This window comes from Rhodopirellula islandica, assembly GCF_001027925.1.
GTDB lineage: Bacteria > Planctomycetota > Planctomycetia > Pirellulales > Pirellulaceae > Rhodopirellula > Rhodopirellula islandica.
On record NZ_LECT01000016.1, the window covers coordinates 230,037 to 287,707 of the forward strand.

Genomic DNA, 57,671 nt, shown 5'->3' on the forward strand with positions numbered 1-57,671 from the left:
CAGCAGCGCCAGTCCACCGATTCCGGTGAAGGCGTCTTTGAAGACGCTTGGTCCTCGGGCGGGGATGTGGATGAACTTGTTGCGCCCCATCCAAAACAACAGGGTGGCGATTGCCATCAGCACGCCGGGGACCCCGAAGGCGACTTGCGATCCGTACTTGTCGAGCAGCCACGGCGTCAGCAGCGTCGAGAAGAAGGAGCCCAGGTTGATGGCGACGTAGAACCATCCGAAGACCTTGGCGAGGAGGTGTGAATTCTTGGTTCCAAATTGGTCACCGACGTGGGCGGAGACGCATGGTTTGATCGCACCGGTGCCAAGGGCGATCAGCCCCAGGCCGACCGCCAGCCCGAATCGGGTTTCGTTCATCGCGAGTGCCAGGTGACCGAGGCAATACAGGACGGACAGGTACAAGATGGTTCGGTACTTGCCCAACAACCAGTCGGCCAGGAACGCGCCCAGCAGCGGCGTGAAGTAGGCGGCCATGATGAACGTGTGCCCCCAGAACTTCGCGTCTTCGTCGCTCATCGGATCCAGTTCACCACTGGCGTTGAGCAGGTACGTTGTCATGAAGACCGTGAGGATCGACCGCATCCCGTAGAAGCTGAATCGCTCTGCCGCTTCGTTGCCGATGATGTAGGGGATGCCGGCTGGCATGCCCGTTGTGGCTTCGGGCTGATCGCGATACTTGGGGCTGGCTGGTTGGTCGGGTGGGGTGGAATCGGATGTCGACATCAAGCAGGTTCCGTTGGGTTGGCACGGACGGGCGACGGGGCCCAGTGGAAGTCAGCAAAGAAGGGGGTGATGGAGGAGCTGACAGAGGCCAAATTAAGCCGCTCGCCGCGGCCAAACCAGTCCCCGCGGCGATTTAATGGGCTGGGAAAGCAACGTTTGAGACAACGCGAAAATTTGGGGCTGGATTGCTCGCCGCGCTTGGCCACACGGTGGTTGGTGGCGCCCTCTGATGCCGAGCTCCCTCGATTGAGCTGGGGCATAAAAAAAGCCACGTTCTCCAACTTGGAGCTCAACGTGGCTTGTCAAATTTGAATCGCGAATGATTGGCGAACCGGGTTGGGTCGCCGAATCAGTCAAGCTTAGCGTCGCTTCTTCTTGGCAACTTTCTTCTTGACTGCCTTCTTCTTGGCAACCTTCTTCTTGGCTGCCTTCTTGACGGCTTTCTTCTTCACAGCCTTCTTCTTGGTCGCCTTGCGAGCGGTTTTCTTGACGCCCTTCTTCACGGCTTTCTTTTTGACGGCTTTCTTCTTGACTGCTTTACGAGCGGTCTTCTTGACAGCCTTCACGCTCTTTTTAGCAGCGCGCTTGACGGTCTTCTTGGTTGCTTTTTTCTTGGCCACGTTCTTCCTCCGCGAGAAAGGAACTGTTGTCGAGTCATTGTGACTTGCGAGCTGTGACATCGATTTAGTCAACGCGATTGCGTCGACGTCCTCGTTGTCAAAGTTGATTGCAAGTCACCGGCCACGGCTCAACAACAATCGATGGTGATCGATTTCATCCGCTTCGATGATCCTCATCGACCTTGCAAACAAAAACGATCGTTAGTACGTGCGCGTAACTGTACGCGCTTCGCTGGATTCCGCAACATGTTTTCGTGAAAAAACCGCTTGCGTCGCCAACAAAATTTGCTACGGCAAACGCATTTTTTGCATGTTGTTTCGCTTCGTCGTTGATGCGCCGTGTGGCTTGTTTGCATCAACGTTCCAGTCGACGTTGTTGCGTTGCTTGCGAACAAGTGCAGTAACGCTTGGCTTTTTCAATGTTTTTGCAACAACACGCGCGCAACGTGTTGTTATCGCCACGTCCACGTGTTGTCTGCATGGCATGCATGCGCGTCGTTGGAACAGGCAACGAACAAGCGTTTCAACGTCGCAAAAAAAGTTTGAAAAAAACACGTCGTTGAACACGCGAAACGGTCGTTGAACGTGGCGTGGATGACAAACGTTGCGCGTTTCAACGTGTGATGCATCATCCACATCGGCTTGTTTGCTTGTCACTGCAAACGCGGCGAAGTGTGTTCGATGGCAGCTTTGCAGAACCGGCTTGTCACGTGACGTGATGCAGACGCGATCGTTGATTGGATGTCCTCGATGGCAGGCAACGAGGCACCCATGAAGCAGTCCACCGCGACGTGCACGCTAGTAACGCGCCGATCCTTGCATCATTTGGTAGTTGCCCACCGCCAACGATAAAAAGAGGATGCCCAAGAACATGTTCCCGGATGAGAAACCGTACATCGTGCAGGCACCACCGATGATCATGCTGATCCACAACCAGGTGTCGGTTTGGCCGCCTCCCATCATCACCAACGAACGCATGATTCGTCCGCCATCGAGCGGGAAGACAGGGATCAAATTCAGGACTGCCCAGAGCACGCTGGGCCAGACGTAGAACGTGACCAACGCGATCATGCCGACACTGTCAAAATCGTTCCCCTCGAGGACGCCGGGAAGCGAATCGAGTGGATAGGGCATCAAAGCGAACGCGGTGATCCGAAACCCCATCGCTTTGACAGCGGCAACGACCACTGCAGCGGATGCCAACTGCGCCAGCGGCCCCGCCAGAGCGATCCAGAGTTCGGCACCATGGCTGAGCCGCGGAGGCGAGAACGACGAGGCAAAACCGCCGTAATTGTGCGTGGATCGCGGCACGGCGAGCCCGCCAAAGTGGTACAGAACCAGCGATGATTCGATGCCAAATTGGCGAAAAGCAAACGCGTGACCGAGCTCGTGAATCAGGATCGAAAAGAGCATGCAGAGAGCCCACAGCAGCAGCAATGGCAGGCGGCCAGGGCTGCCTTCCATCGAATCAAACAGCTGGACCAAACCCCATCCAAACACGGCCGCGCCCAGCCAAAACGTCCACGCGATTCGGATCGGAAATCCGAACAACTGGAAGTTCAGGTCGTAGGGTGATTCTTGGGGTTGTTGCAGCAGCATTGGACAGGTGGACAGGAGAGTTTGTGGGGGGGTGTTTGCGGCGACGAAACCATCTCCGCAGCGGGACAGGCCAGCTTGCGGGAGATGTTTCAGTGATTCCGTGAACGGATCGCTCGAAGCGAGTGCATTCAGGCAGCGTTCATCATCGGAGGAGGCTGCTGAACAACCAAGCTCACTTCAAGTTTTCGAGCAAGAAAGCCCAGAGGTCGGCGTACTCGTCGATCTTCTTGCTGGTCGGTGTGCCAGCCCCGTGCCCGGCTCGCGTTTCGATCCGAATCAACGTTGGGTTGTCGCACGACTGAGCCGCTTGCAACGCGGCAGCGAACTTGAAGCTGTGACCGGGCACGACTCGGTCGTCCCGGTCCGCTGTGGTCACCATCGTGGCGGGGTAACACGTTCCAGGTTTCAAATTGTGCAGCGGGCTGTACGACAACAGGTTGTCGATTTGAGTTTCATCGTCGCTGCTTCCAAACTCGCTGACCCAAGCCCAACCGATCGTGAACTTGTGGTAACGCAGCATGTCCATCACGCCGACGGCAGGTAAACAGGCACCGAACAAATCAGGTCTCTGAGTCATCACGGCACCGATCAGCAATCCACCGTTGCTGCCACCGCGGACCCCCAAGCGTTCACGCCGCGTGAGGCCCATGTCAATCAAGTGTTCCGCAGCGGCAATGAAGTCGTCAAAGACGTTTTGTTTCTTCAGTTGCATGCCGGCTTCGTGCCATTCGCGACCGTACTCCCCGCCACCCCGAAGGTTCGCGACGGCGTACACACCACCGGCGTCCAACCAACCGGCGATGCCAGGCGAATAGGACGGCGTCAGCGAAATGTTGAATCCACCGTAGGCGTACAGCAGCGTGCGGTTGCTGCCGTCCAGCGGGGCGTCCTTGTGACGTGTGATCAGGATCGGCACCTGGGTGCCGTCTTTGCTAGTGCAGAAGACTTGTTCGGTGGTGTACTGGCTGACGTCAAAGGCGACTTCGGGCATGATCGCCAGCTCCGATTCGCCCGTGGCCACATCAACGCGGTGGATGCTCGGTGGCGTGACGTAATTGGTGAACGAGAAGAACGTCTCGGTGGCGTCCTGGCGGCCTCCCAGGCCCCCCACGGAGCCTTTGCCGGGCAATTCCAGCGGTCCCATTGGGGATCCGTCCAACGCGTAGCGTTCGACTTGGTTGAGCGCGTCGGCCAAGTAGTTGGCGAAGAACACTCCGCTGAGCAGCGAGACATGCTCCAGAACGTGTTCGCTCTGTGGGATGACCTCTTCCCAGCCCGCTCGATCGGCGGGTTCATCGACGTTGTCGTCAGTTCGCCCGGCATGTTCGGCCACGTCCAAGCTGATCACGCGGCGACGGGGAGCCTCGTGGTCGGTCAGGAAGAACATCGTCGATCCTTCTGAGCCGACGAAGTTGTAGTCGGCGTCAAAACCCATGATCAATCCGCGAACGGGCGCGTCTTCCTTCGTCAGGTCTTGAATGAAGACCTGCGTCTTCGGTTCGGTGCCCATCCAATTGGAAATCACCAGGTAGCGACCGTCATCGGTGACCGTCCCACCGAAGCCCCACTTGGGATGGTCGGGGCGTTTCATGACCAGTTTGTCTTCCGACTGAGGCGTGCCCAGTTGGTGCAAGTACATCATTTGGTTGTCATTGGTCCCGGTCAGTTCTTCGCCTTCAGCCGGTTCGGCGTAACGCGAGTAGTAGAACCCGTCGCCATCCGGTGTCCACGCGATGCCGCTGAACTTGGACCACTGGATCAAATCGTCCGTGTCTTTGCCCGTGGCCACTTCACGCACTCGCCAGGTCCGCCAGTCACTGCCGCCATCGGCGATGGCATAGGCGAGGTACTTGCCATCTTCGCTGGGAACCCATGACGCGAGCGACATGGTTCCGTCTTCGCTCAGGTTGTTCGGGTCCAGCAGAACTTCGCGGTTGGCTTCCCACTGCGAGGGTGGTGCATCGACGGGGGTGCGATACAGAACGCTTTGGTTCTGCAGTCCATCGTTGAAGGTGTAGAAGTACGTGTCGCCTCGTTTGGCGGGCAAACCGGTGCGAGAGTAGTCCCACAACGCTTCCAGCCGTGCGCGCATCGGTTCGCGTTGCGGCAGAGACTGCAAGTAACTCTGCGTGACCTCGTTTTGTGCCTCGACCCAGGCGGCTGTTTCGTCGCTCTCTACGTCTTCCAACCAACGGTACGGGTCAGCCACTTCGCGGCCGTGGTAGTTGTCAACGACCTCGTCAAGACGACTGACGGGATACTCGAACTTCATGCGGGTACTCGAATCGGTGGGTTCTTCCGCCGTGGCGACGGGTTGGGAAAAAGAGCTGATGCAAAAGCCGGCAAGGAACGTCGCCAGTGTCTTTCGAAGGCGGGCGTTGCGTCGGAAAACGGTCATGTTGTCATTCTCGTCGTGCTTCGTGGAATGCGGCGGTACAAAAACAATTGCCGAAATGCGTCACCGCGTTTCGGCGGACGGGGATGTTTCGTTGGAAGGAACCAATGGGCTTGGTTCGGTTGTGTCGCTGATGGCTTCATCAAGCGGCAGTTCAACCAGCTGACGACGTCGATCAATTTCGTCTTCGTCCAAGCCGGATTGCCGAAGCTGTTCGAGCAGGAACTCTTCGGCCATGGCGATTGCCGACGGTGTGCGACTGATTCGAACCTTGATGCCGCTGGCATCACCGGGGGCGGCGTCGACTGCTGAAAGCAAGGCCTCGAGTGCCAACGCGTTGCGTTGTTCCGGTTGATTCGCATTGGTGATCACGAGGTAGCTTTCCCCGTCGATCAAAACGTCGACGATCTCAGGTGTGATCAGCGGCAGCGGTGATTCGGATGCGGGTTCCGTTGGTGCTTCTTCAGGGCTGTCTTCTTCCGAAGCGACAATCGCATCCAGGATGGCGGATGAGCCATCGGGGCTGGTTGAAACAGACGGGGCTTCGCCGCTTTGGAAACCCAGTCCGAAGTCCAAGAATTGGCTGGCGATCAACAGTGCGATTCCACCACCCACCGCTAACGGGATTCGTTTACGCATCGTCTGGTTTTCCCTGAAGTGGGGTGAGGTTTTCGGTTTCAGTGGACGGTTCTGCAGCGTCCATGTCATTGGACTGTTCGGGGGCCTGAGCCGCACCGAGAACGGTGTATTCGAAACGGCTGGTCGGCGTGTCCGCTCGCAATCGTTCCAGTGTTGCGGGCATGGCATCGATCAACGGTTGATACACCCCGGCGACGCTTCGCGGGGCGTAGGAAACGAGCACCACGATGAGACCCTTGGGTTGCGGGGTCTGTTTGTAGGCGGCGAACAGTCGGTCGGCGATTTCTTGGGTGCGTTGTGATTGCCGTTGGCTTTCCAAGCGAAAGGTTTCGGTGTGTCCCGAAGCCTCAAAAACAACGTCGCCGGTTTCGCGAGCGTGAACGGTCCAGACTTCCGCTCGCTTGAGCAGTTCGTCGTGGCCGACCAAAAAGCGGATCAGCGTGTTGGGGTCGGCGGAGGCAAGCTGCCGCGAGCGTTCGATGGCGCGTGCGATGACGTCCTGCGAATCGATGCCGGGACGCAGGATGGTTGCTTTGGATTCATCCGTGTCAAGGTTCAGCCAGCCACGCAGCATCTCGATGGCGCGGCCGACGTCTTGGGCACTGGATTGCTGAGTCGCGAGAGCCATGTTGCGTTCGGCGACCGCACGGTCTCGCTCGGATCGCCACATCGCTTGCTCCTCCAGCAATGCTTGACGCTCTTGCGAGATCTCCCGTGTTTGTTCTTGGGAGGTTTCGCGCATCTCCATGAACTGAGCGAAGACGATGATCAGCAACAGATCCATCAACGGTGTCAATTGGAACCGAATTCGCCGATGGCCAACGCGGGAGGCGTGGAAATCGGTTTCGCTGGCAGGAGACGCCGATTCGTTCACGTCGTCGCTTCCATGGCGGGCGTGGTTGGCATCACGTTGGGATCCACGCGATCCGCAGGGCCGAGTTCACGCTTGGCTTTGGACGCGGTTTCGCGCACGTGCAAACGGTTCTCTGAAAGCTTGGCAAACCCGGGTTCGACAAAACTGTTGATCAACATCAGCGTGATCGCCGAAGCGAGTCCCGCGAAGGTCGACCAGATGGCGTCACCAAAGCGTGTCACGATCACGCCCACGGAGGCTTGGTCGTCAGAAGCGAGCGCCGCGCCGATGGCGAGGATCGTTCCCAGCACACCCGCCAGCGGGTAGGCCTCGATCATGGTCCGGGCAACATTCCATGCCGTGTCGAACCGAAGCGAATGCAGGTAGTCACGCCGTTCGTCCAGGATTCGCATTCGTTGGCTGAGTGCCACGCGATGAGACGATCCCGGTGGCTCCACCAAGACGTCTTGGATGTCCGCCAGGCAAGCCTCGATTTGGTCGGAGGGGTGGGCGTCATGATCCATCCGACTGCGATTGGGAAGCGAATCCGTGAACCGCTGCAGCGTTTGCACGATCTTCTTGCGATCTCCCCGTGCCCACAGGGCCAGCACGAAGAAAAAGAACACGTGTGCCAACGCGGCAACCACGATGGCAACAGTGGAGTAAGACGAGATCAGCTCTAGCATGGCCAGTTGTTCAAGCGGTGGAAGATGTCTTCAACCAGCGTACCTGATACGGCGCCATCGCGATGGGGGCGTTCTGATCAAGCGACTCATCCGCCAGGGCGTCGAAGGTGAAATCGCCGGTGAGGTTCGCTGGCTCGATCTGGCGAGTTTCGCTGGATAGGTTGGCCAGCACGCACAGCGGAGATTCGTCATCGTGCTGCCGTACAAACCCGAGGAGACCATCGGCCGGAAGTTTCAAAACCTCCTGCGAAGCGTTGGGGTGAAACGCGGTTTGCCTTTTTCGAACGCTCAATAAATGACGGTAACCGTCTGAGACGAGTTGTTGCAGTGAACCGGCATCGGCAAGAGCCGACTCCAGTTCGGATCGATCGTACTTGTGGCGATTGATGCGGCGGGGAATGTCCGATGCTTCCACGCCAGCAATGTCGTTGGGCGATCCGACCAAGGAATGGAAGTAAACCGCCGGCACGCCGCGCATCGACAACATGATCGCCTGCGTGGCCAAGAAACGTTTGGCGTGTTCCGTCGCGGGAACGGTAGTGCGATCGGCCACCGCATCCAGGTAAGTGACGTTCAGTTCGTACGGGCTTTGCGAGCCATCGGGTTGGGTACGCATTCCGATGCGACCACCATGAGCTTTCGCAATCTCAACGAGTGCGTCGACTCGCTCGGGTGGCAAGATGCCTTCCACGGGCCGAACCCCGATGCCGTCATGGGATGCCGTGAAGTTGAAATACGTGACTTGGTCGGTGGGTAAAACCAGCGACCGCATCCAGTTTTGCAGCACGCCGGTGTCACCGCTGTGAATGGCATCGAGCAACAGCGGCGGCAGGCTGAACTGATACACCATGTGGGCTTCATCGGTGCCGTCGCCGAAGTAGGAGATGTTCTCGGCGTGAGGCACATTGGTTTCCGTCAGCACGATGGTTCCCGGTGCGGCAACATCGAGCACGTGACGCATCAAACGGACCGCGGCGTGAGTTTGTGGCAGGTGCAAGCATGACGTGCCGATCTCTTTCCATAGAAACGCGATCGCGTCGAGGCGAATGATGCGGGCCCCTCGGCGCGCGTATTCAACCAACGTTTCCAGCATCGCCAACATGACACGCGGGTTGGCGTAGTTCAGGTCGACTTGATCGGCGCTGAATGTGGTCCAGACGTAACGCTTGCCCGATGCGGAATCGAACTCCGTCAGCAGTGGCAAGCTGCGTGGTCGGACGACTTGGGAGAGATCTTCCGATGGATCGGCGGTGGAATAGAAGTCCTTGTATTCCGGTTCGTCGTTCAGGAAGCCTTGGAACCAACGGTGTTGTTGCGACGAATGGTTGAGCACCAAGTCGTACATCAAATCAAAGCGTTCTCCCAACCGCTCGATGTCGTCCCAGTCGCCGGATTCAGGATCCACGGCCAAATAATCCGCGACGGAAAACCCATCGTCGCTGGTCGAAGGACAAAACGGCAGCAAGTGAACGCAGCGGATCAATTCATCGAGGTTGTGATCCAGCAGGAATTGCCGTTGGGCGTCGAGTGGCGACTTGCCCGGTTCACGAATTTGATCGGCGTAGGTGATCATCACCACATCGCGATGATCCCACAGTTCGTCGGGAGAGGAGGGATGGTTGGATTGATCAAAGCACCGTTGCAAACCTTCGGCGAGCACGTCGGGAACGTGCCCGTACACATCGGTGATCCGTGACCGAGTGGCATCGTCGATGGTTGAGCTCACAAGTTGTCCTGTCCGGTGAAGTTGGTCACGAGGGCTCGCAGTTTGCGCCGCAGCACCCCGTAGGAAAAGAAAGCACGGCCGATCTCATAATTGAAGTCGACCATCTCATCTCGGAACGCTTTGTCGCGAATGATCCGCTCCACCTTCGACACAACGTCCTTGGTCAGGTAGCCATCCATGGAGATGACCTTGGCCCCTTTGGGTTCGATGTCGGCGACGTAAATCGAATAACGATTCACCAACAACGGTTTACGATAATAGAACGCTTCCAACAAAGCGTTTCCGAACCCTTCGTAGATACTTGGGTAGGTGATGAAGTCGGCTTGCGCGTATGCATCGCCCAACGTGTAGATGCGATTGCCGTCCGCATCGATCGCGCGTTTGTCGCCGACTTGATGATCACACAACCGCAGGTCGACGCCACTGCTCTCGGCCAAGTCCATCAGGACTTGGAGGTACTCGTTGCCTTCGTCACCGCTGGCGTGAGAGATCACCAGTTTGCACTTGTCGTTCTTGAGCGCCGCGACCAACGCGATGGCGTGCTCGATGCCTTTGCGAGGCACCACGCGGGTGGGCTGCAGGAACAGGATGTCGTCTTCTTCCAACCCGATGTCTTCGCGGAAGTGCGACGAGTACTCATCGGCTTGCGGTGGTTCGTTTTCGAAGTCCAGCACGTTGGGCACCAAGATCGACGAGACACCCCGGCGGTGCGACAGGTCTTCTTGTGCGAACGAGTTGATCGTCACGTTTTGAATTTGTGGCAGCGCGGGCGGGAACGCCATCCACAGCATGTCGGTCACGGCTGAGACGCTGAACCGATCCCGTTCCCAGTAGAAATCGTGGTGGTGCGCGATCGTGGGAAAACCGGTTTCGGCGATGAAGTTGGTCAGCGCGACGCCGAGCGGCAAGTTCATCGGGATGCACAGCGCGTTTTGGACGATCAGCAGATCCAAATCGAATCGACGCGTGAATTCGTACAGCGTTTTCTTCAGGTAGTCCGCCAGCGTGTAGATCCGCTGGGTCACATCGGGCGTTCGTGTGCGAGTGCCAAACGCGCGGCGGTTGATCCATTCGATGTCAGGGTGGCCGAAGTAAGCGTGGGGAACGACCATCGAGGTCGCTTTGTCACGGTCGCTCTGGCCCGAGTACCAGTGGCTCACATGGCCATTGTCCCAGAGAACCTGGGCCCATTTCGCGCTTTCAAGCGACACCCCGTCGGTGCCGGCGAAACGTGTTCCCACAAAGCCGATTTGGACGCCCATCGTAGCTGTCACTCTTGCGTGTTTCGTCTGGCGGCAGAACGTCGCGGAAACGTTCTCTCACAAACACTCTACTATCTGATCCCAGTGTGTCAGCACCATGTCAGGCAAACATTTCTCGCAGCGAGCATCCTCGGTCCGCAATCGCAAGCTGCGACCGTCCCCCGCGAACAGTGCTGTCTGCAGTCCGAACTGCTTCGCCGCCCAGACATCGTTGAGCATGTCGTTGCCGATGTAGAGAACCTGTTCCGGCAGAATCCCAGTGCCACGGAGCTGCGAGATTGCACGCTCAAACAGCAAGGGCCCCGGTTTGGCGGCTCGATAGCGATAGGAAAAATGGCACGCGTTGAGATCGAACACGGATGACAGATCTCCCGCAATCGTTCTTTCAACCGAATCGCTTGACTCGCCTCGTTTCGTGTCCTGGGAACGCTTGGCAATCAAATTTTGAACGATCAACGGAGTGTAAAACTGAGCGTTGCTGACGATTCCTAAACGGCGGCCTTTGGCTTGCATCGCCATCAATGCGTCGTGAGCCCCCGGCATCGGCCAAACCGGATTGGAGCGGCCTTCGACGCCACAAATCCAGGCCGCCAAAATTTTTGGATTCGTTGCCAAATCCTCGCGTCCGTTGGCCTGCAGCACCCGCCGCCAGATCTCCAGGATGTCGACTTCTGGCTTGGGGTTCGCTTCCGAGCGAGCGGCCTCGTTCGTGGCCACGATTTGGTTTCGCAGTTGGTCGGACGTTGGAATGCCGGTCAGATCCTGGACACCGGCTTCCGTGGCGGCGTCACGAATCCAGCGGTTGGCGGCGTCGTGTTTCGCATCGTCAGCGGTTCCGACGTCGCCGCTGCCGCTGATGACCAGTGTTCCGTAGACGTCCAGCAAGATGACCTGGATCTCACCGAGGTCAATCAACTTGGGCTGAGTCAGCGGGGCGAGTTCCGGGGGCACGGCAACCGGATTCGGCAGAAGTGGCTCGGAAGAAAAAAGGAAATTTGTCAGGGAAGCGTCGCGGTCGTTGGATGAGTTCACGGCGAAGGCGATTGTTTGGGTTCGAAGTGAGGCGAGTCAATCGTATCGCCCGCACCGCCAAAACGCTGCCCCGAGGCATTCGATCTGCGTGGGTCATACCCTCGCGGATCAAAGCGTTCGTCCTCGGCGGGATTGCTGGTCGAACCGGGTTGGCCGCCACCGCCGAAGGTTCGCATCTGAAAACTTCCCGCGAAACGACGTCGCAACCACCCGCCGATCAGCCGACGTCCAGGTGGCGTCAACAAAGTGAACCCGAACGCGTCGGTCAACAAACCCGGGGTCAACAACAACACCGCTGCCAACGCGATCATCAACCCATCCTGGATTTCGCGGCTCGGCATTTTCCCCTGCGCCATGGCGGACTGGAAACGAAACCAGGTTGCCAGTCCTTCGCGGCGAGCCAGGTAGGAACCGATGATCCCGGTGATGATGACAATCATCAGGGTGGTCAACCAACTGGTTTCGTCTGCCAAACGCAGCAGCAGAACCAGTTCGATGAACGGGACAACGATCAAGAGAGCGAGAAGTCGAAAGAACATCAATTCGGGCTCGAACGAAGGAATGAATTCACTGCCAACTTGGCAAGGGAATCGGTTAAGATTTTAGAGGATACGACTCCATTGCGATTCTCGTTCCGCAAACGGGTGTCGCCTGCCTCGATTCCCTCCGTCTCTCCCGCTTTTTCGATGCGTTTTATGAATTCTCTCGCGTTTTCGCGGTCTCAATCCAGCTGCGGGGCCAAGTCAGTTCCGACCGGGTGGTCGGCTTCTTGCAAGGCTCAAACGACACCGAAGTTGGTCGTGCTGCTGTTGGGTTTTAGCACCTTTTTTCTGACGTTGGCCGGGACGAACGTCTCCGCCATGGATCCGTCGAAGCTGCCTGCCAAAACGCGTTTGGCTTTCGTGGGCAACGGGACAGCACAACGCATGAGCCTGTACGGGCACTTGGAAACCATGCTGCATTTGCGAACCAGCAAAAACCCGCTGGTGGTTCGCAACTTTGGCTGGCCGACCGACGAAGTTTCCACGCAACAACGGCCGGGAAACTACACGGTGATCGACGACCCGTTCCAGGTCTTCGCACCGCAAGCGTTCCTGTGCTTCTTTGGCATGAACGAATCGTTCGCTGGAGACGACGCCGAACACATCGCGAAATTTGAGGCCGATTACCACGCCTACCTGGATGGATTGTCGCAGCAATTTTCCAGTGATGGACGCCCGGTTCAGTTCGCTTTGGTCACGCCGATTGCGTTTGAACCCAGCGAAAACCCGTTGCAGCCGGATGGCTTGCTGCACAATCGTTACTTGGCCGCCTACACCGATGCCGTGAAGCGAGTCGGCAAGCAACGTGAGTTGACGGTCATCGATGTGTTCACGCCCACCGCTGAGTTGTTCCAGCAGCAACCCGGTTGCCAATACACCACCAACGGATTGCACCTGAACGAAGCGGGAGACGAAGCGGTTTCGTTGTTGATCGATGCCGGTTTGTTCGCTGGCGCGGGACCCGCCGTGGGGGCGGAACGCTTTGAAGCGATGCGGCAAGTCGTCAACGACAAGGCTTGGTTGCACCAACAAGATTATCGCATGCTGAACGGTTGGTATGTCTACGGTGGACGTCGCACGTGGGACACGGAAACCTTCCCCGGCGAGTTTCAAAAGATTCGCAAAATGGTCACCGTTCGCGATCAGTACCTGTGGGACATGGCCGCGGGCCGCGATGTGCCGGAAGAGGTCGATGATTCGAAGACCGGCGAAGTCTTCATTCCCGAAACCATGTTTGGTTCTCGCGATGATGGCTTTCGCGAAATGCGCGAGCCCAAGACGCTGGAATACCCCACGCCAGAGCAGTCCATTTCGCAGATGGAGATTCCTGACGGTTTTGAGGTGGAGTGTTTCGCCAGTGAAAAAGACTTCCCTGAACTGGCCAACCCGACGCAAATCGCTTTCGATCAACGCGGCCGATTGTGGGTGTCGTGCATGGTCAACTACCCACAGTGGTTGCCCGGCAGCAGCCGTCCCAGCGACCGGTTGCTGATCTTGGAAGACACCGATGGCGATGGAAAAGCCGATGTGTGCAAACCGTTCTACGACAAGCTGATTTGTCCGACCGGTTTTGAGTTCTACCAAGACGGTGTGTTGGTGATCGACGAGCCACACATCCTGTTTTTGCGAGACACCGATGGCGATGACGTGGCCGATGAAGTCACACATGTGTTGGACGGGATCGGCACCGATGACACGCACCACGCGATGGGAGCTTGGGAATATTCCAACGGCGGTCGACTGCACATGCAGGAGGGCATCGCGATGTCGACGACCGTGGAAACCCCTTGGGGCCCCGTTCGAGAAGCGGGGGCTTCGGGCAGCTACGTGTGGGATTTGGACAGTCTGCGTTTGACGCACTTCCGAACTCCCGGGCAGTACAACCCGTGGTGTCTGGTCTTTGATCAATATGGCAACGGCATCATTGGGGACGGGACCAACGCCCAACACCACTGGACCAACGCCTTGTCAGGCGGCGAAGTCCCTTCGAGAAAAACGCTGGAGCCAATTTTTAACAACCATGGGATTCGCCCCGCCGCTGGAAATGAAATCCTGCATTCGCGTCAGTTCCCCGAGGAGTTTCGCAATCGGTTGGTCTATGCGTGCGTGATCAACATGCACGGGATGCCCTCGTTCGAACTTCGCGACCAAGAAGACGAGGCGGGTTTGACCGGCGAACGATCCGATGACTTGCTGGTCAGCACGGACATGTTCTTCCGTCCCGTTGATCCCAAGATTGGTCCCGATGGAGCGTTGTGGTTTGGCGATTGGTGCAACGCTCTGATCGGACACATGCAGTACTCCCAGCGCGACCCGAACCGCGACCATGAACACGGCCGCATCTATCGGCTGCGTCACAAGGAACGGCCGTTGTTGGATGTGGTGACGCAGGCGGATTTGCCGACCATCGAGGTCATGGATCAATTGCTGGCGTACGAAACTCGCACTCGATACCGCGCCCGTCGTGCTCTGCGTGGTCGTCCGGTGGAGGAAGTGGTTGCGGCAACCAAGCAATGGTTGCAAGACAACCCAACCCCCGAAGCCGCTCTCGAAATCCTCTGGGTTCAAGAGTCGTTCCACCACGTGGACTTGGATCTTGCAAAGCGAGTTCTTGCGGAAGGCAATTTCCAGCAGCGTGCCGCTGCGACTCATGTGGTTGGCAACGAATGGCGTTTCTTGTCCGGAAACGAACAAGCCAACTCCGGCGATCAGATTGAATTGTCGGTGGACTTGCCCTTCGTTCAGTTCTTGCTGGAAGCCGGCCGAGACAAGCATGCACGCGTCCGACTGGAATCGTTGCGAGCCGCCAGTCTGATGGATCATCCCGTTGGCGTTCGAGTGGCCCTGGCCGGTGTGGATCGGCCCGCTGACAAATGGATTCAGTATGTTTTGGAACACACCATGTCAGCGCTTTCGACGCACTGGGACGGGGAGTCGACGGAGATCCAAGAGCTGATCGCTTCCTTGCCACCCAAGGCGGCGGAGTACCTGAAGGAATACAAGATCGCGACCGGTCCCGGCGCGGAGGTGTATCGGCCTTTGAAGGTGTTGGCGGATGTGGATGCCAAGCCAGAAGACCAAACGGTTGCACTGCAAAAGGTGGTTGCTGCGTCTCGCGGGAACGCTCAAACCGGTGCCAAGGTGTTTGAACGTGTTTGTTCCGCGTGTCACTTGCACGGGAAAATTGGCAAGGAGTTTGGTCCGGAGTTGACCACGATCGGCGAACGGATGACGAAGGAACACATCATCCGATCGATCGTTTGGCCCAACGAGGAAATCGCCAAGGGTTACGAGACCGTCATGATTTTGACGTACGACGGGGAGGCCATTGGCGGGTTCATCTTGAAGGAAGACGACGAAACGATCTCGCTCGGAATCGCCGATGGCAAGATCAAAGTCATCGACAAGGAAGAGATCGAGATACGCAAACCGATGAAGGCCAGCAGCATGCCCGAAGGTTTGACCGAAACGGTTGCACCGGGTGAGTTCCTGGATCTGTTGGCGTTCTTGGGTGGCAACTGGATCGCGACCAATCCCAACACGGATTACCCGCTTCGCAAGGACGGCGATCTGATCGAGGTGACACGTGATTCAATGATCAGTGTGCCCGGCGATTGGCCTGCCGTATGGAACCGCGAAGCCCAGCATCTGTTCAGCGGGGAAGGCGTTCGCCAAGATCGCTTTGCGGTGCACTCGAAACAACCCGCAACGGATCCAGCCGTGATTCTGCGGTTGGCAAAGCCAGCGGAATTGGTTCGCGGCACCATCACGAACCGTCGCGACGAGGAGTTCCACGACCGAGCGGAAGGCTTGGCCATGTGGACGTCGAACGACGGCAAAGAATGGACCCGAGTTTGGAAGAGCGAGTCGCCGCAGGCTGAGTGGGAGGTGGAGCTTCCCGAAGGAACGGTGGCCAGCTACATCAAAATCGGATTGGAAGGAACAGGGATCTTCCACATCGATCGAGCGGTCTTCTTTGGACGCCCCGTGAAGGGTGAGTAGCCCACCCGCCAACGTCGCAGCATCGCGGTGAGGAAACGAAATCAGGCCCGGTTGAAATCAGCAACTGGTTTTCAGACGGGCCTGGTTGCTATGAAGCAGTTCGGCAGGAGTCTTTCGGCATTTGAACTGTTTGGGCAAGCGCCACTATTCCGACGTACAACCGGGGCTAGCGCCCAAACGGCTCACATGGTTGTGCCTGATCATTCCTGCCGACCTGGATCGGGGCGGGTCAGTCCTCTTTGGGGACGCCAATCTCTCGGATCCGCAAGCCAAACTTGTCGCCAATTTTGACTGTCTCGCCGATGGCGATGGGGTGCCCACCCGCACGCAGTTCCAGCGGTCGGTCGCAGTGCACGTCGAAGGTCAGCATCGAGCCGGGGACCAGCGATAGAATCTTGCGAAGCGATTCCTTCTTCTCCGCCAGCGTGACGTTGACGGTGGTGCGGATCTTCAGAACCTTCTCCTGATACATCGAGGATGTCGGAGGCTTTGGTTCGCTCGGCTTGTCTTTGGTTGCGTTCTCGCTCATTCTTTCTTGATCCTGACACCTCGTTTATCGACCGGAAGCCACCATGAAATCAACTGTATTGTTCCTCTCCGGCGATTTGATTTTTGCCTCCCGTGTCCGCGCGGCCTGTGAAACGGCCGGGTTGACGTTTTCGCTGGCAGGACGATTGCCCGAAGAAGCCAACGAGGACGTGGGGTGGGTGATCGTCGACCTGTCGACTCGCAATGGAGTCGTCGCAGAATTGATGCCCACGGTTTCACGCGTGTGTCCCGAGGCTCGCGTGGTGGCCTATGGGCCGCACGTTCAAGTGGCTCGGTTGAAGGGGGCGCGAGAAGCGGGCGTGCCGACCGTGCTGACGCGGGGCCAATTCGACGCCGGGTTGTCGTCGATGTTCAGCCCCTGAGAGCACAGCAGACGATCCTAGCTGGCTGGCGGAGTCGTCGCACGCGGGTACACTGCGGGCCCGCCTGCCGGATCTGAAGTCGCCCTGATCAAGGCCGATTCGCGGGCATGGACGAGTCTGTTTCTCTCACCTTGGTTGAATTTGATGACGCACGATGTTTACGCCGTTGGCAACGCTCTCGTTGACATTCAGACGATGGTTGCCGATGACCTGCTGTCGGAACTGCAACTCGACAAAGGCATCATGACGCTGGTCGACGACCAGAAACAAGCGAGCGTGCTGAGCCGATTTGATCTTCCATCGTTGTCTCGTTGTGCGGGTGGTTCGGCCGCCAACACCATCGCCGCCGTCGCGGACTTTGGTGGCAAGGCCGCCTTTGTCGGGAAGATCGGCGACGACGAAACCGGGCAGTTCTTTCTAAAAGACTTGCGAGCCCTTGGTGTCACCATCGACGTGGATCCTCAGCCCGAGGCACCGACCGGAACCTGTGCCGTGCTGATCACGGAAGACGCTCAGCGAACCATGCTGACGAACTTGGCCGCTTCCACCGCCCTGTCCGAAGCGGACATCGACGAAGACGTGATCGCAGCGAGCAAATACATTTACATCGAAGGCTACTTGTTCACCGGCGAGCAAACCAAAGCGGCCGCTTACAAAGCGATCGAATTCGCGAAAAAGAAAAATGTCAAAGTCGCGTTCACTGCGTCGGATCCATTCCTCGTCAACATGATGAAGGACGAGATGTGGGACCTGATCCGCGGTCCAGTCGATTTGTTTTTCTGCAACGAAGAAGAAGCCAAGAGCCTCACCGGATTGGCTGATCCGATTGCATGTGCGAACAAGATTCACGAGTCGGCCGAGAACGTCGCGATGACTTTGGGGCCCAACGGTTCGATCTTGATGCACGGTGGCGAAGCGATTCCTGTCGAAGGTGTGAAGGTCAAGGCGATCGACACGACCGGTGCGGGCGACATGTACGCTGGCGGCATTTTGTACGGCATCACCAATGGGTTGGATTGGCGTCAGTCCGGGCACTTGGCCTCGCACGCCGCCGCTCGTGTGGTCGCCCAAATGGGAGCTCGCTTGGCCACTCCATTCACAGCAGACGAAGTCAAGCAGTTGACTGATTTGAGCGTCTGAGCGGAATCATAATGGCCGTGGTGGACGAGGCAACGAGTCCCTGATAATCAGCGTAGAGACGAGGCAACGAGTCCCTAGCAATCAGCGTGGTGGACGAGGCAACGAATCCTTGAGTGGGACTCGTCGCCTCGTCCACCACCAAAATTCAGGACCGATTGGTCACCTGATGCTTCGCTGAGTCGGATGGGCGTTTGCTACTGAATTTTTTTCACGGCAGCGATCACGTCGGCGGGTTCGGCCCGTTTCTTGTAGTCGGCGTCCACGAATGCGTAGCTGATCTTGCCATTGGTATCGATCACGTAGGTCGCCGCCAGCGGCAGTTCCATCGCTTCGTTGTCGTTTCGTTCGGCGAGCTGAAACTTGTCGCGGTAGACGGGGAGAATCGACTCGGGCAAGTCGAACATGATGCCGTACTTCCGCGCGACTTCGCTTTTCTGGTCATACAAAACGAGCATTTCCAAGTCGTTGGACTCGGCCGTTTCTTTGGCTTTCTCGGGGATCTCGGGAGTCAGCACGATCAGCTTTGCACCGGCACCTTCGATGGCCGAGAGTTGTTCCTGCATGGCTCGCAATTGAAGGTTGCAGTACGGGCACCATCCGCCGCGGTACCACATCAAGATGACCGGGGTTTCGGACCACACGTCGCTGAGCGTGACTTGATTTTCGTCCCAGCCAGACAGGGTCGCGTCGATGGCGTCGTCGCCGACTTGCTTGGCGGATTCCTCGATGCCGGTCGCACGGACTTGGCCCACCGCATTTTGAAACGTCTTCAGGACTTGAGCTGGGTATCGCTTCGTCGAATTGACCTCCATTTCCTTCAGTTGGGAGGAAAGGTTGGTTCCCGCGGGTTCGTCTGCACGGGCTTGAGTGGACAGGACCATGGCCGGCAGAAATGCGGCACAAAAGAAGAGACGGAATCGCATGAGTTCACAACGTTGGATTCAGAAGGAAGAGAAGAACGGCAACAGCTTGGCAATGTCTGCTGCCGAGTGGGATCCGCCAAATCCAAGCTGGATGAGCGGCCCCCAAACGTCGCGAATCCTTGGCCGGATGGGCGAGCTACCGCTCCACCAACTCGATTTTGGCGAACGCCAGACGGAAGGTTTCTTCGGTTTCTTCGAATTGAATTTTGGCGGTTCGTTTGGGGCCTTTGCCTGTCAACGCGATGATCGTTCCCTCGCCATATTCATCGTGGCGAACCGTGCTGCCTTCGCGGTACGCACCCAGGGGTGTCGCCCCGGATTGCAGCAGATCGCTGGCCGTTTTCAGCTCGGCTTGGATTGAAACCTTGGGCTTCTTTTTCTTCGGCGGCGGAACGTCGTCGTGATACACGTCCGGGATCGCGGATTGGTCCGTCATCGGGATGATGCGAGGTCCGTCGGCGACTTCTGTTTGTCCGGCGGGGCCGGTGTCGGTGACCGCAGCGGGTTCTTGAACCAGGTCCCACGAGTCCGGGTATTCATCGTCGTAGGCGTCGTCAAAGAAGTTCCGGCTGCCTTTGACTTCGACCACCTGCATTTCATCGCGAGGCAATTCGCCCAAGAACATGCTGGGGATCGCCGGTTGGTTTTCGCCACGGAAACTTCGCAGTTTTGCATAGCTGATCTGCAGCCACTGCTCGGCTCGCGTGACACCCACAAACAACAGTCGACGTTCCTCTTCGAGTTGGGTCTCGTCTTCTTTGCTGCGGCGATGAGGCAGCAGGTTGTCCTCGACTGCGATGATGAACACGCGAGGAAATTCCAGGCCTTTGGCGGCATGCATGGTCATCAGGGTCACGCGGTTGTTGGAATCTTCAAACGCGTCGGTGTCCGAGACCAGTGCGACTTGTTCCAAGAACGCTTCCAGCGACCCGTCTTCCGGGTGCATCTGATCAAATTCAACGGCGGCGGAGATGAATTCGTCGACGTTGGCGATCGGGTTGTTGTCTTGTTGTTCCGGCGTGGTCCGTTCCAGGTACGCCACGAATTTGATCTCTTCGATCAGGAAGCGGAGCATGTCCTCCAGCGTCGCGGTCGCTTTGACAGCCAGGCGGTCGTAAAGACGGACGAACGATGTCACCAGTGTCTTGGCACGCTTGGAAAGCGAGTCAATTTCGTCGACTCGCCGAGTCGCCTCCAGCATCGGGATGCGGTGATCGTCGGCAAAGCGTTGGATTCGTTCGAGCGTCTTGGCACCAATGCCTCGCGTCGGTGTGTTGATCACGCGATGCAGAGCCACATCGTGGCGTGGGTTGTTGATCAGGTGCAGATAGGCCAGCAGATCCTTGATCTCTTTGCGTTGATAGAACTCCAGCCCGTTGACGATCTGATACGGGATGCCGCGATTTCGCAGGGCGTGTTCGATGGATCGCGTCAGTGCGTTCATGCGGCACATGATCGCGAAATCTCGCGGTTCGGCATTGCCCGCTATCATTTGGTTGTCGATCTCATCGGCGATCCCGTCCGCTTCTTTGTAGCCGCTCTCGTACTGACGCAGCGTGACCGCTTCACCGGTCGGGTTGTCGGTGAACAGTTTCTTCTGTTTGCGACGGCGGTTGTGCCGAATCAGTTGATCGGCGACACGCAGAATCTCTGGCGTGCTGCGGTAGTTTTGTTCCAGCCGAACCGTTTTGACGCTCGGGTAATCCTTTTCAAAATCCAGGATGTTGTTGAGGTCGGCGCCACGCCATCCGTAGACCGATTGATCGGGGTCGCCCGTCACGGCGAGGTTGGGATGGTCGACCGAGAGTGCACGCACGATCGCGTACTGAGCCAAGTTCGTGTCTTGGTACTCGTCGACCATGATGTACTTGAGCTTTTCATCCAGGTTCGATCGGACCTCGGGGTTTTCCCGCAGCAAGCGAGCGAAGTGGAACAGCAAGTCATCGAAGTCGACCGCGTTGGCGGTCAGCAATTGTTGTTGATAAACCGGGTAGACCTTCGCTGCGACGGTGTCGCCGGCGCGGCCGGTTTGTTGGGCCATGATCTCGGGAGTGATCAGGCGGTTCTTGGCGTTGGAGATGGCCGAGGTGATTTGCTCGGGCGAGGTGTGGCTGGTTGACACACCGGCGGCCGCGATCGCCCGCTTCATCGCAGATTTGGAATCGGACGAATCGTAGATCGAGTAGTTCTCGGCCAACCCGACCATCGGTGCGTAACGCCGAAGCTGTTGCGCGCAGAACCGGTGGAACGTGCCCATCCAGACTGGTTGGTTGGGGGCGAGCAGATCGACTCGCGACCGCATTTCGTCCGCGGCTTTGTTGGTGAACGTGAGCGCCGCGATTTGCCACGGTCGGATTCCGCTTTGCAACATGTGCGCGATGCGGTGGGTGACGACGCGAGTTTTACCGCTGCCGGGACCGGCAATGATGAGCAGAGGTCCGTCGATGTGCTGGACCGCTTCGGCTTGCGCGACGGTCAAATCTTTTGTGATGGCATCCATGACGCAAGATTAGCGTTCCCAGGGAAACTGGGCAACGCAAACAGGGGACCGACCCGATGGTCGATCCCCTGTGCGAGATTCTCTCGATGATGGATCGTCGGCGGTTGCCCGCCAAACCGATCACCACATGTATTCAAGACCGGCTGCGAAACCGTTCAGAGTCAGCGACGTTTCCGATGTGCTCGGTGCCGAGACACCGGCCCCGTTCGTTGCGAAATCGTCGATGAAGCTGTTGTCCAGTGGAGCCGCGTACACATCGTCGATGGTCAACAAGTGGTACGAGCCACGCAGCGACAACGAGTGCGAGAATCGGTAGATCCCTGTGGCTTGGAAATCCAAGATGAAGGCACCGTCCTGGCCGCCAGTTGAAAACGTGTTCAAGCCACCAGGTGTCGTTCCGATCGACGCTGTTTGGCCGAAGTCGTTTTGAACCCAAGCACCTTTGACTTCCGCACCGAGCTGGATTCCAGGGCGAGCGTTCCACCAGAGGTCGACACCGGCCTGAGGACCAAAGTAGCGGTTCTCGAGGTCGAAGCTTTGCTGGAAGTCAGCAATGGTGCTGGACGTTTGCGAGCCATTGAAAGCATATTGGTTGTCGAACACCACGTGCCGGAGGCCGAGCAGCCAAGAGCCTTGGAATCGTCCGTACGGGCCGACTGTGCGACGACGATAGTTGATTTCGTAGCTGTCGAATTCTGCTTGGTAGCTGATCGATTGGAAGTTCGACAGGTTGGCGTATCCACCGACAGGCGTGGTGCCAAAACCTGAATAAATCGAAGTCAGGTTTCCGCCGGGGTCAGAGGCCGAGGCGGCACCACCCCATTCTTGACCGCCCATGAAGGTGAACTCGACGTTCGAGCCAGCACCAAAAATCAGAGCGAACGAGATGCGAGCACCGGCTTCCAGGTCATCGTCACCCAGATCGCTTTGCGTCAGAACCGGGTTGTCGGCAACGTTGGGCGTGCCGGTGGTTCCTGCATTGGTCAGCACTTGGCCGTCAGCGAAGCCATCGAGTTCCTGTGTCAGGAACAATCCTTCCACCGAAACGTCATACCAGCGTTGAGCTGATTTGCCAGCTTCCGAGTAAGGTCGCATGGCTTCTGCCAGACCAGCCAAACCGCCGCCGATGTGTGCTGCCAAGATGCCGAAGTCAGTGCTGCCGGGGCCGCACTCGTTGAGGCTGCCGAGCAGGCCGCCTTGGCCAAGCGATCCGTTGGTCAGGCAAGAGCCCAATCCGCCGCAGGCACCGCATCCGCCACCGCCGCAGGATCCGCAGCAATCGCCCATCACGGCGGGCAACAGACCTTGGAAGTTGCTGCCACATTGACCACTGGTGCAACCCGAATCGCCGCAACCGCAGGCCATCGTGTCACAGCCGGCTGCGTACCCGCCGCCGAGGAAGCCACCGCCTTGGTAACCGACGGGCATCACACCAGCAGGTGCGTAGCCAGCCTGTGGGTAACCCGCGGGAGCGTAACCAGCCGAACCAAATCCGCCTGGCATCATCAGCGGAGCCGATGGCAAGGTGGTGGCAATTGATTGAGCACCCGGCATGGAGCCCGGTGGCATCGACATGGCTGGCATGCCGTCGACCATCCCTGCTGGCTGAACGCCGGGCGGTAGCATGAAGCCACTCGCCTCGTAGTCCATTGCATCACCCGCAGTGGGTGGAGCTGCAGCGACTGGCGTGGCAACTGCGGCGGCGATCAAGCCTCCACAGACTAAGTCACGAAGCTTGCGAAGTTTCACCGTCACGCTTTCGTTGAATGATTTCGTCATCCCATTGTCCTCAAGGGTCACACGCAGTCCGGTTCTTTGGTTGGGTCCGGGTTTGATTTGGGGATCGGGGGTCTGGGCCATCATGGGTTGCTCGTTTCGTTGCCTGACAATTCTTCGCATTGCAATCGTCTCCGCGGTCACAAAGACCCCAAAATCCCCCCGGGGGCCCCGCTCACGCGAGGACACCCAGCCATAAATGTCCTGTGGCTGTTGGGTCGCTGAGATGCTCCAAAGGATTTCGCACCCGGCGACCCCGCCGTTGTGGACCGTTCCGCCGTGAACCGAGCCTGAACGCGTTTCCGGGGAAGCTTGCCGCCAAATTGGGGGCAACACCGCGAAAAGGGAGTTCAACCTCGAACGAACAAACCGTTCCAGGCGGAGTTATCGGCACAACTTCCAGCAAACATTCGGTAATTCCGGAACAATCGGACCAACCCGAGTGACCCGCGCAACGATTTCAAACGGTCTGGAACACGAATTGCCCCTAGGGAGACATGGATTCGCTCCCTGCCAACGAGGCAGGATGTGAATTCAACGCGAAGATGACTTTGACATTTTCTGCGAAACCGCGATAATACGCATGTCGTCGAGGTTTCCATTGATTGCCTGTAAGGGCTGTTGAAGACACTTTGCGGATCCTTCCTGTCAACGCTCGTCTCTGTGAATGTGCGTTCGTTTTGGCGGTTCATCCCCTGACGAGACGCATTTGCAAGTAGACTGAGTGCTACTCATAACTCCTTTGTGATCGATCCCCTATGAACTTTTCAACTTCCGCAGCGGTCGCTGATTCGAAAGTGGATTCGGGAAGCGTCTTCACCAGCGAACCCGTGGCTGAACAAACCGACGAGCAATTGGTCGCGAAATATCGCACCAGCGGCCGTCGCGATATCTACGAAACCTTGATGCGGCGTTATGAACGCGAAATTTACGCGTATTTGCGTCGTTACATCGGCAACGCTGAAATGGCGGAAGACGCTTTTCAAGGCACCTTTTTGCAGGTTCACTTGAAGTGCAACCAGTTCGACCTGACCCGTCGTTTCCGACCTTGGCTGTACGCCATCGCGACCAACCAAGCGATTGATGTCCAGCGTCGCAACAAGCGTCACCGAATGGTCAGCTTGGATCGTCCTGCCAGCGGTCAAGACGACGACCGTGGCGGCAGTTGGTCTGAAAAGCTGGAAGGTGCCATCACCGATCCATTGGCCGCAGCGTCCAAAGAAGAAAATGGTCGCTGGGTGCATGACGCAGTCGAATCACTCGGCGAACCCATGCAGCAAGTCGTTGAATTGGTGTACTACCAGGGCCTGAAGTACCGCGAAGCAGCGGAAATTCTGGGGATCCCAGTTGGCACCGTGAAAAGTCGTTTGCACGCCGCCGTCAATCGTTTGAGCGGCTTGTGGGACGATAGTCACGACGGCGAGCAGGATGCCAACGAACCATCAGGGATCTGACCGCCAGGAATCGGATTTGGCAGCCTGTTGGCTGGCAGGAAGGACAAGAGCGGCGCTTCGGTGCCGCTTTTTTTTTGTTCCGATCGTTTTCTGGCCCTCGTTTTCTGGCCCGTTCGTTCGTGCCTGAGCGAACCAGGGGAGCGACCCGTTCGTCTGACGGAGTGCAGCGGACATCCCGCGAATCGCGGCTTGGAAGCCGCTGCAGGCCTGACCGACAGGCTCCACGGCCGCTCTTCGAACACTCGCCCTTGTTCGGGCGTAACACTCTTTGTCGGGACCTTTTTTGTGCTCGTTTTCCGCTTACGCAACGTCCTTTGTGATGCAAGAAGATCTTCTCGGATATCTGCTTGGGGCGCTGGAGCTGGACGAAATGCAGCGGGTCGAAAAGCTGCTGCGGGAAAGCCCCGAGGCCAGAGAAATGCTGGCCGAGTTGGAACGCAAACTGGGGCCGCTTCACGACGATTGTGAGATCGTTGAGCCACCGCCCACGGACTTGGTTGCGCGAACGCTCGATGCTTTGCCGCCCCTCCCGCCGATGCCCGGCATGGAATCGGGCCCTGCTGACGTGTCCGCAGGTTCTGAAGTGTCCGCCCCGCAGATACCAAAATTGTCGCCGGTTTTAGAGGGCTCGGACGCGATCGCGTGGACGTGGCGTGATTGGGTGGGTTCGTTCACGGCAGCCTGCATCTTGTTGGCGATCGCGCTGCCATCGATGGTGGAGGGTCGCTTCATGGCTCGCAAGCAAGCGTGCCAGGATAATTTGCGGCACCTGGGCATGGCGATGACCCAGTACGTCAACCGCAACGCCGAAGCACGTTTGCCATCGGTTGATTCCGATGGTTACCAGGCCTTCGCTGGGGTCTACGCCCCGCGACTTCACGCGGCTGGATTGATGATGGATCCGCGGTCGACTCATTGCCCCTCCATTCGATCCTCTGACTTCTGGATCGCGGGTGGGTTGCGATCTACCGAGGAGGAGTTTGTTTCGCAGGAAGTGGGGGAAGAGCCCACTCTGGTAACGCTTCGGATGCTGGACGATGCGGCTCGTGAACTGAGCCGTTTCGCGGAGTCAGGTGCGACGACGTTCGAAGAACAAGTCGCGTGGCAACGTGCGATCGCTCGTTTGCAATGGTTGCAGCAGACCGCCGGTGGCCACTATGCCTACACGCTGGGGGTTCGTGACGGTGAGGAGTTTGCTTCGCCGCGATTCCAAGGACGGTCCTCGTTCGCCGTGATGAGCGATGCCGCGGTGATGAAGGTTGTCGATCGTGTGGTGGATGACGAAGGCTGGCCCCGGTTGGCTGCCACATCACAGGATGGGGTGATCAGCCATGGCGGGCGTGGCATCAATGTCTTGTACGAAGACGGCCGGGTTCGCTTTGTCCCGCGAGAATCACTGAGCCAGTTGGTCGACCATCCGCTCGTCAATCATGACGGTCGTCCGGAAGCGGGCGTGAACATCGACGATGCCTCGCTCGCCCCCAGTTGGCAGGCTCCCTTCTTTCATACCCGACAACGCTGAACGGTTGACCGTGGCTAAGTCGACTCGTTGGCCAATTCTGCTTGCCGGAGCGCTTCCACCAATTCGGAGATCTGTTCCAGGTTCAGCTCTTCTGCACGGGCGGTTTCGCCATGCTTCAGGCGACCAAGGATCTCGTCGATGGCAGGTTTTTCGAGGCGTCCTTTCATGGCGCTGATCACAACGCTTCGCAAAAATTTGCGACGGTGAAAAAACAACGCTCGAACGGTTTGGTGAAAGTACTTCAGATCCGGAATGGCGTTGCGGCGCTCGTGATCCACGTCGAGTCGCACGATCGCTGAGTCCACTTTGGGACGCGGCCAAAAAACGGTGGGTGGAAGGATGCGAACGATCTCAGCGCGGCATGTGGCTTGAATCCAAATGCTGAGCGCGCCGTAGTCCTTGGACCCTGGACCAGCGACCATCCGTTCGCCCAGCTCCTTTTGGATTGTGACGACGATCCGATCTGGTGGTGGATCTTGGTGCAGCAGATTGCTGACGATCGGCGTCGCGACGTTGTAAGGCAAGTTCGCAACCAACATGAACTTGCTGTCTTCGGGCAAACGTGACTTGGCTTCGCGAATCGATTCCATGATGTCATCACGGAACGTGCTTTTGTTCTTGAGCGCGTCGCCTTGGATCATCTTCACGTGCGGGAACGGCGCCAGTTCTTCGGACGCCAGTTGGAAAAGGTTTTGGTCGATTTCGACGGTCAAGATCGCGCCGGCCTGAGTCGCCATGATCGATGTCAGCGACCCGACTCCCGTGCCAATTTCCAGCACAATGTCGTGAGGGCCGATCTTGGCCGATCGAGCGATCAGCTCGACCAAGTTCAAGTCGATCAAAAAGTTCTGGCCGTACTTCGACACCGGGCGCAAACCGGCGGCGGTCAGACGCTTGGACAGATACGTCGCGGTTTGGCGTGAACCGCGAGACGCATTGCCCGAGCGAGCCGGAGGTTGGGGCGGTGCGCTGGGAGGATTGGGATCGAATTCGTCGCTCATGATTGTGGACTCCATGGTGTATTGGGGGGGGACGCGACGGTGTCGGCGCTGGGTTGGTCGTTGGCATTTCCGAACTGCAATGTTCGTTGCACGTACTTGGCCAACAAGTCGGTTTCCAGATTGATTCGGTCCCCGACTTGGCGACCTCCCAAGGTGGTCACATCCAACGTGTGAGGGATCAGGGCGACCGTGAAGTGGTCTTCTCCCACATCGACGACTGTCAAACTGATCCCGTCGATCGCGATGCTGCCTTTCGAAACAATCTGTTGCGAGTAAGGAGGTGGGACGGAGAACTTCAGATTGGCCCACGGTGGGTCGTCGACTCGTTCGATCAATTGGCCGACGCAGTCGATGTGGCCGGTGACGTAGTGGCCGCCCATGCGATCACCCACGGCCAGCGACCGTTCCAGGTTGACTGTGGACCCGGCCGTTAGCTCGCCCAGGTTGGTTCGATGAAGGGTTTCTTCACCGGCTTCGAAAGCCAAGTCGTTGCCGTCGATCTCGATGACGGTCAGGCAGCAGCCGTTGATCGCGATGCTGTCGCCCAGCTTCACATCCTGAGCCGGATCTTCGTCCCGGAAGGAGGGGGCGGCGATCACCAGGCGTCTGCCGGGTGGTTGTTCCACGACGGCAGAAAGTTGACCCACGGATTCGACAAGACCGGTGAACATGAGAGCGAAATGACGTGCAGGAGGCAGATGGCGGAAAAAACGACTCGAAACCTGGCCGCAACCCAGGAAATCGGTGCCGGGTGGTCAGTTTCCAGGGCATTGGACAGAATACCGCCCGATCGGACAACGTCCGCGTTTTTCAATTCAAATTTTGCGGCCCTCTTCTGAGCCGAATTTCGTTCCCCCTCAATCCCATGGTGAACTCATGACACTGATCGAATCGATTCACGCTCGGCAAATCTTGGACAGCCGCGGCAACCCAACCGTCGAATGCGAAGTCACGCTGATGGACGGTGCCGCCGGTCGCGCCGCCGTGCCCAGCGGAGCCAGCACCGGGATGCACGAAGCCTGGGAACTGCGAGACGGCGACAAGTCCGTCTTCATGGGCAAAGGCGTCACGACCGCTGTCAAAAACGTCAACACGAAAATCGCCGATGCCTTGGAAGGCATGGACGCAACCGACCAAGCTGCGGTTGACCAAGCGATGATCGAATTGGACGGCACGCCCAACAAAAAAGAACTCGGTGCCAACGCCATTCTCGGCGTTTCGCTGGCCGTCGCTCACGCTGCTGCGGCTTCGACCAACCAGCCTTTGTTCCGCTACCTCGGTGGTGCCGGTGCTCGCATGTTGCCCGCCCCCATGATGAACATCATCAACGGTGGTGAGCACGCCGACAACGGCGTCGACATCCAAGAGTTCATGGTGATGCCATTGGGCTTCGAACGCTTCAGCGATGCACTGCGTTGCGGAACCGAAATCTTCCACAACCTGAAAAAGGTTTTGTCGGACAAGGGTTACAGCACCGCGGTTGGCGACGAAGGTGGTTTTGCACCTGACCTGAAGAGCAACCAAGAGGCTCTCGATGTGATCATGACCGCGATCGACAAAGCGGGCTACAAAGCCGGCGAACAAGTTTGGATCGCCTTGGATTCGGCATCGACCGAGTTCTACGACAAGGCGTCTGGCAAGTACTCGCTGGACAGCAACCAAATGTCGGGCGATGAAATGGTCGACTTCTTGGCCGGTTGGTGCGAGAAGTATCCTATCTGCAGCATCGAAGACGGATGCGACGAAGACGATTGGGAAACCTGGAAGAAACTGACGACCAAGATCGGTGACAAGGTCCAATTGGTCGGCGATGACTTGTTCGTCACCAACGTGGAGCGTCTGCAACGCGGCATCGACGAAGGGATCGCCAACAGCATCCTGATCAAGGTCAACCAAATCGGAACGATGACCGAAACGATCGACGCGATCCAACTCGCTCATCGCAACGGTTACACCTCGATCAGCAGCCACCGCAGCGGCGAAACCGAAGACTCCACCATCGCTGACTTGGCCGTTGCCATGTCGACGGGCCAAATCAAAACCGGATCGGCCAGTCGCAGTGACCGGATGGCCAAGTACAACCAATTGCTCCGCATCGAAGAATTGCTGGGTGACGCGGCTCAGTACGGCGGCCCTTTGTTCGCCAAGCGAATCACCGGCTGATCGCCGAATTCACGATGGACTGATTCAGCGAGCGGAGCCCCAGTGGCTCCGCTTTTTTTGTGGGTGCATCCGAAACTGGCCAGTTTCGTGTTGGGTGACCGTAGTGGTCTGTCAGGACTTGTTTTTAGGGTAGTGGACGAGGCCACGAGTCCTGAACTGGCGTGAAATCCAAGGACTCGTGGCCTCGTCCACTACGATCAACCCTAACTTTTAGCTGTGACAGACCAGTAGGCTGGGATTCGAAGTCCGGCGAAACCAACGGCTTTGGTCGTTTGCTTCTCTACTCCCCTTCGCCGATTCCCGCCAATCCGATCGCTTCGTCGACGATCAGTGTCGGGATACCGCCGCGGATTGGGTACAGCCGATCGGATTGAGAATTGATCAACCCGCCTTCAATGGGATCCGTCACGCGTTCGTCCAATTGATCACGCGCGGCGCCTTCGGCAATCGCTTGATTGACCCTCTGGATGAGGGGCTCGTCGGCCAAGAGGAGCTGACCGCCGTCTGCTGGACAGCGCAGAATAGGCAAGATATCCGGTGTGATCATGGAGGCTTCTCAGGGATTCAAAAGTTTGACTTCAACGGCGGTGAGCGTCCCACCGAATTCTAACCACGGCAAACTACTTTTCTTGGGGCGGCCTTGCCATGCCCGATCCCACCTGCAGACGAAGGATTGTCATGCGGAAATCCAATCGGACGAACCAGATCATTGTTGGCGTGTTGGTTGCGGGGGCATCGCTGTCCCTGGCGACAGAGGTCTCCGCTCAGGACGGCGGCGAATTGCACGCTGACCCAGCGACCGGGATTGTGTACCGGAAGCAAATTCGGCAGGTCCAGCGGCCTGTCAGCGAAGTTCAGATGAAGACTCGCCAGCAAACGGTGTACACGCCCAAAGCTGTCACCGAGACCAAACCGGTCGCTCGCACCTCTTATGTGCCCGTGACCACGATGATGTTGCGTCCGCATTTGGAAGGCCGTTGGAACCCGTTTCGCCAGCCCACCGTGGCCTACCGGCACGTGCCAGAAACCCGCTGGGAAGCTCGTTCGGAAGTCTTCCACCAGACGGAAACTCGGGTGAAGTGGGAACCGGAGACCAAGCTGGTTCAAATTCCGGAGCGAACGCTGCGGATGCAGAACGATCAAGTCGTCCAGTACGAGCCCGTCGGTCAGTTGGCAACGCAAGCCCAGTCGTTGGCGGCCAACTCCAACATCCGTCCTGAGATCGCATCGCGTCTGCGTCCGATCGACGCCAACGCACCGATCCAGCCGATCACGACCGGGGCCGATCAAGCCGCCACCGCTTCGCTGGCAACCCGAGAGCGACCACGCTCTTCTCTGCAATCAGGCATGCGAGCCACCGAACTCGCTCCCGCCAACCCAACGATCTACGGCCCACCCACCGCCGTCGCCGGCCTCCCCGTCATCAGCCTCTGGCGGTGATGTGAGTCTGTGAACTGATGCCTACTAAGCAGGTTGGCAGGAATGATCAGGCGTAACCATGTGAGCCGTTTGGGCGTTCGCCTGGACTGCGAAACGTTTGCGAACGACGCTCTGATAGCGAATGCCATTTTTCTTCCGGCTTTTGTCCGTCGTCATCCCGGTAGAGATATCAGAGGGTAGCCGGGGGTTGCTGTGTGGCGACGTGGGGTTTCCATGTCCGTCGGTGGCGCTATCGCTTACCGACGGCTACCCTCTGACATCCCTACCGGGATGAAAACTTGCGCAATCACAGTGCGTCAGAACACCAAACCTTTTGCTGACCAGCGTTCGCCTGGGTTGCACGTAGGAGCAACGACGCTTCCCGAAACAGTTCCAATGCCGAAAGACTCCTGCCGACCTGCTTAGAGATTTATCAAAATGGCCGAGGGAAGCGTTTGGCTCGATCGTTCGAACGAATTTGGTGCACAGACAACGACTGAGACACTTGTAGTAAACTATCGCAAAGAGTGGTTGCGACTGATGGTCCGTCCGCGACGACGGACCAGTGTTATGAACGTGCTGCCAATCGCCAGTAACGCGAAACTCGATGGCTCGGGAACAGCTGAAGCGGTAGTCGTGAACTGTGCCGTGATATCGTCGAGTTGAAAAGATCTGGTCGTCGAATCAGTGATGGCAGTCAGAGTAAAACTTGGTAGCGGGGATCCCGGATCCAGTTGCGTCAAATCTAAAACGTCAGACGCGCCAAAACCTGTTTGATCGGGTACGACCAAGCCTCCAGGTGTAAAATTTGCCTCTTCGTATGTCGATGAGTCTGCATCCACACGAGTGTCTGTAAAGAAATTGAAATCAAGAAGGGTGAATCCATCGAAAATTGCGGTCCCACCGACTTCATCGCTAATCGACATTGCAAAAGTCAGAGCCTCGCCATCGCTGAGGGTAGTTCCATTGACGCCTAAACCATTGGAACTGTTCTGAACATATGAACCATTACCTGTGACAGTAATGGTTGCATCGAAAGATACGCCATCTGAGCCAAATAGCGTTCGAGAGTAAGTTAGCGAATTCACCGAAGTATCGTCTAAGTCGACGACTGTATCATCGAGCTCAAATAGGTCTGTTACTACACCGGCATTTCCCTTCTGCGTGAAAGTCGCGAAAACGGCCAGGATTGCTAAGAGAGGCAGGAATTGCATTGAGCTGCTCCGAGTGAAATGGCGCTCGAAGCCAGCCACTTTCCGAAGGTTTGTTGCCATCGCTCCGTAGGCATCCGGGGGAATGCCAAAAGAGGCGAATGCGGCCATCAAGAAAGTTCTCATTTTAAAGTGCCTCAGTCTGCAGGTTCAACAAGTAAATAGCTTCTTTGCGCACTGTCGGTTGCTTCTGCTCTGGTGGCGAAAAGCAAACAACCTTAGGGTCTCTAGCTTAACATGAAGCTAACACCATGACACGAACACACGCCTATCCTGTGGTGCAGTTCAACTCTTTGAGATGCCAGCCACTTTCCGAAAAGCTCTTGGTGCTCGTAAGGTGCCAGCCATTTTTTGAGTTGGATCGTTGTGAGAAGTTGGCTTGTTTGTGGACGGTTTCCCCTGTTTGGAGGGCCATTCACGGGCGAGAATGGCTGCTTGGAGGCTCCCTGCTCACGATTGTGGTTGAGTGAGCGCATCCGAGTCGAACAGTTGTCCCCAACTGTTCCGTCGCCTCCCGCACCACGGTGAAGGCCTGCGATTGTTTCGTCCTGCTCAACCAACGCAGGCAGCGGCTTGGACTTCAGCTTGCAAGGTGTCGCGTTCCAGTGCCCTGCGATTCAGCCTCCCTGCCCTTCGATGCTCCGGCGTTTCTCCGAGTAGCCGCAGCCAACTCAAAACCGTCGTTCTTGGACGGCTTCATGGCCCAGCGGCGAACGGCCGATCAGCAATGCGGCAACCGCCCCGGCGATGAACCCGCCCGCGTGAGCCCACCAAGCGACTCCTCCCGCTTCGCCCCCGGTGAGCGACCCCAGACTGTTGACGAGCTGGATCACAAACCAGATCCCGAGGAACACAGGACCGGGCAAGACAAACGTCGGGAACACAAACATCAACGGCAACACCGCCACCACGCGAGCATGCGGGTACAAAAACGCATAAGCTCCCATCACACCCGCGATCGCACCGCTGGCCCCCAGCGTCGGCACGGGACTGCCTGGGTCACTGAGCAAATGTGCTAGCCCGGCGAACACACCTGTCCCGAGATACAGCAGCACATACCCCAAGTGCCCCAAGCGGTCCTCGACATTGTCGCCAAAAATATACAAGAACCACATGTTGCCCAGGAAATGCATCCACCCACCATGCAGGAACATGCAGGTGATCAACGTCGCCCACACCGGCACCGCTGCCGGACCAATTTCCTGCCGCACCTCCATGACTTCGACACCGCGAGGCGTTTGAACCGCGACACGTTGCTGCATGACCGGCGTGGTGTCCGGATCCGTGATTCGCAAGGGGACCATCGAGAATCCGCTGATGATCGCTTCGCTTTGGTCCGACGACGCTTGCTGAGCCAAGAACGCAAACGCGCACAGGGCAATGACCAAGTAATTGACCACCGGCGTGGTCCGGCTGGGGATGTCATCGCGAATCGGAATCATAGGGGGTCACCGCAAAGGTGGTCTCGTGTGATGTTGGCGGATCTGATTGACCAAACGAAACGCCGGGGGATGTGATCGAACAAGGTTCACCAGTTTGCTGGTCGATGCCTTCCAATGTGGTGCCACCAAACTTGGCTGCCCGCCGGCATACCAAAGATCGTTGAGCACCAAGGTCAACACACCAGGTTTCGCGGCATTCTCGTCATTCAGTTTCATGGGTGAACCGCGATAGCGTGCTCGCAAGTCCAACTCCGCTTGGGAGAGTCCGACTTCATTCGGGGCGAGACCGGTTCCCAGAGGCGATTCTGATCGCAGCGTGATTGCCAGCAGAAACCGCATGCGTGCCAATGCCGTCGATCGATTGCGACCCTGTTGTCGCTGCTCGGTCGCCTCGGCCGTGATCGTGCCAATCTCGGGGACTCCCGAATCAAACGTCAGGAACGCTCCCGACGCAGTTCGATTTCGATGCTGTCCGCCTGGGCCGCTGCGAGATTGCGTTCGCAACTGGCAGCGTTTCTCGATCTCTTCGACCGGCCAGAGACATGGGTGCGTGCCCACGGACATCGGGAGCGGCATCCGCTGCTCGGGCGATGGCCACGAAGGCGCTGTCTCCGAAGGGGGCGTGGAAGGATCCGACACGGTTAGAACAAGCAATAGGAGGGGATCTGGACAGAGAGTTCAGATGCCCATCAACCGTTCGATCGAGTGCTTGGCATCTTTCCACAACGGTTTCGATGGCAATCGAAGCACCGCTTGGCAACTGGCTCCGTCCCAGCGTAGCAACCCGTCGAGTTCCCGATCAGTGGTCGCGGTTTGTCCTGCGAATGAAGGATCCTGCGGGCGAACCATGCTCTCAATCGAAAGATCACACACCGCCTCGTAGGCCAGTTCCTCCTCCGGTTTTGTCGCAGCGACTTGTTCGCCGACCAACTCCATGGGTGAGACACCGCGCACGTGGGTCCTGATCTTTCGGCCTGGCATCGAGGGCAGCGTCACACTCACCGGCACGCCCTCGGCGATCCGATTGCGGTCCGAGGCGTTGATGTTCACGACCACTTCCAACCGAGGATCGGACGCGATTCGGCACCAGGCAACGCGATCTTCTGTGGTCTCACCCACCGTTGGTCGCAGAGTGAACGGATCCTCCATTCGCCAATCGCGATGATTCTTCGGAGTCGTTGGTGCTGCCGATGCCGGCAGCACCAACCCCGCTTGTGGGCTGACCAAACGCAGAGAGTCGATTCGTTTTTGCAGAAGGGATTGATTCGAAGCCAACGAATCCGACGCAGCCTCCAACGCTTGCCAATCTCTTGCCGACGTGCCCGTCCGCAACGAAGCCAAGCGTGTCGCATGCACTCTTTCGCGAATGACGGATTGCTTGCCCCGATTTTCTTCGAACTTCATTTGCAATGTGGGATCAGCGATCTCGGCCAGTTTCTGACCTGCGATCACGCGGTCGCCCACGCGAACGTCGACGGCTTCGATGACGCCGCCTCGAGGCAAGTAAACCAATGCCGCATCCCGAACGCGAATGACTCCTGGGACGTGACGGTATCTAGGAACGGGAACGATCAGAATCAGGATGGCCGCGAGACAAACACAGGCTGCCAACCCAACGCGTCGTCCACCGGGGACTCCCATCCACGCACCGCTTCCTCGAATCATGCGAACAAGGTTTCGCATGCCGGTGAAGGCGAAACGCATCACGGCAAGAACGACAACAACCATGGCGATTCGCCACAATCCCCATCCAGCGGCCCACTGCAAAACAAACGTGGCAATCGCAATGCTGATGGAGATCCGGTACAGCTTGGAGGCCAAGTGGTAGACCGCCATCGACCAAACTCGTTTGCCAAAACGATGCCAACGGGAAAGTGGTGAAACGAGAAACAATCGCAGGCCGCGTCGTGCTTCCTCTCGCAAGTTCGCTGTGTCGAGCAGATCACTCAGAATGAAATACCCGTCGTACCGCATCAGTGGATTGGCGTTGAACAAAACGGTGCTGATTCCACAAACCAGGACCACATTCATCGCCGTCATTCGCACTTCATGCGACGGAGCCAACCACCAAACCCACAGCGCCCCCATGGCGATGATCCACTCCACCCAAATCCCTGCGGCCATCACCGCACCGCGTCTGGCGGCGTTGGGTTGTCGCCAAACGTCGGTGACGTCGACGTACGGGCACGGCATGAAGCACAACCACCAAATGCCAACCACACCGCAGCGAGATCCAAAGCGTCGGCAGAGGACCGCGTGCCCGAGTTCATGAGCGGTCTTGGTCAGTACAAACGTGGCCGCGATGGTCAGTGGTTGCAACGACAGGAGATAGCTTTGCAGGGAAGGCACTGAGCCGGCCCAGTGTTGCCAACGCACCATCCAGAACAGCAACGACACCAATCCGGCGACGCTGAACAGGACAACGGCCAACGGTGAGTAGACCAATCCGCTGAGGGGGACCAAACGACGAGCAACGGGATCGATCGACGCCAGCGGAATGCGAAAGGACAGCGGCGACGGAAGCCATCGCGATCGACTGTTGGGGGCGTCCACGCTGGTTCGCTTGAGCCATCCCGCCGCTTTGGCTTGCGGCCAAAACGTCGCATCCGGGGGCGCCGTAGCACCAGGGGCATCCGAGGCGGAGCCTTGAAGCGATTGCCAAATGCGTTTGGTCGTGCGAGCGAAGCGTCCGCCGATTTCATCGACAATCACCAGCCCGCGGCCATCTGGCAATGGCAACGCGTGCAAGTCCTGACGCAGGGCCGATGCTTCTCGGCGGGAGTTCACGGCAGGGCCCAAACCGCTCATCGCCGCAGATTTCCACGAAGGGAATCGGAGTCGTCGCGGTCCATTCGCCACGCCATTTCGTCTCGTGAACGATAGATGCGAAGCGTCACCTGGGCACCTGGCAACAATTGCCAATGCTGGTCGACGCTGTGCCCTGAACCAGGAACGATGGCGGTCCGCGGCGGCACCGAACCATCATGGGTTTGCCGGCGGTTCTGAACTTCGGCGTGCAAGCGGAAACGATTGCCGGGCAAGCGAGTTGGATCCACCGATGTGATTTTGCCCGCCAACATTTTCGCAGTCCCATCGGCTTCGTTTCCCCAATGGACGCTGACATCCAAACCAACGCAGGTCGCCGGTGACAGCTCATCAGCGTCCACGAGGGCGTGCAACGTCAACTGTCCTGCGGAAGCAACCGTGACCCAAGGTTGGCCTTTGGCGATCCATTCACCTGGTTCCCGGTGCACCGCCAGAACGACTCCTTCGATCGGGCTGACACAATCCAGTTGAGCCAACTCTTCATCGATCAAGGCCAAGTCCGCGGCAGCCAACTGCGTGTCGATGACGGCTTGGCGGATTTGTTTCTTCGTGCGTGCCACTTCCAAGCGGGCGCGTTCCACCGCCAACCGCATCCTCCGCAATTGATTCGAGGAAACCGCGCCGGTGAATTTTTGCTCAGTCGCGTTGCTGGCGTCGAGCTCGGCTTCGGCTTCGGCAAGCGATGTTTCCGCGAATTGCATTTCGAGATCGTCACTTGTGATCAGCTTGGCTGACTCGTGACGCAGCGATGCAGCTCGACGTCGGATGATCAGTGCCTGCGAGTCCAACCTTCCCAGCACGTCCTGGCGGCGGACGAATTGGTTGGGTCGCACGGCAGATTCCGCCACCGCACCGCTCTGCAACGCTGGCACGTCCACCTGTTGGCTGAAATCGACAACGACATCGCGAACTTCGACCACGTTGGTTCGCACGGGATCGCGATCGACCGGGTCAGCGGCATCGACGGAGGCGGTTGCCCAGCCAAAGGTGACGATCAAACACACCATTGATTTCATGTGATCTGGCATCAGAAATACCCTCCCCATTGGACTTGGCACCAATGCACCACGTCTTGGACCAAGAACCATCCCACCGGCGTGCGTCCGCAATGCAGCGTCACCCGGGCGGGCATTTCAGCGAGCGGCTGATCACCGAGTGTCGGTGATTGTTCCAGCCCCAATCGCATCACGACCGAGGGCGTTCCATCCGTCGGATCGGGCACGATCGGGCCAAACCGTTGGGCGGTCGCGGCAAGATTCATTTGACTGGACCAGGCCGTCCCCACTTCGGCGGTCAGCTGCTCCGATTGCCACGCGTTGTCGACGGTTTGCAGCCGAGTTTGAGGAATCCGAGCGTCGACGACCCACGGGGTGTCTTCGGCGATCACGTTCAAGACCGGATCGCCGCGGCGGAGGGGGCGATTGGCCAAACGTTCTTGAAGTCGCCAGGCGTCCACGCGTCCGTTGCGGAGAGCTCGGAGGACCAACCGTTCTTTTGATTCCTGAATGATTTCGAGCTGTCGTTCGACCGACGCGATTTCTTCTTCCACTTCTCGTCCGTCATGGACCGAGTCCGGACGAGAATGAACGGATGGACGCGACATCAGCGTCTGGTTGACTTGTTCCTGTTGCCGCATCAACACGGCTTGGCGACCCAGCAGACTGGTTTCCTGTTCTTGCAGGTCGGTGGACGTGAGTGTCGCCAACAAGTCCCCTCGCTGAACCCGTTGCCCGTGATCGACATGCAGTGTTTCCACCACTGCATCGCTGGCGGCGTGATAGGAGTCGAGTTCAACAGGCCGGATGACTCCCGTGACGGGCACCAAACTGGGCATCGGCAGGCAAACCAAGATGGCGATCGCAAGCGTTGCTGCCATCCAAGTCGCGGATTTGCGAAGTCGAGAATGCACCGCTCGCGTGCGTCGTGAAGTGGAACTCGGTTCGGACGCCGGGGCTGAGCCAAGGGAGCTGACCGCGTCCGGTTCCACGAACAATTTCGAAAACCATCGGCCACCGGGAAGCGATTCGATGCGACGGGCGGCGGTCCAGGCCGAGGCTCCACCGACGAGCAACCGATTCAGCGTGCCCCAGTAAATGTCTTCCGACAAATGTTCCGCTTCGTCCGACGTGAATCCCACGATCCGCCACTGCGAATCGGGGTGCGCGGCAACGACCCAAGAGGGTTCCTGGGATGATTGAATGGAGCTCGTGGTTTGGTCTTGGTTGAACGGAGTTGCGGAGGAAGCGTCTTCGTTGGGATTGCTTTCGTTCGATTTCGCTTGGCAACTGCCAAACCAAATTCCGTGTTGAGGTTGAAGGTCGATCGCCGTCGCGGCGCGGATTGCTTTGGCGGCGCCGCTGTGTTGATCGATGCGATGGACGTGACTGACCGCAACGATTCGTGGTTGAGACGAGTCGACTCGGCACAGGGCCACGCGTGGCAAACGCAACAACTCTGCTGCTGCATCCACCCAGGCGGCTTGGATCATTCCGGTCGACGTCATCCGGTGCAGACGTTCCACGACGCCATCGACCCGGTCGGTTGCATCAAGCAATTGGCTGAGTGTTTTCAGACGCAACACGCGTAGAAACTCGCCCGCGAGATCCGACATTTGGGCCAGAAACCGAAGGCTGCCGCGTTGACTGGCAGCGGTCCCACCTTCATCCAAAAAGACCTGGATCAATCCTTCGGGCAACGCCGAGGAAGGGTCGATCCGAATCGGCACGATTGCCGTGGGATAGGGCAGCGGATTGGCTGGCACATCGATTTGGTCCGCACCTGGCGTGGGGGGAACGACGACCGGAGCCCCTTCCGTTGCGACTTCCGCAAGCAAACACTGGTGAACTTGTTCGGCCTCATCCACCAGGGCAAGGTCGGTCACCCGCCCGAGACGATGTTCGGCAACGTAGTTCGTTTCATTGGAGTCCCCTGAACTGGGACGCGTCCAAATCACAACGCCATGACCCGCCATCGCTCGCAAAACGCGATCGGCGAGAAACCGAAGGTAGTCCGCCCTTTTTCGCGGTTGATGCGTCGCCGCAGCGACCTCGCGAACGATCTGAGTGATCTCTTGCCGGGCTTGGTCCACCAACTGATGAGACGAAGGCACACCGGGGGCGGCGTAGGTCGATCCGCGCGCAGACGCTGAACTCCTCGACGAATCAGATGAAGCCGACCCGCTGGGTGCAAAGACAAACGGCTCGCTGGACGCGGTCGACGTCATCAATTTTCCAAGAGAACGATGTTTTCAACCGGCAGATCAACGCCAGCGGTTGCCGCCAAAGGAACCACTGCTTTCGCCTTGCGGCGTCGAAACCGAATAGCGACCACTGGATTTGACCGAGGGTGGCATCCAACGTGACTTGGACGCATCCTCACTCAAGTTGTTCGGGCTTGCTTGTGCGATCGGTGCACTCGCTCCGGCTGGAATGGACTCCACTGGCGAACGATCTTCGTCGCGATTGAGTTGACGGACATACCAGGACGAGGAACCATTCGAGGCTGCCGGTCGGTTGCCTGCGGATGCCATTGAATTCGTGCTTTTCCAACCAGAATCCGAACGCCCTTGGTCACGTGGCATCGAATCCGCTGCTGCCAGTGCGGTGGCGGGTGCGACTTGCGAGCGGGCCGCTGAGTTGGCGGGGCCAGTCGCACTGACCAAAGCGATGTCGCCGGTCGAACCAGGCTGACTGCCTCGAGGAGTGAGTTTGGCGAATTGAGCCACGGGGCCGCTGCCGGATTCCACCCAGCCCAACCAGTATTCCTGCAGTTCGGCCAACGAATCGTAGCCGTAGTGTTTTTGCACGTTGTTGGTCCACGACCCACGTTGCATGTACTCGCCCAAGAAATCAATGAATGTCTCAGGACCCTGTTGCTCGATCAGAAATCGGCACACCGAGTAACCTTGGGCGTACATCGGCAACACATCGGAGGGATACTCGGTCAGCAAGAACAACTGGTTCATCGCGATGCCGCGACGCGTCGACAGGAACTCTCGCAACTTGGCTTCGTGCTTGGCCTTTTCTGAATCGTGCTCGACGGTGGTGCAAATGCCTTCGTCAGCCCAACGTGGCAAAGGTCGACCAAAGTGAGTCGCCAAAACCGTGTGGGTGACTTCGTGCGGCAACACGCTGTCGAGGATTCGCTCGGGGGTTCCAACGACTTCCATTTGAAAGTCGCGAACAGGAGCGGGGTTGTACGTGGTCACGCCTTGGGCGGGCAGGTTGCCTGCGACAACTCGAACCGGGCAGGGAGTGGGCCAGGGTGGCAAGGGCTGGCCGGTCCAGTAGCTCGCCAGATCATGGCGATACTTCTCGGCGGCGTCCCCGACGGCTTTGGCCAACTGGGAGTTGGGAGCTTCGACGATGAAATTGCGGGTTCGATAGTTGGCCGCGTCGGCCGGTGCTGCCAAGCACGCCAACACAGCAAAACAGGCCCACACGGTTCCCAATCGCTTCTGGAAATCGAGACGTGCAGAGACGAACTGGCGGATGGTTTTGGCTTCCATGCCGAAGGACTCCGTTCCGGTGGCTGAGCGTCGAAGGGGCGGACCTCGAATCATTCTTGGTCGCGTTCGGGCGAGTTTAGGGGAAGCCGTCCGTTCGCCGATAGGTAGAAATGGGCGGGCTGCTGAGACGTCAAATCGCTCACAATCCCGGGCCCAAGGCGTGCAAACCGCGAAGAAAATCCAGCCCGCAAAGAACTGGACTCGCGTCAGAATCCCCTAAATTGCTATGCAAACGCTCTCCGTCGCGCTGATTTCGCGTGAGCGGATCTTCCCATCTTGGAAACGCGAATATGTCTGCTGCTAGTCAAGTCACCAGCACCTCCGCCGCCGCGAGCTTTTCGTCCAGCGAACAGGCTTCCCAAATCAGCGACAGTGCCAACGAAGGGTACAACTCGTTGGATGTGGACAGTTTTCTGCAATTGCTGATCAATGAACTGCAGAACCAGGACCCTCTGGACCCGGTCGACAACGCCCAAATGGTCCAGCAGATCGCACAAATTCGTGAAATCGGGGCCACCGACGAACTGACCAACACACTCAGCGATCTGTCCAACAGCCAACAACTGGTCACCGCCAGCGGATTGATTGGACGCACCGTGACGGGGTTGGCTGATGACCAAACCAACACAACGGGGGTGGTCGACAAGATCACGGTCGAAACGAATGACGACAGCCAAGCCCGTTCGGTCAAAGTTCACGTGGGTCAGAAGACGATGCAGATAGAGAATATCCGAGAAATTCAAACTGAGTAAAGTTTGCCGATTAGTTTGGCCGATCTACAGGTTTGAGTTTGCGTTGTAAGACCTACTGAAAACTGTGGAGACGTTCGCCGATGGGACTTCAATCAGCCCTGACGACTGCCCTGACCGGACTGAGTGCTGCCGAAACACAGATCGATGTGATCGGTAACAACCTGGCCAACTCGCAGACGGTCGGTTTCAAATCGTCCGATGCGGTCTTTGCGACGCAGTTCTTGCAAACGTTGTCGCTAGGGGCAGGTCCCTCCAGCAACAACGGTGGTACCAACCCCCGACAAATCGGTTTGGGTGTCCAGGTCGCGGAAATCGCGGCCAACCACAACCAGGGCACCATCGAGATCAGCAGCAGCAGCAGCGACCTCGCGATCCAGGGCGACGGGTTCTTCCAAGTCGAAGCGGCGGACGGCGAAAAGCTGTACACGCGGAATGGTATTTTTAAACTCAACAGCGATGCAGAACTCGTCAATGCAACCGGCCAGCGATTGCTTGGTTACGGCATCGACGAACAGTTCCGTTTGCAGACGAGTTCGTTGGTTCCGCTGTCGATTCCCTTGGGAACCAAGACCGTTGCCAAAGCGACCGAGAACGTCTCATTTGAAGGCACGTTGACCCCTGAAGGCGATGTTGCCACCGCGGGACAAGTGATCGAGAGTCTTCACCTGGGCGACAGCCAAGTCCCACGTCCCGACGCCAGCGGTGTGTCGGTCGAAACATCACCGATTGCGGATCACGCTGCCGTCACCGGCACCGTGGGGGCCGGTTCGCTGACCGGGGGAACTTACCAGTACAAATTTGCCTTGGTCGATGCCAGCGGCAATGAATCGGCGCCCAGCGCTGCACGTTCCTTCACGGTGGGAACCAACGGCAATGTCGACCTGAGTAACTTGCCTCAGGACCCTTTGGGCGGCGACTTCCCAACGGTCAACATCTATCGCACCGGCCCCAATGGAACCGAATTCGAGTACCTCGCGTCGGCAGCCGCAGGTGGGACGTACAACGACGATGGTTCGACCGCCCTGTCCGGAACGGCGATCAACGAAGACACGCTGACGGGCAACTACACCTACATGGTGACTTACTACAGCTCCGGCGACCCAGAAAGTCGCCCGAGTTCGTATTTGGGGCCCAAGAGCGTTGTCGATGGCCGGATCACGTTGAGCGATTTCCCAACGCCTCCAACGCCTCCGGCTGGCGGCGGTTTCCCCGCCTACGATTCGGTGCGGATCTATCGCAACCTTGCCGGTGACCAAAACAACTTCTACTTGGTGGGGGAGGTCGCCCCCGGTGAAACCTTCACCGACTCCGCGACGGATGCACAAATATCGGACCTGACCGAACCCGGCAACCAGTTGTTGGACATGGATGGCCCGGCGGTCAACTCCAACACCTTGCTGACCGATGTCCTTCGCCGAGATGGATTGACCTACGAACAGGTCTTCAGCGAAGGCACGCTGAGCTACACCGGTCGCAAAGGTGGTTCGAACCTGGGAACGAAGGAACTAGAGATCACTTCAACCAGCACCATGCAGGACCTGCTGGACTTCATCTCCGATGCTTCGGGGATCCAGACGTTGCAGATTGACTCAGCCAATCCGATCCCTCGATCGGAAAACAACATTGAAGGTGAATCCGGCGACCTGGTCGCGGGAGCCTACATCCAAGACGGAAAGATTCGACTGGTTTCGAACAATGGTGAAGCCAACGCGATCGACATTGAATTGTCTGCGTTTCGATTGACGGACGAACTGGGCCAAATCACCACGCCGAACTTGGCCTTTGGAGTTCAGCAAGAAGCGATCGGACAAAGTGCCTCCAGTGACTTTGTGGTCTATGACTCACTCGGTGTGCCAATCAACGTCCGAGTTTCCGCGACACTGGAAAGCCGCACCGACCAAGCCACCATCTATCGCTGGTACGCCGACAGTCCCGACAACTCGGTGACCGGCAACACCGACATCACGGTCGGAACAGGTCTGATTCAGTTCGACGGGAACGGCAACTTCGTGACCGCGACCGAAGAAACCATTTCGATCAACCGCCAAGGCATCCCCAGCGTTTCGCCTTTGCAATTTGAAATGGACTTCTCACTTGTCTCGGGACTGGCTACCGACGAAGCCTCGCTGGCAGCCACCCAGCAGGACGGGAGTGAACCCGGTGTTCTGAACAGCTTCGTCGTTGGCGAAGACGGCACCATTCGCGGCGTGTTCAGCAACGGTATTTCGAGAGACTTGGGGCAGTTGCAATTGGCTCGTTTTGCCAACCCCGCCGGTTTGGAAGCGCGGGGTCTGAACATGTACGCCGAGGGCGTCAACACCGGCTTGCCCGTCACCGGTCAGCCCGGCGAAAACGGCATCGGATCGGTCATCGGTGGTGCGTTGGAATTGTCCAACACGGACATCGGCAAGGACTTGGTCGAACTTGTTCTGGCCAGCACCCAGTACCGGGGAAACAGCCGAGTGATCACGACCACCCAGCAGCTCATCGACGAACTGCTCAACCTGCGACGATAGTGATTCAGAGCCAATCCTCTCGCTTGATTTGGCTGGCGCTGCCGGGATGCTTCTTGGTCGCGTTGGTTGGATTGTTGGTGCCGCTGCCGATCTCGGGTCGAATGGCTGGGTCGATCGGCAACATGGTGCACGCCCCGCTGTTCGCAGGGCTGACGATGTTGACGTTGGTGTTGCTGCAGTCGCTTCGGCCTCAGGTCGTTGGTTCCGCCCCATGGGCACGGCGTTTGGTCTTGGTCGCGGCAGCCTTGTTCGTGTCGGGTGTTTTGGTCGAGATGCTGCAAGGCATGATCGGACGATCCGCGACGCTTCACGATGCCATTGCCAACGGGCTGGGAATCCTAGCCGCGTCGGTCTGGTTCGTTGCCAGTGGTTTGACTTCGTTGATAGGGCGACGCTCGCTGCAGTTGCTTGGAATCATCTTCATCGGGCTGACATGGTGGGGTTCGATCAAGATCATTCGTGATTGCTGGAAGGTTGAATCGGACTTCCCTCGGATCGCGTCGTTCGAAACACCGCTTGAGATCACACGGTGGCATTTCGATCGCGGTCGGCGTGGTCGAACCCAGTCCAATGTGACCGACGGCGAATTCGCTCTGCGTTGGAAACCCAAGGATGCCCCGCATCCCGCGATGACGTTGTTGGAGGTGAGTTCCGATTGGTCCAACGTGGAAACGTTGGAACTGGACATCGTGCTGAACGCACCAGCGTCTGCCGGGCTCCCCGAGTCATTGGGGCCGGTGCCGACCGAGCTGGAGCCAACTGGGACTGAGCCAACCGATTCCGAATCATCCGATCCGGAACTCGAGTCGCCTGTCGTTCGAACGTGGGAAGTGATCCTCAAGGTCATCGACGAAGATCATCAGGATTACCATGAAGATGTCGCGAAACACTTTGTGACACTTCGCGCGGGTGAACCTCAACACGTGATTTTCCCTCGTCAATCCATGATCGACGGTCCTCAAGATCGCGAGCTGGATCTGTCACGAATCAAGATGGTCAGTCTGCTCATCTACCAGCCCGGCCCTGGGGTCGAGCTCGACGTGGACCACATTCACGCGACTCTGAAACGCCCTGCGGTCCAATCAGAACCATGAACCAGTTGCGAAACAGCGAGACGATTTGTCGGCCTCGTCTTGGTCGCCACCCCGCCGTTGATAGAAGGCTCGTTCCAATCTTTTGGAATTGAACTACGATACGTTTTCCCCCACATTTTCCTTTTGAACCCACTGCAAGCTCATGATCCGCACCGATGATCTTCGTATCGGCGCCATCAAAAACCTGATGTCACCCAGTGAACTGTTGTCGGAAATCCCGGCGAGCGACGAAATCTCACAAACCGTTGCTGACGGGCGTGCTGCCATCCAGAACGTGCTTCAAAAGAAGGACGATCGTCTATTGGTCGTCGTGGGACCCTGCTCGATTCACGACCCAGACTCTGCTCGCCAGTACGCTGAAAAGTTGGCCGTGGAGCAAAAAAGGTACGCCGACGATCTGCTGATCGTGATGCGGGTTTACTTCGAAAAACCACGCACCACGGTGGGTTGGAAAGGTCTGATCAACGACCCGAAACTGGACGACAGCTTCGAAATCAACCACGGCCTGCGAACCGCTCGGCGTCTGCTCAGCGACATCAATGCGATGGGATTGCCGACCGGAACCGAGTTCCTGGATCTGATCAGCCCTCAATACGTGGCCGATCTGGTCGGCTGGGGAGCCATCGGGGCTCGCACGACCGAAAGTCAGGGGCACCGCGAATTGGCGTCGGGGCTGTCTTGCCCGGTCGGCTTCAAAAACGGAACCAGCGGCAATGTGCAGATCGCGGTCGACGCAATCTGCTCGGCTCGGCGTCCTCACCACTTTTTGTCAGTCACCAAAGAGGGCACCTCGGCCATCTTCGCCACGACCGGTAACCCGGACTGCCACATCATTCTGCGTGGTGGAAAGCACACCAATTACGATGCCGCCAGCATCGACATGGCATCGGGCTTGCTCGAAAAAGCCGACCTGCCACCGCGAATCATGATCGACTGCAGCCACGCCAACAGTCGCAAAATCTTCGCGCGGCAGTCGTACGTTTGTCGCGACATTTGCGCTCAGGTGTCCGAGGGCGACGATCGCATCATGGGGGTGATGATCGAGAGCAACCTGCTCGAAGGCAATCAAAAACTCAGTGCGTCCCCGTTGGTTCAAGGGCTCAGCGTCACCGACGCTTGCATCGGTTGGGACACCACCGAGAAACTGTTTCGCGATCTCGGACAAGCAGTCGCGGCCCGTCGCCAAGTCGGCTGATCGAGCAGCAAACGCGGAGACATCGCCGTCTCGTGCGAAGCACGCTACGGCGATCCAAACACGGTCACTTGGGTGCCAGAATCCTTGGCCCCAACGATCTGGAAACGCAATCCGGCAGCTTCTGCCCGCTGCCGCATCAAGGTGATGCCCTGCGAAGTCTTTGAAACGGTCTCCGACTCGAAGCCTTCCCCGTCGTCTTGGATCGAAACCGCCCATCCGGTCGGGGCCGTTTCCCAAGCCACGATCAATTGGTTCGCTCGGGCGTGCCGAACCACGTTGCGAACCGCTTCGCAAACGATCCGGTAAACCGCGATTGCCTGCGTTTCGTCCCATGCCACGTCGGCACTCTCGTCCAATTGCTTCCACCGAACCGACAGTTCCTGGACGTCATCGCCGCGGAGCACCACGGATTCCAGAAATTCTTTGGCGGCCACCAAGGGGCCTGAAGACAGATCACGAGGCAGCGCCGCTCCGTTCATGATCTGGCGAGCGATTTCGCGGGCTTGATCGACCCACTGAACGGGTTTTTCGAGCGCCGTTTTCAGATCGGGATTCTGCCGCTGCAGCGATGCGAGCGCCCCCGCTGCAGCGAACAGGTAAGGCAGCAGCTCATCGTGCAGCTCACCAGCAATCGACTGGCGATCGGCCTCGACCAACCGCATCCACTGCGACTTCGAAACGTCGGGCCCTGACTCGGGCGGGTCCGTGGGCACACCCGGAGTGGAATCGCCGGCGGGCGTCATTTTTTGCCGCCGAACCAGCCCTTTTTGTCGAAGCTGGCCACGGCCACTTCTTGATCGCCTTGGATGTCGATCAGTTTGCCCAGGTTCACAATGCGGAAAACTTCCATCACCAACGGGGACACATTGCAAAACTTCAGAGCCACGCCCTGAGCTTTGCAGCTTTTGTTCAGCAGGATCAGTTTGTTGATCATCGCCGACGACATGAATGCCAAGCCGGAGAAATCGATCAACATTTTTTTGTGGATGGCTTGTGGCACGATCTCTTGCATTTCGCGGCCCACAACCTCAATCCGTTGTGCATCGCGAAGGGCATTGTCGGTGAATCCAACGATCAATACTTCACCCTGCATTTGCTCGGTGATGGCTGACATGTGAGTTTGCTCAGGACGGCAGGAGGAAATACAGAAAACGTTGGATGACCGATGCCACCCATCCGGTGTCCAGACCACCGCCAATGACTGCCAACAGGCGTTTCATCCGGGGCTGGTTCATGGCTGCAAGTTTAGCGGGCCGGGGGGATCGAGACAATTCGACCTTCACTTGGGACCCCGTGTTTCACTATGACCGAACTGGGCAGGATCGCATCCGTCGCTCGCAAATTTTCTGCCCGCTTTTTTCCCCACAATTCAGGTGTCCTCGTGGCGACCGCCTCCTCTCGCTCTGACGATGACGCTCGCCGCGCCGCTTCGTTGCGACGTGTCGCGATCGTTCTCAAAAATTTACCCCGACCAATTGCCGCGAAATTACTGGGCGAATTGCCCGTTGAATCGCAGCAACGCCTGCAATACGAACTCGCCTCCCTCGACGAGGTTGACCCGCTGGAACACAAACGAGCCCTGGAATCATTCACCGGTTCCATTCGACAGACTCGATCCGACGCTGCCCGCCACGGCCAACCGAGCGGCTCCATGGATGAAATCATGTTCAGCCGAACCGCGTCGGAGCGGGGCACGCAGACGCCTTCCCCCCGCTCGACGATGGATTCCAATCCGGCCGGAGTCCCCGTGTCCGCTGATTTCGGATCCACCAAGCAATCGTTTGGATTCCTGGATTCACTGACCAACGACGATGTCCGTGGGCTTCTGCAGAGCGAACATCCGCAAACGATCGCGGTTGTGATGGCATCGATCGATCCCCGAAAAGCCGCGGCCATCCTGCCGCAATTCCCTCCGAATCAGCGGCAAGACATCCTCAGCCGAATCGGCCGGTTGCAAGAATTTCCCGATTCGATGATCGAAGATCTGGTCAGCACCTTTCGCACCAAAGCGGAAGCCTTGATCGCTCGATCGCAAGCCAATCCATTGCAGGATCTGATCAACGCTTACGCTCCCACCGAGGGCTGGGACCCGGCGCAAGCAGCACGCCACGTGCCCGCGGAAGCCGCCGCCGTGTCGCCTCGTTTGAAAGCCATCCTGTCTGAAATGACGCCGACGTACGGTCACGCCTCGCCCAGCACGGAAACCCACTCGGTTCCAGCGACGCATGCCACCGCGCCCGGTCATCCTGCCAGCACGCCAATCGGTGCCGCAGCAGAAATTCAAGAACCATCAGTTGGCGGCGCACCACCGCTGCGAGTGCATGTGCCGGCGAACGCCACCGCGGAAGCTCCCCACGCCTCCCCGCGATCAGATTCCACCTCCTCGCCGGCATCCTCCGGTTTGGCCACGGACGAAATTCATCAACAACTCGTGAAAATGAAACCGCGTTTGCTTTGCGAAGCTCTGGGACGTGTCCCCACCCGCATCGCCATGCTGTGCTTGTGCGGGCTGCCTAACAAGACCGCCGACTCCGCCATCAGCGTGCTTCCGCGGCAACAAGCCAACCAGGTTCGTGCCCAGTTGGCCAATGTGGGATCGATGGAACTGCGTGAAATTGACGAGGCCAAAGAAGCGGTCTTGGTTGCTGCTTTGGCTGATTCCTCCACCACTGCGATGGCGGCATGACCATGGCATCGATTCTCAAACACAACGCCGCGCCCAACGCCGCCCCCACAAGCAATGCGGATGGCACGCCCGTCGCGCCCCCTGACCGATCGAAGTTTGGCCCCGCTGACTTTCCGCCCGCGAGTCGCCCCGGCATTTCCACGCGAGTCCCTGCTGATCAAGTCGATCAAGCTCGATCCAACGCAGCAGGTGCGACCGGCGACGTCGTCGGCAAACAACCGGGTGGTGTGTCCGGTTTGGCTGGCTTCAATCTCAATGACCTGGCTGAAAAAGGACGCGAAGAATTGCGTCAGGCTCGCGAACAAGCCGCTCAGTTGCTCGCCGAAGCGGAATCCCAAGCCGCCGAAATGAAGCAGGCGGCGGAAGCTCGCGGCTACGAAGAAGGCGTGAAAAAGGCCTCGCAAGACATCGAACAGAAAATCACGCAGTTGGCCGAAGCCAAAACCAAATCGCAACTGCAAGCGTTGCAAAACGCCAGCACAAAGATGCACGCGCAGTACGACCAATGGATGCAGCAATACGCCGAGGTGCTGACCGAAACTGCGATCGCAGCGACCGAACGAATGGTGCGCGCCAACCTGAACGAGGCCCCCGTGCCGGCATCGCTTGCCGAAGCCGGTTACGCCGACAGTCCTCACCAACAACACCTTCTGGTGCGTTGGGCCAGCGAAGCGCTGCACAGCACTCGGTCCGCTGGACGTTTGGTCCTGGCCGTTCATCCCGACATGCTGGCGGAGTTGGGGCAACGTTTCGATGAACTTTTGGCAAGCCCTGATTTGCCGGAACAGTCCTGTGTGATCCCCGATGAAACACTTTCCGTGGGCGAAGTGGTCGTGCGACAAGAAGGCGGCGAGATCCGTGCCGGGCTGCAATCCCAGTTGGAACGGTTGCGTGAGGAAATGCTATGAACCTGCCCGCCGTTCCACAGCTGCACCCGCCACGCTTGCCCGATCCCGAAACCATTCGCCAATCACTTGGCTCCCTGGTCCTGTCACAAATTCGCGGCCGTGTCGCATCGGTGACGGGCGATGCGGTGACGGTGCAAGGCATGACCGCTCCCCTGGGGGCGATCTGCGAACTGATGCCGCCGGACGCCAAACCCACCCTGGCGCGAGTCATTGGGTTTGATGACACGCGACCGATCCTGGCACCGATGGAAGCCATTTCAGCCCTCGCGGCTGGGGATCGAGTTCGCTTGGTTTCGCGATCGCTCACATTGCGTGTTGGCGACTCTCTGTGCGGGCGTGTCATTGATGCCTTCGGGCGTCCGATCGACGGAAAACCTCTCAGCGAAGACCTTGTTCGAGTCAGTGCGTCGCGGCCCGCACCCGATTCGCTGGATCGCCCACCCATTGATGAACCTCTGCAAACGGGCGTTCGCGCCATCGATGCGATGCTGACCTGCGGCGTGGGCCAACGGTTGGGAATCTTTGCCGGTTCCGGCGTTGGCAAGAGCACATTGCTCGGCATGCTGACTCGCGGAACAACCGCCGATCGAATCGTGATCGCGATGGTGGGCGAGCGAGGACGCGAAGTCCAGGAATTCATGCAGCGGGCGCTCGGTGCCGCCGGCCTGAAACGCAGCGTCGTCGTGGTGGCAACCAGCGACAAACCCGCCGCTCAACGACTTTCTGCGGCATGGACCGCGACCGCGATCGCTGAACAATTTCGCGACGAAGGGCATCGTGTGCTGTTGCTCGTCGACAGTGTGACTCGTTTCGCCATGGCTCAGCGTGAGTTGGGATTGGCCGCCGGCGAACCTCCGACCACACGTGGCTACCCGCCCAGCGTGTTCAACATGTTGCCCCAGTTGGTCGAACGTGCTGGACGGACCACCAAAGGTTCGATCACTGCGTTCTACACCGTGTTGGTGGAAGGCGACGACAACAACGAACCCATTTCAGATACCGTCCGTGGTTTGCTCGACGGGCACATTGTGCTGAACCGAAAACTCGCCCATCGAGGGCACTACCCGCCGATCGATGTCCCCGAAAGCATCAGCCGAGTCGCCAATCATTTGGTGACCCCGGAAATCTACCAGGCCACCCTGGGAATTCGCGAACACATGGTCCAGTACCAATCCAGCGAGGACCTGATTTCGATCGGTGCCTATCGCGCCGGCAGCGACCCTCGCATCGACACCGCCATCGCGATGCGAGACCCCATCAATGATCTGTTGCGACAAGACGCGAACGAGATCACGCCCCTGGCGGATTCACAGGCTCGCATTCAAAAATTGCATCAAGCCGCGTCGGCAGCACTCGCTCAACTGAAACAACCGCCGGTTGCTGCTCCCAATCCAGCCTGATCCCGCTCATTCCATCGAATGAGTTTTCAAAACGGCATCCATTCACCAGATCGTTTCGGCCACACCGCTCAGAACGTTCTTCTTCCCGTCAATCCTTCGCACTCAACACTCGCTAGCGTCCCATGCCTCCGTTTCGATTCCGATTCGATTCCCTGGTGGACTTGCGTTCTCGCGAACGAGATGAAGCGGGCGCGGAGGTGGGCAAGGCTCTGGAAGCCATTCAGCGAATCAACGAGCAAGTGCAAGACATCGATTCGCAACGCGAATTGATCCGCACGGCGCAGACCCACACGTTGCATCAAGCCAACGTTTCGGTGGACCAGATGCTGCACCAAGGTCGCTACGACATCCAACTGCACGCCGACCAAATCTCGCTTCAACAAACGCTGGCTCAGCTCAACCAAGAGCTTGAAAAGCGTCGCCAAAAGCTTGTGACCGCAGAAGCCGAAGTGAAACGCCTCGAACGATTGCGTGAAACTCAACTGGCCGAACATCGTTCGCTCGAAGCCAAACAAGAACAAGCCGAAGCCGATGATCTGACATCCGCCCGTGTCCTGCTACGACGTCGCGCGATGGCTGCTCAATCCAAGGAGACTCGACGATGAGATTCATGATGCGTTCCGTCGCGATGATTAGCACCGCGACCTGCTTGACCATGATCATTTTGATGGGCTACTTCGCTTCGCGAGGCACGCTCAACGTTGGAACATTGACCAAAGTCATCGCACTGTTCAACGGAATCGACATCACCGGCAATCAATTGCGGCAGATCATGCAGCAAAGCGAAGACCGTGAGCAACCGGATTTTGACGAGATCCTCGACGCCCGGCGGCGGGATGGATTGGACAGTGACATTCGATTGCGAAGTCTGAAAGAAGCCAAGAACGACATCGCTCTTCAAATGTCGGAACTGAAGCTGCAACGCGAACGCTTTGATGAACGTCGGACCTCGTTTGATCGCAGTTTGGACGAAATTCGAAAAGGCGCTCAAGACGAAGGACTGCAAGAAGTGCAACGCACACTCCAGGCACTTGAGGCAGAACAGGCAAAAGAGCAGCTTTTGCGCATGTACGATGACGAAGAAATCGATGACGTTGTCAGTATCATTCAAGCCATGCCCATCGATAAACGAAAAGATATCTTGGCAGAGTTTGCTACGCCCGAAGAAATGGACAAGCTCTACGAGATCCTACGCCGCATTGGCGAAGGAATGCCAACGACCGGACTCATCGACGATGCTCGCGGTGGGTGATTGAGGTCAAGGTGTTCCCACCAGGATCCCGATGATCACGGTGGGGGGACCGCGATGACAACTACAAAACCAGTCCAATCAAGGACCGAGACCACTGTCTCGACACCGACGACCAACAAACGCGCCGAGAATGCGTTCGCCGCACTGGGCAGTTCTGCATCCGCACGAACAGCCGGATTGATCGAGCCGGCGTCAGGATTGGGCGATCCGTTCGCCGAAGTCTTCGCTCGAATCGCGACCACCGAAACCGTGGTTGCCTCCGAACCAGCCTCGGCACCGGAAGACTCGCTGTCAACCGAAACCGAAGACCGCGACGAATCCAGCGAAGAAGAGGTCGAAGCGCGAGACGACACCACCCCCGCCGCCGCGGCGACAACGGCAACCAACTTGGTCGACGAGACGGTCGAAGTTGACTCGGCGCAAGATGCGGTCGCAACTTCCAACGAAGAGAATGAGTCGTCGGAGAGCCCCGACGAGGTGGCTTGGACCCAATCGGCCGAGGAGACCGACTCACTTCAAGAGGAAGAAGCCAGCTCGGCGGATGAGGCCTTGCTCCTTTCCGACGCGGAATCGAAACTCGAAGAAAGCGATTCCAATGCGATCGTGACCGAAGAGGTTGCCGTTCTGCTCAGCAGCGAATCGCAACAGCGTTCGAGCGATGACACCGCGAACGCTTCGGCGGAAGAAGAGGTTCTGACCACGAATCCGGTCACCTCCACCGAAGAAGCCGCCACGGATGAGTCCGGCACAGAGAATGACAACGCTGAAACGCGTGGTGAATCACAATCCGACGATCCAACCTCGCACGATCCCCGACGAACCGAACGTCGCCGCTATTCACGCGAAGGGAATGCTGACTCGCAAGACCAGGCGTCTCAACCCGCCAGCGGAAGCAATTCGGGGGAGGGCAAAATCGCAATCGATTCGTCCCTGGCAGCGGCCGGCGACGAAACCGAAATCAGCGAGACGCAGTTGAATCAGTTGGTCGAACAAGCCGCGGCCAAATCTCCCGCCTCGGTGGCGGCTGTGGCACCCATCCAAGCCACCGCCGCGGCCGCCGCTGCCAAAACCGCGGCCAGCGGAACGACCGCCGTGGGATCCACGAGTGCCGCGGTGTCCACCCCATCGGGCAGCAGCGATCCGACCGATCCCCTCCATTCTGCCACGCCTTCGGCGGAAAAGGCGGAAAGCAAAGCCAAGGCTGGTCTGCAAGCCTCTGGGGTCGACCAGACCTCCGCGGTGGCTCGTGCCAAACTGGTCCAACGGGTCAGCCGAGGTTTTCAAACGCTCGGCACCAACGGCGGACACATTCGCATGCGGCTCTCGCCGGTCGAATTGGGGTCGGTCCAATTGGAAGTTCATATCCAAGAGAACAACCTTCGCGGCCGGATGGTGACGGAATCGGAAGCCGCCAGCCAACTGCTGCGAGAACATCTGCCCCAGTTGCGGTCGCAACTCGAGTCGCAAGGCATGCGGTTGGAATCCATTGAGATCACCACCGAACCCAACGGCGCCTCGGAGTTCGATCAAACTCAAAACTCGTTTGGTGATCGAGACCATGCCGATCGCGACGCGGGATCCCAGCACGAACGCTCTCGCAACCGCGGCAACGTCAACGGCTCCCGCCCCATCGATGCCAAACCGGACGGTCCCACCCTCCCAGCAGCAACCGCTGCCTCCTGGATGACGCCGGCGACCGGGGTCGACCTGCAGGTTTGACCTGGTCACTAGCTCCTAGCTCCTAGCTCCTAGCTCCTAGCTCCTAGCTCCTAGCTCGTAGCTCGTAGCTCGTACTCGTACTCGTACTCGTCGTACGATGGGCTTCCAAACCCGTCGAATTGAAAGCCCGACGCGTGGGCGGGGCACCGCACCGCATCCCACTGACGGCCCCATCCGGGGCGACGGCCATGAACCGCCATCCAACTCGGGGCTTCCACCCCGAGCTATGAAAGACGGCCCCATCCGGGGCGAAAATCTTGAACCGCACCTATCGTCGCTCCGGGTGCGCATGGTGGGTGGCACCTTACGGAATGGTGGAAATCCCAACCGCGGAGCGGTGACATTTGCCAGCCTCGGGTTTCAACCCGAGGTCTCCAGTGGCAAGAGCGAGCGCAACCGAGCCGCGGAGCGGCGGCAGGTGGTTGCAACGCTTCCCCCAACTGTCGTCGCTCTGCGACTGGGTGGACCTGTGGGTGGGCATGTGACCTTGGGTTGAAACCCAAGGCTGGCGGCTGCCGTCGCTCCGCGACTGGCCGTGCGTGTTCCCCGCGGGTGCATCCCGCATGGTGGGTGGCACCTTACGGAATTACGGAAATCCCAACCGCGGAGCGGTGACATTTGCCAGCCTCGGGTTTCAACCCGAGGTCTCGGATGGCAAGAGCGAGCGCAACCGAGCCGCGGAGCGGCGGCAGGTGATTGCAACGCTTCGCCCGACTGTCGTCGCTCCGCGACTGGGAATTCGCAAAGTCCGAGGGACCCTCCCTCGTCGCTCGACAACTAAGATGACGGCCCCTCCGTTTTTCACTCACAACCATTCGCCAAGTTGTGAGCCCCGCACAAGGAAAATCCCCATGTCACACCGCCGGGCTGCTCTTTCGAATCCCTTCGCTTTGGCTGCGTTTGGCATGCTGGTGTTCTGCCCCACGCTCCAAGCCCAAGAACCAACTCCCCAAACCGAAGGCAACGTTGCTGACCCCACGGCGGCGGATGTGATTGTCTATGGCTCGACACCGGGCGGCTTTTGTTCCGCGATCGCGGCCGCTCGCGAGGGAGCTTCGGTCATCTTGCTAGAACCGACCGAGCATATCGGCGGGCTGAACACGGGTGGCTTGAGTCACTGCGACTCGAACCAGATGGTTCGCAGCACGTTGTTGGGATTGTTCGATGAGTGGCACACACGAGTGGTGAAGGACTACACCGACCGAGGTCGGCAAGCTCCGTACAACCCAGCCAAGAAGGACCAATCGCGGTGGACGTCCGAACCGCATGTGGCGATGCGAGTGACCTTGCAAATGTTGGAGGAAGCCGGGGTCACCGTCCTGACAAAGCGTGCTCTTCAATCAGTCACGAAGGATGGTCCACGCATCACCTCGTTGGACACGACGCAAGAAGTGTTCACTGCCAAAGTCTTCGTGGATGGCACTTACGAAGGCGACCTGATGGCGGCTGCAGGAGTCGATTGGACCATCGGCCGAGAAGGACGCGAGGAATACGGTGAATCGCTGGCGGGAAAGCAAACCCCGAAATCGAAGATGAACATCAACGGCTTCGATGGTCAAGGCGAGCCATTGCCGCTGGTCACCGCGATGCGTGTTGGTGACGAGAACGTCGGTGACAAAAATGTGATGACCTACAGCTTCCGACTGTGCTTGACCGAGGAAGCGGAAAACCGTGTGCCGATGCCCCAGCCCACCCACTACGACCCGGCAAGGTTCGAGATTGTCCGCCGGGCGCTCCTGGCCGGGGAAACCCGTGTTGGCTTTGACTTGTACCCACTGCCCGGGAACAAACTCGACGGCAACAATTCGATCGGCGGGCAATTCTCCATCGGTTTGGTCGGCGGCGGCAACGACTGGCACGCCGCCAACGAGGCGGGGCGAAGGAAGATCTGGGAAGCCCACAAGCAGTACACGCTGGAGTTCTATCACTTCCTGATCACTGACCCGGTTGTGCCCCAATCGATGCGGGAACGCTACGCCAAGCTCGGCCTTTGCAAAGACGAATTCGCGAGCCACGAACACTTTTCGCCGGCGCTCTACGTCCGCGAATCTCGAAGAATGAAAGGCCTGTACGTCATCAGCCAAAAGGACATTCTCGAATCACCCGAAAAACTGGATCCGATTGCGATCTCGTCGTTTCCAATTGACTCGCATGACTGCCAAAGGATTGCACTTCCAGGTGGCGGGGTGATCAACGAAGGGACGATCTTCCCCGTGCGAAGAACCAATCCAAAACAGGGCTACGCCTACCATGTCCCCTACCGGTCGATTCTGCCCCGACCAGAGCAGTGCGACAACTTGCTGGTTCCGGTCGCCCTGTCCTGCACGCACGTTGGGATCTCGTCATTGCGAATCGAGGGGGCTTGGATGGCGATCGGCCAGGGAGCCGGTGTCGCCGCGGCCCTGGCGGCGGATGCTGACCTGCCTGTCCAGGAACTGAACTACGAACAGCTCCGCAAACGGCTGCTCGCGCAAGGCCAGGTTCTGGAACTGCCGGACGTGCCGGAGCCAACCACTCCGAGTGGGACCATTGCCGCGACGTCGTTGCCGGGAATGGTGCTCGACGATTCCCAAGCGGAACTCTCGGGCAACTGGTCACACTCGACCAACTTCAAACCTCACGTCGAGACGGGCTACATGTATTGCGGGGAGAAGGATTCCCAATCGAAGGGCGACGGGAACACGACGGCCACCTTTCGATTCCGTGTTCCAAAGTCGGGGCGATACGAAGTGCGGATGGCTTATTCCGCTCACGAAAGCCGGGCGAAGAACGTTCCTCTCTCAATTTCCACCGGGGACTCCCACACTTCGTTCCACGTGGACCAGACCCTGCCGCTGCCATCGGGAAAACACTTCCGCCCAGTCGCCACGGTTGCACTCTCGGCAGAGACGGAATCCGTCATCCAAATCACGAACGCGGAAACGTCTGGCTTTGTGATCCTTGACGCCGTGCAACTGCTGCCAGTGGAATCCAAGTCAGTCACTGAGGAGTGATTGGGGGCGACGCGTTCATTCTGAAAAAGACGAGAGGAGAAGTACCCCGCGGACTTGGCAGGCGATTCGTTGACGGCATAAAAAAAGCCTGCGATCGAGGGATTCGATCGCAGGCTTCGTTTTGTTGAAACGTTCGAGCTCACTGAGCTTGAGCGACTTGTTCGGCAGCGATGTCCGCCGTCACAATGGCTTTCGCGGTCACGGCATTTTCGCCTCGGGTGCGAATCACCATGGGAACACGTTGGTTCCCACGCGCCGTGTCGGCGGTCAGCG

At 58.2% G+C, this 57,671-nt stretch carries 46 protein-coding genes (2 of these 46 cut by a window edge); 18 read left to right on the plus strand and 28 right to left on the minus strand.

What is annotated here, in order from left to right:
* From RISK_RS07950 to RISK_RS08005, 11 genes are all read right to left on the minus strand, one after another.
* Positions 1-732: the 5' portion of a POT family MFS transporter gene (locus RISK_RS07950; protein WP_047813726.1), read on the minus strand. 684 nt of this gene lie to the left of the window's left edge; only the first 732 of its 1,416 coding nucleotides appear in the window; it begins with the start codon at positions 730-732; the stop codon falls past the left edge of the window.
* A gap of 359 nt (positions 733-1,091) precedes the next feature.
* A complete protein-coding gene (locus tag RISK_RS07955) occupies positions 1,092-1,352 on the minus strand; it encodes a hypothetical protein (RefSeq protein WP_047813727.1) in 261 nt (86 codons plus the stop codon).
* A 798-nt stretch (positions 1,353-2,150) separates the two neighbouring features.
* Positions 2,151-2,951, minus strand: a complete 801-nt coding sequence (locus tag RISK_RS07965; RefSeq protein WP_047813729.1) for a site-2 protease family protein — start codon at positions 2,949-2,951, stop codon at positions 2,151-2,153.
* A 172-nt stretch (positions 2,952-3,123) separates the two neighbouring features.
* Entirely contained in the window at positions 3,124-5,349 is a 2,226-nt protein-coding gene (locus RISK_RS07970; RefSeq protein WP_047813730.1) for a prolyl oligopeptidase family serine peptidase, read from the minus strand.
* 60 nt (positions 5,350-5,409) lie between these two features.
* Positions 5,410-5,985, minus strand: coding sequence for a hypothetical protein (locus RISK_RS07975; RefSeq protein ID WP_047813731.1), 576 nt, complete (start codon positions 5,983-5,985; stop codon positions 5,410-5,412).
* Positions 5,978-6,859 carry a hypothetical protein gene (locus RISK_RS07980; RefSeq protein WP_047813732.1) on the minus strand — a complete coding sequence of 294 codons (882 nt, stop codon included), beginning with the start codon at positions 6,857-6,859 and terminating at the stop codon, positions 5,978-5,980. Before RISK_RS07980 ends, RISK_RS07975 begins: the two co-directional genes overlap by 8 nt.
* Positions 6,856-7,524: a MotA/TolQ/ExbB proton channel family protein gene (locus RISK_RS07985; protein WP_047813733.1), complete on the minus strand. Its 669-nt coding sequence runs from the start codon at positions 7,522-7,524 to the stop codon at positions 6,856-6,858. Before RISK_RS07985 ends, RISK_RS07980 begins: the two co-directional genes overlap by 4 nt.
* 10 nt (positions 7,525-7,534) lie before the next feature.
* Positions 7,535-9,250 (minus strand): alpha-amylase family glycosyl hydrolase, encoded by a 1,716-nt coding sequence (locus RISK_RS07990; RefSeq protein WP_047813734.1) that lies wholly within the window; start codon positions 9,248-9,250, stop codon positions 7,535-7,537.
* Positions 9,247-10,524 (minus strand): glycosyltransferase family 4 protein, encoded by a 1,278-nt coding sequence (locus RISK_RS07995; RefSeq protein WP_236696132.1) that lies wholly within the window; start codon positions 10,522-10,524, stop codon positions 9,247-9,249. Before RISK_RS07995 ends, RISK_RS07990 begins: the two co-directional genes overlap by 4 nt.
* A gap of 45 nt (positions 10,525-10,569) precedes the next feature.
* Positions 10,570-11,544, minus strand: a complete 975-nt coding sequence (locus RISK_RS08000) for an HAD family hydrolase (protein ID WP_047813735.1) — start codon at positions 11,542-11,544, stop codon at positions 10,570-10,572.
* Positions 11,541-12,083 carry an FxsA family protein gene (locus tag RISK_RS08005; RefSeq protein ID WP_047813736.1) on the minus strand — a complete coding sequence of 181 codons (543 nt, stop codon included), beginning with the start codon at positions 12,081-12,083 and terminating at the stop codon, positions 11,541-11,543. The genes RISK_RS08000 and RISK_RS08005 overlap by 4 nt, the downstream gene beginning before the upstream one ends.
* Positions 12,084-12,404: 321 nt before the next feature.
* Between RISK_RS08005 and RISK_RS08010 the strand changes: the two genes are divergently transcribed.
* Entirely contained in the window at positions 12,405-16,088 is a 3,684-nt protein-coding gene (locus tag RISK_RS08010; RefSeq protein ID WP_047813839.1) for a PVC-type heme-binding CxxCH protein, read from the plus strand.
* A 229-nt stretch (positions 16,089-16,317) separates the two neighbouring features.
* Here the strand turns inward: RISK_RS08010 and RISK_RS08015 are convergent, their stop codons facing one another.
* A complete protein-coding gene (locus RISK_RS08015; protein WP_047813737.1) occupies positions 16,318-16,617 on the minus strand; it encodes a FliM/FliN family flagellar motor switch protein in 300 nt (99 codons plus the stop codon).
* A gap of 43 nt (positions 16,618-16,660) precedes the next feature.
* Here RISK_RS08015 and RISK_RS08020 point away from each other — a divergent pair, with 43 nt between their 5' ends.
* Together RISK_RS08020 and RISK_RS08025 are read left to right on the plus strand one after the other, a co-directional pair.
* Positions 16,661-16,999, plus strand: a complete 339-nt coding sequence (locus tag RISK_RS08020) for a hypothetical protein (protein WP_047813738.1) — start codon at positions 16,661-16,663, stop codon at positions 16,997-16,999.
* A gap of 144 nt (positions 17,000-17,143) precedes the next feature.
* The gene (locus tag RISK_RS08025; protein ID WP_047813739.1) at positions 17,144-18,139 is read left to right on the plus strand and encodes an adenosine kinase; all 996 of its coding nucleotides are present in this window, start codon (positions 17,144-17,146) and stop codon (positions 18,137-18,139) included.
* Positions 18,140-18,333: 194 nt separating this feature from the next.
* Here RISK_RS08025 and RISK_RS08030 read toward each other — a convergent pair whose 3' ends face one another.
* The 3 genes from RISK_RS08030 to RISK_RS08040 form a co-directional block, all read right to left on the minus strand.
* Positions 18,334-19,014 (minus strand): peroxiredoxin-like family protein, encoded by a 681-nt coding sequence (locus tag RISK_RS08030; RefSeq protein WP_047813840.1) that lies wholly within the window; start codon positions 19,012-19,014, stop codon positions 18,334-18,336.
* 184 nt (positions 19,015-19,198) lie between these two features.
* Positions 19,199-21,562 (minus strand): ATP-dependent helicase, encoded by a 2,364-nt coding sequence (locus tag RISK_RS08035; RefSeq protein WP_047813740.1) that lies wholly within the window; start codon positions 21,560-21,562, stop codon positions 19,199-19,201.
* A 120-nt stretch (positions 21,563-21,682) separates the two neighbouring features.
* Positions 21,683-23,341: a hypothetical protein gene (locus RISK_RS08040; protein ID WP_236696133.1), complete on the minus strand. Its 1,659-nt coding sequence runs from the start codon at positions 23,339-23,341 to the stop codon at positions 21,683-21,685.
* Between the two features lie 755 nt (positions 23,342-24,096).
* Here RISK_RS08040 and RISK_RS08045 point away from each other — a divergent pair.
* Together RISK_RS08045 and RISK_RS08055 are read left to right on the plus strand one after the other, a co-directional pair.
* Complete coding sequence (locus RISK_RS08045; RefSeq protein ID WP_047813741.1) at positions 24,097-24,792, plus strand: RNA polymerase sigma factor; 696 nt, start codon at positions 24,097-24,099, stop codon at positions 24,790-24,792.
* 319 nt (positions 24,793-25,111) lie between these two features.
* A complete protein-coding gene (locus tag RISK_RS08055) occupies positions 25,112-26,314 on the plus strand; it encodes a hypothetical protein (protein WP_047813743.1) in 1,203 nt (400 codons plus the stop codon).
* A gap of 14 nt (positions 26,315-26,328) precedes the next feature.
* Here RISK_RS08055 and rsmA read toward each other — a convergent pair whose 3' ends face one another.
* Both rsmA and RISK_RS08065 read right to left on the minus strand, forming a co-directional pair.
* Entirely contained in the window at positions 26,329-27,315 is a 987-nt protein-coding gene (gene rsmA, locus RISK_RS08060) for a 16S rRNA (adenine(1518)-N(6)/adenine(1519)-N(6))-dimethyltransferase RsmA (protein WP_047813744.1), read from the minus strand.
* Positions 27,312-27,986, minus strand: a complete 675-nt coding sequence (locus RISK_RS08065) for a riboflavin synthase (RefSeq protein WP_047813745.1) — start codon at positions 27,984-27,986, stop codon at positions 27,312-27,314. Before RISK_RS08065 ends, rsmA begins: the two co-directional genes overlap by 4 nt.
* 205 nt (positions 27,987-28,191) lie before the next feature.
* On the opposite strand from RISK_RS08065, the gene eno reads away from it, so the two are divergent.
* Complete coding sequence (gene eno / locus RISK_RS08075; RefSeq protein WP_047813747.1) at positions 28,192-29,478, plus strand: phosphopyruvate hydratase; 1,287 nt, start codon at positions 28,192-28,194, stop codon at positions 29,476-29,478.
* A gap of 280 nt (positions 29,479-29,758) precedes the next feature.
* Here eno and RISK_RS08080 read toward each other — a convergent pair whose 3' ends face one another.
* Entirely contained in the window at positions 29,759-30,025 is a 267-nt protein-coding gene (locus RISK_RS08080; protein WP_047813748.1) for a Trm112 family protein, read from the minus strand.
* A 131-nt stretch (positions 30,026-30,156) separates the two neighbouring features.
* Between RISK_RS08080 and RISK_RS08085 the strand changes: the two genes are divergently transcribed.
* The gene (locus RISK_RS08085) at positions 30,157-30,918 is read left to right on the plus strand and encodes a hypothetical protein (RefSeq protein WP_047813749.1); all 762 of its coding nucleotides are present in this window, start codon (positions 30,157-30,159) and stop codon (positions 30,916-30,918) included.
* Positions 30,919-31,412: 494 nt separating this feature from the next.
* Here the strand turns inward: RISK_RS08085 and RISK_RS08090 are convergent, their stop codons facing one another.
* The 7 genes from RISK_RS08090 to RISK_RS08120 form a co-directional block, all read right to left on the minus strand.
* Positions 31,413-32,219, minus strand: a complete 807-nt coding sequence (locus RISK_RS08090) for a PEP-CTERM sorting domain-containing protein (protein ID WP_236696134.1) — start codon at positions 32,217-32,219, stop codon at positions 31,413-31,415.
* A 560-nt stretch (positions 32,220-32,779) separates the two neighbouring features.
* Positions 32,780-33,550, minus strand: a complete 771-nt coding sequence (locus RISK_RS08095; protein ID WP_047813750.1) for a rhomboid family intramembrane serine protease — start codon at positions 33,548-33,550, stop codon at positions 32,780-32,782.
* A 6-nt stretch (positions 33,551-33,556) separates the two neighbouring features.
* The gene (locus tag RISK_RS08100; protein WP_047813751.1) at positions 33,557-34,126 is read right to left on the minus strand and encodes a peptide chain release factor; all 570 of its coding nucleotides are present in this window, start codon (positions 34,124-34,126) and stop codon (positions 33,557-33,559) included.
* Positions 34,127-34,228: 102 nt separating this feature from the next.
* Positions 34,229-36,337, minus strand: coding sequence for a peptidase M50 (locus RISK_RS08105; protein ID WP_236696136.1), 2,109 nt, complete (start codon positions 36,335-36,337; stop codon positions 34,229-34,231).
* Between the two features lie 17 nt (positions 36,338-36,354).
* Positions 36,355-37,392 (minus strand): HlyD family secretion protein, encoded by a 1,038-nt coding sequence (locus RISK_RS08110; protein ID WP_047813843.1) that lies wholly within the window; start codon positions 37,390-37,392, stop codon positions 36,355-36,357.
* A gap of 11 nt (positions 37,393-37,403) precedes the next feature.
* Positions 37,404-39,599, minus strand: coding sequence for an HlyD family efflux transporter periplasmic adaptor subunit (locus tag RISK_RS08115; protein WP_083434841.1), 2,196 nt, complete (start codon positions 39,597-39,599; stop codon positions 37,404-37,406).
* Positions 39,600-39,635: 36 nt separating this feature from the next.
* A complete protein-coding gene (locus RISK_RS08120) occupies positions 39,636-40,883 on the minus strand; it encodes a hypothetical protein (RefSeq protein ID WP_047813845.1) in 1,248 nt (415 codons plus the stop codon).
* Positions 40,884-41,173: 290 nt separating this feature from the next.
* On the opposite strand from RISK_RS08120, the gene RISK_RS08125 reads away from it, so the two are divergent.
* The 4 genes from RISK_RS08125 to RISK_RS08140 all read left to right on the plus strand — a co-directional run bounded on the left by RISK_RS08125 (position 41,174) and on the right by RISK_RS08140 (position 46,440).
* Positions 41,174-41,635, plus strand: coding sequence for a flagellar hook assembly protein FlgD (locus tag RISK_RS08125; RefSeq protein WP_047813753.1), 462 nt, complete (start codon positions 41,174-41,176; stop codon positions 41,633-41,635).
* A gap of 80 nt (positions 41,636-41,715) precedes the next feature.
* Entirely contained in the window at positions 41,716-44,151 is a 2,436-nt protein-coding gene (locus RISK_RS08130) for a flagellar hook-basal body complex protein (RefSeq protein WP_047813754.1), read from the plus strand.
* Between the two features lie 122 nt (positions 44,152-44,273).
* On the plus strand, positions 44,274-45,245 hold the full coding sequence (locus tag RISK_RS08135) for a VanZ family protein (protein ID WP_047813846.1): 972 nt from the start codon (positions 44,274-44,276) through the stop codon (positions 45,243-45,245).
* Positions 45,246-45,387: 142 nt separating this feature from the next.
* A complete protein-coding gene (locus RISK_RS08140) occupies positions 45,388-46,440 on the plus strand; it encodes a 3-deoxy-7-phosphoheptulonate synthase (RefSeq protein WP_047813755.1) in 1,053 nt (350 codons plus the stop codon).
* A gap of 44 nt (positions 46,441-46,484) precedes the next feature.
* Here RISK_RS08140 and RISK_RS08145 read toward each other — a convergent pair whose 3' ends face one another.
* Positions 46,485-47,183 carry a sensor histidine kinase gene (locus RISK_RS08145; protein WP_047813756.1) on the minus strand — a complete coding sequence of 233 codons (699 nt, stop codon included), beginning with the start codon at positions 47,181-47,183 and terminating at the stop codon, positions 46,485-46,487.
* Positions 47,180-47,554 (minus strand): STAS domain-containing protein, encoded by a 375-nt coding sequence (locus RISK_RS08150; protein WP_007324404.1) that lies wholly within the window; start codon positions 47,552-47,554, stop codon positions 47,180-47,182. Before RISK_RS08150 ends, RISK_RS08145 begins: the two co-directional genes overlap by 4 nt.
* Before the next feature lie 267 nt (positions 47,555-47,821).
* Between RISK_RS08150 and RISK_RS08155 the strand changes: the two genes are divergently transcribed.
* The 7 genes from RISK_RS08155 to RISK_RS08190 all read left to right on the plus strand — a co-directional run bounded on the left by RISK_RS08155 (position 47,822) and on the right by RISK_RS08190 (position 57,398).
* Complete coding sequence (locus RISK_RS08155; protein ID WP_047813847.1) at positions 47,822-49,126, plus strand: flagellar motor switch protein FliG; 1,305 nt, start codon at positions 47,822-47,824, stop codon at positions 49,124-49,126.
* A 2-nt stretch (positions 49,127-49,128) separates the two neighbouring features.
* A complete protein-coding gene (locus tag RISK_RS08160) occupies positions 49,129-50,034 on the plus strand; it encodes a FliH/SctL family protein (protein WP_047813848.1) in 906 nt (301 codons plus the stop codon).
* Complete coding sequence (locus RISK_RS08165) at positions 50,031-51,434, plus strand: FliI/YscN family ATPase (RefSeq protein ID WP_047813757.1); 1,404 nt, start codon at positions 50,031-50,033, stop codon at positions 51,432-51,434. The genes RISK_RS08160 and RISK_RS08165 overlap by 4 nt, the downstream gene beginning before the upstream one ends.
* Positions 51,435-51,556: 122 nt before the next feature.
* Positions 51,557-52,039 carry a flagellar export protein FliJ gene (gene fliJ / locus RISK_RS08170; protein ID WP_047813758.1) on the plus strand — a complete coding sequence of 161 codons (483 nt, stop codon included), beginning with the start codon at positions 51,557-51,559 and terminating at the stop codon, positions 52,037-52,039.
* Positions 52,036-52,686, plus strand: a complete 651-nt coding sequence (locus RISK_RS08175; RefSeq protein ID WP_047813759.1) for a hypothetical protein — start codon at positions 52,036-52,038, stop codon at positions 52,684-52,686. Before fliJ ends, RISK_RS08175 begins: the two co-directional genes overlap by 4 nt.
* Before the next feature lie 54 nt (positions 52,687-52,740).
* Positions 52,741-54,405 (plus strand): flagellar hook-length control protein FliK, encoded by a 1,665-nt coding sequence (locus tag RISK_RS08180; RefSeq protein ID WP_047813760.1) that lies wholly within the window; start codon positions 52,741-52,743, stop codon positions 54,403-54,405.
* 851 nt (positions 54,406-55,256) lie between these two features.
* Positions 55,257-57,398 (plus strand): FAD-dependent oxidoreductase, encoded by a 2,142-nt coding sequence (locus RISK_RS08190; protein WP_047813762.1) that lies wholly within the window; start codon positions 55,257-55,259, stop codon positions 57,396-57,398.
* 139 nt (positions 57,399-57,537) lie between these two features.
* On the opposite strand, the gene RISK_RS08195 is transcribed toward RISK_RS08190, so the two are convergent.
* Positions 57,538-57,671, minus strand: partial view of a DUF1573 domain-containing protein gene (locus tag RISK_RS08195; protein ID WP_047813763.1) — the 3' portion only. The gene runs 874 nt beyond the window's last position; 134 of the gene's 1,008 nt are visible here — the last part of the coding sequence; its start codon lies off the right edge, out of view — the gene reads right to left on this strand; the stop codon is at positions 57,538-57,540.

What these genes read in the sequence shown, in the direction of transcription:
- RISK_RS07965 (WP_047813729.1), bottom strand. Translation starts at nt 2,951, where the DNA reads ATGCTGCTGCAACAACCCCAAGAATCACCCTACGACCTGAACTTCCAG.
- RISK_RS07970 (WP_047813730.1), bottom strand. Translation starts at nt 5,349, where the DNA reads ATGACCGTTTTCCGACGCAACGCCCGCCTTCGAAAGACACTGGCGACG.
- RISK_RS07975 (WP_047813731.1), bottom strand. Translation starts at nt 5,985, where the DNA reads ATGCGTAAACGAATCCCGTTAGCGGTGGGTGGTGGAATCGCACTGTTG.
- RISK_RS07985 (WP_047813733.1), bottom strand. Translation starts at nt 7,524, where the DNA reads ATGCTAGAGCTGATCTCGTCTTACTCCACTGTTGCCATCGTGGTTGCC.
- RISK_RS08005 (WP_047813736.1), bottom strand. Translation starts at nt 12,083, where the DNA reads ATGTTCTTTCGACTTCTCGCTCTCTTGATCGTTGTCCCGTTCATCGAA.
- RISK_RS08010 (WP_047813839.1), top strand. Translation starts at nt 12,405, where the DNA reads ATGGATCCGTCGAAGCTGCCTGCCAAAACGCGTTTGGCTTTCGTGGGC.
- RISK_RS08015 (WP_047813737.1), bottom strand. Translation starts at nt 16,617, where the DNA reads ATGAGCGAGAACGCAACCAAAGACAAGCCGAGCGAACCAAAGCCTCCG.
- RISK_RS08020 (WP_047813738.1), top strand. Translation starts at nt 16,661, where the DNA reads ATGAAATCAACTGTATTGTTCCTCTCCGGCGATTTGATTTTTGCCTCC.
- RISK_RS08025 (WP_047813739.1), top strand. Translation starts at nt 17,144, where the DNA reads ATGACGCACGATGTTTACGCCGTTGGCAACGCTCTCGTTGACATTCAG.
- RISK_RS08035 (WP_047813740.1), bottom strand. Translation starts at nt 21,562, where the DNA reads ATGGATGCCATCACAAAAGATTTGACCGTCGCGCAAGCCGAAGCGGTC.
- RISK_RS08040 (WP_236696133.1), bottom strand. Translation starts at nt 23,341, where the DNA reads ATGACGAAATCATTCAACGAAAGCGTGACGGTGAAACTTCGCAAGCTT.
- RISK_RS08045 (WP_047813741.1), top strand. Translation starts at nt 24,097, where the DNA reads ATGAACTTTTCAACTTCCGCAGCGGTCGCTGATTCGAAAGTGGATTCG.
- RISK_RS08055 (WP_047813743.1), top strand. Translation starts at nt 25,112, where the DNA reads ATGCAAGAAGATCTTCTCGGATATCTGCTTGGGGCGCTGGAGCTGGAC.
- rsmA (WP_047813744.1), bottom strand. Translation starts at nt 27,315, where the DNA reads ATGAGCGACGAATTCGATCCCAATCCTCCCAGCGCACCGCCCCAACCT.
- RISK_RS08065 (WP_047813745.1), bottom strand. Translation starts at nt 27,986, where the DNA reads ATGTTCACCGGTCTTGTCGAATCCGTGGGTCAACTTTCTGCCGTCGTG.
- eno (WP_047813747.1), top strand. Translation starts at nt 28,192, where the DNA reads ATGACACTGATCGAATCGATTCACGCTCGGCAAATCTTGGACAGCCGC.
- RISK_RS08080 (WP_047813748.1), bottom strand. Translation starts at nt 30,025, where the DNA reads ATGATCACACCGGATATCTTGCCTATTCTGCGCTGTCCAGCAGACGGC.
- RISK_RS08085 (WP_047813749.1), top strand. Translation starts at nt 30,157, where the DNA reads ATGCGGAAATCCAATCGGACGAACCAGATCATTGTTGGCGTGTTGGTT.
- RISK_RS08090 (WP_236696134.1), bottom strand. Translation starts at nt 32,219, where the DNA reads ATGGCCGCATTCGCCTCTTTTGGCATTCCCCCGGATGCCTACGGAGCG.
- RISK_RS08095 (WP_047813750.1), bottom strand. Translation starts at nt 33,550, where the DNA reads ATGATTCCGATTCGCGATGACATCCCCAGCCGGACCACGCCGGTGGTC.
- RISK_RS08100 (WP_047813751.1), bottom strand. Translation starts at nt 34,126, where the DNA reads ATGCCGCTCCCGATGTCCGTGGGCACGCACCCATGTCTCTGGCCGGTC.
- RISK_RS08110 (WP_047813843.1), bottom strand. Translation starts at nt 37,392, where the DNA reads ATGAAATCAATGGTGTGTTTGATCGTCACCTTTGGCTGGGCAACCGCC.
- RISK_RS08115 (WP_083434841.1), bottom strand. Translation starts at nt 39,599, where the DNA reads ATGACGTCGACCGCGTCCAGCGAGCCGTTTGTCTTTGCACCCAGCGGG.
- RISK_RS08120 (WP_047813845.1), bottom strand. Translation starts at nt 40,883, where the DNA reads ATGGAAGCCAAAACCATCCGCCAGTTCGTCTCTGCACGTCTCGATTTC.
- RISK_RS08125 (WP_047813753.1), top strand. Translation starts at nt 41,174, where the DNA reads ATGTCTGCTGCTAGTCAAGTCACCAGCACCTCCGCCGCCGCGAGCTTT.
- RISK_RS08130 (WP_047813754.1), top strand. Translation starts at nt 41,716, where the DNA reads ATGGGACTTCAATCAGCCCTGACGACTGCCCTGACCGGACTGAGTGCT.
- RISK_RS08135 (WP_047813846.1), top strand. Translation starts at nt 44,274, where the DNA reads ATGGTGCACGCCCCGCTGTTCGCAGGGCTGACGATGTTGACGTTGGTG.
- RISK_RS08140 (WP_047813755.1), top strand. Translation starts at nt 45,388, where the DNA reads ATGATCCGCACCGATGATCTTCGTATCGGCGCCATCAAAAACCTGATG.
- RISK_RS08145 (WP_047813756.1), bottom strand. Translation starts at nt 47,183, where the DNA reads ATGACGCCCGCCGGCGATTCCACTCCGGGTGTGCCCACGGACCCGCCC.
- RISK_RS08150 (WP_007324404.1), bottom strand. Translation starts at nt 47,554, where the DNA reads ATGTCAGCCATCACCGAGCAAATGCAGGGTGAAGTATTGATCGTTGGA.
- RISK_RS08160 (WP_047813848.1), top strand. Translation starts at nt 49,129, where the DNA reads ATGGCATCGATTCTCAAACACAACGCCGCGCCCAACGCCGCCCCCACA.
- RISK_RS08165 (WP_047813757.1), top strand. Translation starts at nt 50,031, where the DNA reads ATGAACCTGCCCGCCGTTCCACAGCTGCACCCGCCACGCTTGCCCGAT.
- fliJ (WP_047813758.1), top strand. Translation starts at nt 51,557, where the DNA reads ATGCCTCCGTTTCGATTCCGATTCGATTCCCTGGTGGACTTGCGTTCT.
- RISK_RS08175 (WP_047813759.1), top strand. Translation starts at nt 52,036, where the DNA reads ATGAGATTCATGATGCGTTCCGTCGCGATGATTAGCACCGCGACCTGC.
- RISK_RS08180 (WP_047813760.1), top strand. Translation starts at nt 52,741, where the DNA reads ATGACAACTACAAAACCAGTCCAATCAAGGACCGAGACCACTGTCTCG.
- RISK_RS08190 (WP_047813762.1), top strand. Translation starts at nt 55,257, where the DNA reads ATGTCACACCGCCGGGCTGCTCTTTCGAATCCCTTCGCTTTGGCTGCG.